The 47,253-nt window shown below is 54.0% G+C and carries 46 protein-coding genes, 3 tRNA genes, 1 rRNA gene and 1 pseudogene; 31 read left to right on the plus strand and 20 right to left on the minus strand.

What is annotated here, in order from left to right; translation table 11 throughout:
* The first annotated feature begins 2 nt into the window (after window positions 1–2).
* From rrf to OCV80_RS13875, 4 genes are all read left to right on the plus strand, one after another.
* Window positions 3–118: ribosomal RNA gene (gene rrf / locus OCV80_RS13860) — 5S ribosomal RNA — on the plus strand.
* A gap of 33 nt (window positions 119–151) precedes the next feature.
* Window positions 152–227, plus strand: a tRNA-Asn gene (locus OCV80_RS13865).
* A gap of 56 nt (window positions 228–283) precedes the next feature.
* Window positions 284–360: transfer RNA gene (locus OCV80_RS13870), tRNA-Ile, on the plus strand.
* A gap of 39 nt (window positions 361–399) precedes the next feature.
* Window positions 400–475, plus strand: a tRNA-Trp gene (locus tag OCV80_RS13875).
* A gap of 221 nt (window positions 476–696) precedes the next feature.
* On the opposite strand, the gene OCV80_RS13880 is transcribed toward OCV80_RS13875, so the two are convergent.
* Window positions 697–1,911, minus strand: coding sequence for a tyrosine-type recombinase/integrase (locus OCV80_RS13880; RefSeq protein ID WP_119311767.1), 1,215 nt, complete (start codon window positions 1,909–1,911; stop codon window positions 697–699).
* A gap of 409 nt (window positions 1,912–2,320) precedes the next feature.
* Window positions 2,321–3,250, minus strand: coding sequence for a LysR family transcriptional regulator (locus OCV80_RS13885; RefSeq protein ID WP_025544146.1), 930 nt, complete (start codon window positions 3,248–3,250; stop codon window positions 2,321–2,323).
* 247 nt (window positions 3,251–3,497) lie between these two features.
* On the opposite strand from OCV80_RS13885, the gene OCV80_RS13890 reads away from it, so the two are divergent.
* The 5 genes from OCV80_RS13890 to OCV80_RS13910 all read left to right on the plus strand — a co-directional run bounded on the left by OCV80_RS13890 (window position 3,498) and on the right by OCV80_RS13910 (window position 8,524).
* Window positions 3,498–4,769, plus strand: a complete 1,272-nt coding sequence (locus OCV80_RS13890; RefSeq protein ID WP_025544145.1) for an SLC13 family permease — start codon at window positions 3,498–3,500, stop codon at window positions 4,767–4,769.
* A 24-nt stretch (window positions 4,770–4,793) separates the two neighbouring features.
* Complete coding sequence (locus tag OCV80_RS13895; RefSeq protein WP_025544144.1) at window positions 4,794–5,837, plus strand: 2-hydroxyacid dehydrogenase; 1,044 nt, start codon at window positions 4,794–4,796, stop codon at window positions 5,835–5,837.
* A gap of 18 nt (window positions 5,838–5,855) precedes the next feature.
* The gene (locus OCV80_RS13900; protein ID WP_119311766.1) at window positions 5,856–6,536 is read left to right on the plus strand and encodes an RraA family protein; all 681 of its coding nucleotides are present in this window, start codon (window positions 5,856–5,858) and stop codon (window positions 6,534–6,536) included.
* A gap of 174 nt (window positions 6,537–6,710) precedes the next feature.
* Window positions 6,711–7,631, plus strand: coding sequence for an AEC family transporter (locus tag OCV80_RS13905; RefSeq protein WP_025544141.1), 921 nt, complete (start codon window positions 6,711–6,713; stop codon window positions 7,629–7,631).
* A 656-nt stretch (window positions 7,632–8,287) separates the two neighbouring features.
* A complete protein-coding gene (locus OCV80_RS13910; protein ID WP_025544140.1) occupies window positions 8,288–8,524 on the plus strand; it encodes a hypothetical protein in 237 nt (78 codons plus the stop codon).
* Between the two features lie 84 nt (window positions 8,525–8,608).
* On the opposite strand, the gene OCV80_RS13915 is transcribed toward OCV80_RS13910, so the two are convergent.
* The 9 genes from OCV80_RS13915 to OCV80_RS13955 form a co-directional block, all read right to left on the minus strand.
* Window positions 8,609–8,917: an SEL1-like repeat protein gene (locus tag OCV80_RS13915; protein WP_249390877.1), complete on the minus strand. Its 309-nt coding sequence runs from the start codon at window positions 8,915–8,917 to the stop codon at window positions 8,609–8,611.
* A gap of 146 nt (window positions 8,918–9,063) precedes the next feature.
* Window positions 9,064–9,282 carry an SEL1-like repeat protein gene (locus tag OCV80_RS13920; RefSeq protein WP_249390876.1) on the minus strand — a complete coding sequence of 73 codons (219 nt, stop codon included), beginning with the start codon at window positions 9,280–9,282 and terminating at the stop codon, window positions 9,064–9,066.
* Between the two features lie 26 nt (window positions 9,283–9,308).
* Window positions 9,309–10,154, minus strand: coding sequence for a MobP3 family relaxase (gene mobP3 / locus OCV80_RS13925; RefSeq protein ID WP_329757643.1), 846 nt, complete (start codon window positions 10,152–10,154; stop codon window positions 9,309–9,311).
* Window positions 10,088–10,525: a relaxase MobL gene (mobL, locus tag OCV80_RS13930; RefSeq protein WP_256264910.1), complete on the minus strand. Its 438-nt coding sequence runs from the start codon at window positions 10,523–10,525 to the stop codon at window positions 10,088–10,090. The genes mobP3 and mobL overlap by 67 nt, the downstream gene beginning before the upstream one ends.
* Window positions 10,526–10,533: 8 nt before the next feature.
* Complete coding sequence (locus OCV80_RS13935; protein WP_249390873.1) at window positions 10,534–10,674, minus strand: hypothetical protein; 141 nt, start codon at window positions 10,672–10,674, stop codon at window positions 10,534–10,536.
* Window positions 10,652–10,930: a hypothetical protein gene (locus tag OCV80_RS13940; RefSeq protein ID WP_249390872.1), complete on the minus strand. Its 279-nt coding sequence runs from the start codon at window positions 10,928–10,930 to the stop codon at window positions 10,652–10,654. Before OCV80_RS13940 ends, OCV80_RS13935 begins: the two co-directional genes overlap by 23 nt.
* 495 nt (window positions 10,931–11,425) lie before the next feature.
* Window positions 11,426–11,641, minus strand: coding sequence for a helix-turn-helix domain-containing protein (locus tag OCV80_RS13945; protein ID WP_249390871.1), 216 nt, complete (start codon window positions 11,639–11,641; stop codon window positions 11,426–11,428).
* Complete coding sequence (locus tag OCV80_RS13950) at window positions 11,638–11,847, minus strand: helix-turn-helix transcriptional regulator (RefSeq protein ID WP_025544139.1); 210 nt, start codon at window positions 11,845–11,847, stop codon at window positions 11,638–11,640. Before OCV80_RS13950 ends, OCV80_RS13945 begins: the two co-directional genes overlap by 4 nt.
* Window positions 11,848–12,816: 969 nt before the next feature.
* On the minus strand, window positions 12,817–13,200 hold the full coding sequence (locus OCV80_RS13955; protein WP_025544138.1) for a hypothetical protein: 384 nt from the start codon (window positions 13,198–13,200) through the stop codon (window positions 12,817–12,819).
* Between the two features lie 798 nt (window positions 13,201–13,998).
* On the opposite strand from OCV80_RS13955, the gene OCV80_RS13960 reads away from it, so the two are divergent.
* The 5 genes from OCV80_RS13960 (at window position 13,999) to OCV80_RS13980 (ending at window position 19,642) form a co-directional block, all read left to right on the plus strand.
* On the plus strand, window positions 13,999–15,402 hold the full coding sequence (locus tag OCV80_RS13960; RefSeq protein WP_051365554.1) for a sigma-54 interaction domain-containing protein: 1,404 nt from the start codon (window positions 13,999–14,001) through the stop codon (window positions 15,400–15,402).
* Window positions 15,403–15,554: 152 nt separating this feature from the next.
* The gene (locus OCV80_RS13965) at window positions 15,555–16,490 is read left to right on the plus strand and encodes a 3-hydroxyacyl-CoA dehydrogenase family protein (RefSeq protein WP_158629757.1); all 936 of its coding nucleotides are present in this window, start codon (window positions 15,555–15,557) and stop codon (window positions 16,488–16,490) included.
* Between the two features lie 42 nt (window positions 16,491–16,532).
* The gene (locus tag OCV80_RS13970; protein WP_158629756.1) at window positions 16,533–17,360 is read left to right on the plus strand and encodes an N-acyl homoserine lactonase family protein; all 828 of its coding nucleotides are present in this window, start codon (window positions 16,533–16,535) and stop codon (window positions 17,358–17,360) included.
* Between the two features lie 42 nt (window positions 17,361–17,402).
* Window positions 17,403–19,319: a sodium:solute symporter family transporter gene (locus OCV80_RS13975; protein ID WP_119311763.1), complete on the plus strand. Its 1,917-nt coding sequence runs from the start codon at window positions 17,403–17,405 to the stop codon at window positions 19,317–19,319.
* A 47-nt stretch (window positions 19,320–19,366) separates the two neighbouring features.
* A complete protein-coding gene (locus OCV80_RS13980; protein ID WP_119311762.1) occupies window positions 19,367–19,642 on the plus strand; it encodes a hypothetical protein in 276 nt (91 codons plus the stop codon).
* Between the two features lie 263 nt (window positions 19,643–19,905).
* On the opposite strand, the gene OCV80_RS13985 is transcribed toward OCV80_RS13980, so the two are convergent.
* From OCV80_RS13985 to OCV80_RS14010, 6 genes and pseudogenes are all read right to left on the minus strand, one after another.
* Window positions 19,906–20,037 (minus strand): hypothetical protein, encoded by a 132-nt coding sequence (locus OCV80_RS13985; RefSeq protein WP_267288487.1) that lies wholly within the window; start codon window positions 20,035–20,037, stop codon window positions 19,906–19,908.
* Between the two features lie 547 nt (window positions 20,038–20,584).
* On the minus strand, window positions 20,585–20,815 hold the full coding sequence (locus OCV80_RS13990; protein ID WP_051365553.1) for a hypothetical protein: 231 nt from the start codon (window positions 20,813–20,815) through the stop codon (window positions 20,585–20,587).
* 93 nt (window positions 20,816–20,908) lie between these two features.
* A pseudogene (locus OCV80_RS13995) lies at window positions 20,909–21,174 on the minus strand (helix-turn-helix transcriptional regulator).
* Between the two features lie 629 nt (window positions 21,175–21,803).
* Window positions 21,804–22,046 carry a hypothetical protein gene (locus OCV80_RS14000; RefSeq protein WP_025544131.1) on the minus strand — a complete coding sequence of 81 codons (243 nt, stop codon included), beginning with the start codon at window positions 22,044–22,046 and terminating at the stop codon, window positions 21,804–21,806.
* 16 nt (window positions 22,047–22,062) lie between these two features.
* Window positions 22,063–22,371 carry a nitroreductase family protein gene (locus tag OCV80_RS14005; protein ID WP_025544130.1) on the minus strand — a complete coding sequence of 103 codons (309 nt, stop codon included), beginning with the start codon at window positions 22,369–22,371 and terminating at the stop codon, window positions 22,063–22,065.
* Window positions 22,372–22,794: 423 nt separating this feature from the next.
* The gene (locus OCV80_RS14010; RefSeq protein ID WP_081692089.1) at window positions 22,795–23,193 is read right to left on the minus strand and encodes an MOFRL family protein; all 399 of its coding nucleotides are present in this window, start codon (window positions 23,191–23,193) and stop codon (window positions 22,795–22,797) included.
* A gap of 364 nt (window positions 23,194–23,557) precedes the next feature.
* Here OCV80_RS14010 and OCV80_RS14015 point away from each other — a divergent pair, with 364 nt between their 5' ends.
* From OCV80_RS14015 to OCV80_RS14045, 7 genes are all read left to right on the plus strand, one after another.
* The gene (locus tag OCV80_RS14015) at window positions 23,558–24,325 is read left to right on the plus strand and encodes an aspartate/glutamate racemase family protein (RefSeq protein WP_119311761.1); all 768 of its coding nucleotides are present in this window, start codon (window positions 23,558–23,560) and stop codon (window positions 24,323–24,325) included.
* Between the two features lie 36 nt (window positions 24,326–24,361).
* The gene (locus tag OCV80_RS14020) at window positions 24,362–25,378 is read left to right on the plus strand and encodes an ABC transporter permease (RefSeq protein ID WP_025544126.1); all 1,017 of its coding nucleotides are present in this window, start codon (window positions 24,362–24,364) and stop codon (window positions 25,376–25,378) included.
* Between the two features lie 2 nt (window positions 25,379–25,380).
* Window positions 25,381–26,274, plus strand: a complete 894-nt coding sequence (locus OCV80_RS14025; RefSeq protein WP_025544125.1) for an ABC transporter permease — start codon at window positions 25,381–25,383, stop codon at window positions 26,272–26,274.
* Window positions 26,274–27,293 (plus strand): ABC transporter ATP-binding protein, encoded by a 1,020-nt coding sequence (locus tag OCV80_RS14030; protein ID WP_025544123.1) that lies wholly within the window; start codon window positions 26,274–26,276, stop codon window positions 27,291–27,293. Before OCV80_RS14025 ends, OCV80_RS14030 begins: the two co-directional genes overlap by 1 nt.
* Window positions 27,283–28,248, plus strand: coding sequence for an ABC transporter ATP-binding protein (locus tag OCV80_RS14035; RefSeq protein ID WP_025544122.1), 966 nt, complete (start codon window positions 27,283–27,285; stop codon window positions 28,246–28,248). Before OCV80_RS14030 ends, OCV80_RS14035 begins: the two co-directional genes overlap by 11 nt.
* Window positions 28,249–28,323: 75 nt before the next feature.
* Window positions 28,324–29,976, plus strand: a complete 1,653-nt coding sequence (locus tag OCV80_RS14040; protein ID WP_119311759.1) for an ABC transporter substrate-binding protein — start codon at window positions 28,324–28,326, stop codon at window positions 29,974–29,976.
* Window positions 29,977–30,023: 47 nt separating this feature from the next.
* Window positions 30,024–31,172, plus strand: coding sequence for a DUF917 domain-containing protein (locus tag OCV80_RS14045; protein WP_025544120.1), 1,149 nt, complete (start codon window positions 30,024–30,026; stop codon window positions 31,170–31,172).
* 60 nt (window positions 31,173–31,232) lie between these two features.
* Here the strand turns inward: OCV80_RS14045 and OCV80_RS14050 are convergent, their stop codons facing one another.
* Window positions 31,233–32,888 (minus strand): PucR family transcriptional regulator, encoded by a 1,656-nt coding sequence (locus OCV80_RS14050; protein WP_267288488.1) that lies wholly within the window; start codon window positions 32,886–32,888, stop codon window positions 31,233–31,235.
* 155 nt (window positions 32,889–33,043) lie between these two features.
* On the opposite strand from OCV80_RS14050, the gene OCV80_RS14055 reads away from it, so the two are divergent.
* The 4 genes from OCV80_RS14055 to gdhA all read left to right on the plus strand — a co-directional run bounded on the left by OCV80_RS14055 (window position 33,044) and on the right by gdhA (window position 37,654).
* Window positions 33,044–34,138, plus strand: a complete 1,095-nt coding sequence (locus tag OCV80_RS14055; protein ID WP_119311757.1) for a M20/M25/M40 family metallo-hydrolase — start codon at window positions 33,044–33,046, stop codon at window positions 34,136–34,138.
* Between the two features lie 10 nt (window positions 34,139–34,148).
* On the plus strand, window positions 34,149–34,988 hold the full coding sequence (locus tag OCV80_RS14060) for a hypothetical protein (protein WP_136891238.1): 840 nt from the start codon (window positions 34,149–34,151) through the stop codon (window positions 34,986–34,988).
* A 43-nt stretch (window positions 34,989–35,031) separates the two neighbouring features.
* On the plus strand, window positions 35,032–36,186 hold the full coding sequence (locus OCV80_RS14065) for a pyridoxal phosphate-dependent aminotransferase (RefSeq protein ID WP_160117454.1): 1,155 nt from the start codon (window positions 35,032–35,034) through the stop codon (window positions 36,184–36,186).
* A 118-nt stretch (window positions 36,187–36,304) separates the two neighbouring features.
* A complete protein-coding gene (gene gdhA / locus OCV80_RS14070) occupies window positions 36,305–37,654 on the plus strand; it encodes an NADP-specific glutamate dehydrogenase (RefSeq protein ID WP_119311755.1) in 1,350 nt (449 codons plus the stop codon).
* A gap of 861 nt (window positions 37,655–38,515) precedes the next feature.
* On the opposite strand, the gene OCV80_RS14075 is transcribed toward gdhA, so the two are convergent.
* Both OCV80_RS14075 and OCV80_RS14080 read right to left on the minus strand, forming a co-directional pair.
* A complete protein-coding gene (locus OCV80_RS14075) occupies window positions 38,516–39,394 on the minus strand; it encodes a PfkB family carbohydrate kinase (protein WP_267288489.1) in 879 nt (292 codons plus the stop codon).
* Window positions 39,391–40,119: a PHP domain-containing protein gene (locus OCV80_RS14080; RefSeq protein WP_267288490.1), complete on the minus strand. Its 729-nt coding sequence runs from the start codon at window positions 40,117–40,119 to the stop codon at window positions 39,391–39,393. Before OCV80_RS14080 ends, OCV80_RS14075 begins: the two co-directional genes overlap by 4 nt.
* 404 nt (window positions 40,120–40,523) lie before the next feature.
* Between OCV80_RS14080 and OCV80_RS14085 the strand changes: the two genes are divergently transcribed.
* From OCV80_RS14085 to OCV80_RS14110, 6 genes are all read left to right on the plus strand, one after another.
* Window positions 40,524–41,258 (plus strand): HAD family hydrolase, encoded by a 735-nt coding sequence (locus OCV80_RS14085; protein WP_025545005.1) that lies wholly within the window; start codon window positions 40,524–40,526, stop codon window positions 41,256–41,258.
* Window positions 41,259–41,498: 240 nt separating this feature from the next.
* Window positions 41,499–43,337, plus strand: a complete 1,839-nt coding sequence (locus tag OCV80_RS14090) for an ABC transporter permease (protein ID WP_021749953.1) — start codon at window positions 41,499–41,501, stop codon at window positions 43,335–43,337.
* Window positions 43,338–43,369: 32 nt separating this feature from the next.
* Complete coding sequence (locus OCV80_RS14095; protein ID WP_119311753.1) at window positions 43,370–44,491, plus strand: ABC transporter ATP-binding protein; 1,122 nt, start codon at window positions 43,370–43,372, stop codon at window positions 44,489–44,491.
* 104 nt (window positions 44,492–44,595) lie between these two features.
* Entirely contained in the window at window positions 44,596–45,786 is a 1,191-nt protein-coding gene (locus OCV80_RS14100; RefSeq protein WP_119311752.1) for an ABC transporter substrate-binding protein, read from the plus strand.
* A gap of 97 nt (window positions 45,787–45,883) precedes the next feature.
* Window positions 45,884–46,516 carry a hypothetical protein gene (locus tag OCV80_RS14105; RefSeq protein WP_025545008.1) on the plus strand — a complete coding sequence of 211 codons (633 nt, stop codon included), beginning with the start codon at window positions 45,884–45,886 and terminating at the stop codon, window positions 46,514–46,516.
* On the plus strand, window positions 46,516–47,253 hold a 738-nt coding region (locus OCV80_RS14110), incomplete at its 3' end, for an HAD family hydrolase (protein WP_267288491.1). The genes OCV80_RS14105 and OCV80_RS14110, both read left to right, overlap by 1 nt.

The following is a 47,253-nucleotide window of genomic DNA, read 5'->3' on the forward strand; positions in this document are numbered from 1 at the left end:
GAGTTGGTGCTGATTAGGGCGAGGGTCCACCCGTTCCCATTCCGAACACGGCAGTTAAGCTCGTTCCTGCTGACAATACTTGGCTGGCGACGGCCCGGGAAGATAGGTAGCGCCAACACAGGCTCTTGTTTTTAACAAGGGCCTGCCACATTCCTCCATAGCTCAGTCGGTAGAGCACGCGGCTGTTAACCGCGGTGTCGTTGGTTCGAGTCCAACTGGGGGAGCCAAGTATTGCCGCCACTCGGCGTGGCGGCAATACTTCTCTTGAAGGAAATGCCGATACGGGCCTTTAGCTCAGTTGGTTAGAGCAGCTGGCTCATAACCGGCCGGTCCCGGGTTCGAATCCCTGAAGGCCCACCAGAATGGTTGATCGCCTGACGGGAGTGCCGCAAGCGAGATAGGGGTATAGCTCAGCTGGTAGAGCAGCGGTCTCCAAAACCGCGTGCCGAGGGTTCGAATCCTTCTGCCCCTGCCATTGTTTATTCCGAAAACCCCGATTTATCGGGGTTTTTTGTTACTTTTTCGAGGGAATGATTTTCGGGAGACCGCGGGTGACGCTCAAATGATGCCCTGAATGTGGTATCTGGCGTCATCCGTTTTTACTGTTTCCGTCTGCTACAGCATCATTTTAGCATCAAAGTTTTGCGCCCCTGGCCAGTTGGTTTCTGGTCAGGGGCGCGTTTTTTGGAGGGTGCTTTAGAGATCGAATCCTGCCGTGATTCCTGCCAGCCGGGAGGTATCCTTTTTCACGTAGTAGAGTTCTGTGATCTCTGAGGTGGAGTGGCCGAGGAGGTCGGCCACCTGCCGGGGAGAGAGCGCGCGGATGGTTCCATTCGGCTGTTTGACTCCGTTGACCAGATTGGTGGCGAAGGTGTGTCGGAGGGCATGGAGTCCCCGCTGCTCCAGTCCAGCCGCCTCCAGAATGCGGTAGTATCGTTTCCGGAAGTTTACCGGCCGGGTATAACCTCCGTGTTCATCCGAGATGAGAGGGCTGTCCTCTCCGAAGTATCGCTCCGCTCTCAGAGTCAGGATGGCGTCCACTGCCGCCTGATTGAGGGGCACATCCCGTTTGCTGGAGGTGCTCTTCAGCTTGCCGATCTTCACCTCCCGGCCGCTGGTGGATTCGGTGCCTTCCCGCCTGAAAACCTCTTTCACGCCCCGCTGGAGGTGGATGACGCGGTTCTCCAGATCGATGTCGCTGTTCAGCAGTCCGAGGGCTTCGCCTGTGCGGAGTCCGGTGTTCAGCATCAGCGTATAGGCGGCCGCCTGCTGATAGATGGGCGTCCCGTTTTCCCAGGTCCTGACAGCCTCCGCCTTGAACTTTGTGATCTCCTCCGGGGTGAAGATGGTCACAGTTTCGAAGGTTGGCAGATCCTCCTTGCCCTGGCTAGCCATGAAGTTTGACTTCTTGATCATGGGAGCCGCAGCCATTGGGTTCTTCGGGATGTACTCCTGTTGAGTCAGGTAGCGGAAGTAGTCGGTAAGGATGTTGTAGACCTTCTTGACTGTGGTGTAGGCGTAGCCCTCATTCATCCAGTGATTCAGCAGGGCTTTGATATCTGCCGAGGTGATGTCACCCACCACCTTGCCGCCGAGGATCGGGTAGATCTGATACTTGGCGGTGCACTCCAGCCGGTCGTAGGTGCCGCGCTCCACAGAGGGAAATTTGAATACCCGGAGCCACTTGCCCATGCTTTCCTCAAACTTTGCCTTGGACTCATCTGAGGCCGTGAGCTGGCGGTCGAAGTCGGCAAGGTAGGCAGTGATTTTATCTTTGACCTCTTGTTTGCTGGTCCCGCAGAAGGATTTGCGTTTCTTTGAACTCTGCTCATCCGAGTACCAGACCACGCCGTTCCAGCGGCCGTCTGATCGTTTGAAGATGTTTCCGCTTTCCAATAGTTTTCGCTGCATATTACGGCCGCCTTTTCTCAGCAACACACAATACCGCAACTGCGGAAGAATAGCCACCCTGAATGAGGACTATTATCAGAAAGTTTCTATTTGGGAAGCCCGTATATTGTTTACTTCCCCGCAAAATTTGAAAAGGGGGGAGTACCACTGTTGTATCCGCAGACATCCTATTGTTTACTGCACAGTAAATTCTGAGTTATTTGTGGGGCCAAAATACCTTGCGTGTTTTTTGTCAAAACTCTAATGTATATACTACCTTTTATCCGTTATCCTTCGGCCTTTAGCCACAAAGTGGGTTTGGGGCTCTCCCTGCAAAAAGAGCGTTTGGCAGCCGCTGGCATGCTGAACGCTCTTTTTGCCCCGTATGAGCAGGTGAAATTTTTCCGTATGCAGCCGTTTTCAACACCGCTTATTCTCGTCGGAGCTGCTGTTTCATGACATCAATGAACAGCTGGGAAAGACGCGTCAGATAGGTGTCCTTCCGATACACGGCCGCTAAATCCCATACCAGATCCGGGGAATCCACTGCAAAATAAGTCACTGCGCCAGGGTGCTGGCAGACTTTCGCACCCTCTTCTGGCACAAAAGCGCAGGCAATGCCCTGAGCGGTCAAATTAATAGCTGTGGTCAGATTGGCTGTCTCCATAAGGAGATCTGGCTCAATATGACTCTTCCCAAGAGCGTGTTTAACCTCGTGGGTCAAATTCTGTCCGGGTTTCGTCAGGATCAGGGGAATATGGGTTACCAGCTCCAGCGAGGCAACAGGATAGCCTCCAAGGGTCGGGCAGTCTGCAAGTAAGTTCTGCACATAAGGGTGTTGTGTGGGGGCGGCGATTAGAATCCGTTCTTCGCAAACGACCTCCGATACCAGTTTGCTGTAATCCAGCGTGCGGGGTAGATTCATCACTGCAAGGTCGATTTTATCGTTCATCAATGCGCTTTCCAGTTGGACGGAGCGCCCCTCAGTCAGTTCGATGTGAATGTCCGGATACTGCCGGTGAAAGCTGGGGAATACATCCGGCAGCAGGCAAGCGCCCCGCCACAGCGCCACTCCTAATCGGAGGCGTCCGCTGGTTTGGTTTTTGATGTCCTGAAATTCCCGGCGGATATTTTCATCCAGCTTCATCATCTGCAGGACGTATTGATAATAGCGTTCACCGGTATAGGTCAGCCGGAGCGGCGAGGCGCTGCGATCAAACAGTTCTACGCCCAGATTCGCCTCCAGCCTTTTCAGATACTGACTGAGCGAAGGCTGGGAGACATACAGGTGCTCAGCTGCTTTTGTTAGGCTCCCCTCATCTACGATGGCTACGAAATACTCATAGTTATGCAAGACCATATATGATCCGATCCTCCTCAACTAGTATAATGTTGACATTATAATCTTTATATTACCTTTTGCCTTTGACAAAAGCAAGTATAGACGTTAAAATGATGACAGAAAAGCAAAAAATGCGCATATTTTGCTACAATCTTGCCTATGTAAAGAAAATTTAGGACCAAGGGTCTGATAAGAAAAACCAATATGGATTTTGCACTTTCGCAAAATCACCGTACATGAATGGAGAAAAGAAAGGAGAACTCCTATGAGCCCTGCAGTGATTACGCTATTGGTCCTGCTGGTTATGGTTGTGTTTTTTGTGACGGAGAAGCTCCCCGCGGCCCTGGTGGCTATGCTGGGTGGCAGTGTTTTGGTGTTGTGTGGGATCATTGACCCGGCGGAATTGTTCAGCGCCTTTTCCGGCAGCACCATCGTCCTGGTGGCGGCAATGATGGTGGTTGGTTCCGCCCTCTTCCACACAGGCATCGCCGCCAAGATGGCGGATGTTCTGGTCAAATTCACAGGTACATCGGAAAACGGCATCATGATCGCCTTTATGCTGGTGGCTACAATTATCTCCGCGGTGTGCAGCGGCGTAGCCGTAGTCGCTATGCTGCTTCCCATCGTCATCAGCGTCAGCCAGCGGGCAGGTGTCTCCGTCTCCCGGCAGCTGATTCCCATGTCCTTCGCCGCAAGCTTTGGTTGCAACCTGACACTGATGGGCGCGGCCAGCAATGTAGTGGTCAACGGAGCCCTGGAGGATCTGGGCGTTCCCACTATGACCTTCTTCGAACTGGGCAAAGTGGGCATTCCGGTCTCCATTGCTGGCATTGTGTTCTTCCTGACCATCGGAAAGCGGTTCCTGACCCCTGGCGACACCTCTGACAGAGAATATCTGGCGGAATATACCGGCAGCAATAAGGCTGTGGAATTCAACGCCGTAAAGGCCGGGCTGTGCCTGGTGATCTTGGCAGTGCTCCTGGTGGCTATGGCCATCGACAGTGATTCCTTCCCTATGTATCTGGTGGCGGCCTTCGCGGCCTTTGTTCTGGTGCTGACCGGCTGTATCAGCCAGTCCGATGCCTATAAATCCATCGATCTATCCACTCTATTTATCGTGGCCGGCATGAGCGCTGTCTCCACAGGCATGAGCAAAAGCGGTGCCGGCGCCCTGATCGCCGATACAGCGGTAAACCTGCTGGGCGAACATCCCAACAAGTTGCTGGTGCTGTTTATCATTCTGGTTCTGGTAACTCTGCTGACCAATGCCATGATGAACACCTCCTGTGCCATGCTGGTCACCCCGTTGTTCATTCCCATCGTGCAGGCATTTGGCATGAACACCACCGCCGTGGCCATCGCCATCTGTGTGGCAGCATCCGCTCCGTTCCTGACCCCGGTGGGCAGCGGCACCAACACCCTGATCGTCCGTCCGGGCAACCTGAAGTTCATGGACTTCTTCCGCCCCGGCCTGGGGCTGACGGTGGTCATTCTCATCGTATCCATGATCTTCATTCCCATTTTCTGGCCTCTGTAAGCGACTTTTGAAGGAGGCAAATTTATGAGAGCAATTGTCGTTGACAAAGATTACGGCAGCGTCACACCCCAAGAACTGGACCGTGTGGCGGCAGCCTATCAGGCGGCCGGGATCCAGATGGAGCTGCTGGAGTACCAGGTGGAAGCGACTCGTCAGAAGGAGCCCACAGAAGAGGAGATCATCGCGGGCTGCCAAGGAGCCCAGGTGCTCCTGGCCACCGGCAACCCGCCCATCACCCGCAAGGTGATGGAGACCCTGCCGGAGGTGAAGTTCGTCCAGCGGTTTGGCGCCGGCGTCAACAGCATCGACCTGGCGGCCGCCGCAGAGCTGGGCGTGATCGTTTTGAACCTGCCTGGCTTCTGCGCCAAGGAGCTGGCTGACGTGGCCACCGCCATGATCATGGGGCTGATCCGCAACACCGCCTACTATGACCGGGAGGTGCGCAAGGGCAACTGGCCCAAATGTCAGTACCTGCTGCCCCCTGATGTGCGGGAGTTGACTCTGGGGCTCTACGGCTTCGGCCTGGCAGGCCGCCATCTCCACGATATCTTCCACAATGGGTTCGGCACAAAGGTCATCAGCTGCGATCCGTACATCAGCGATGCCGTCAAAGCTCAGTACCCGGATGTAGAGTTCGTGTCCTTTGAGGAGCTGATCACCCGCAGCGACATCATCTCCATCCATGTCGTGCTGACCCCGGAAACCACCCACGTGTTCAACAAAGAAGTCTTCAAAAAGATGAAGAATACCGCCATGATCATCAACACCAGCCGAGGCCCCGTCATCGACAACGACGATATGGTCTGGGCCCTGCAAAATGGCGAGATCCTGTACGCCGGCCTGGACACCGTGGAGCGGGAGCCTCTGCCGGAAAATGACCCGCTGAAGACGCTGGACAACGTCATCGTCAACCCCCACTGCGGCAGCTATGGCGTGGGCAGCAAGAAGACCCAGATCCAGATGGTCTGCGATCTGGTCCCCACCGCCGTGACTACAGGTAAAGTAGCCGCCCGCTGCGTGGCGGACCGAGACGTACTGAATAAAGAGACTGGCTTTACATTTATCTGAGATCGGAGGAATGAGATCATGTCTATCGGATGCAAGATCGTAAAGGATTTTCAGCGGCCCGCCCCGGAGCTGGTGACCCGGTTCAAAGATATGCCGGTGGCCAACATCGATGACAACATGGGCCGCATCGCCGCAGTGGACGCGGCCATCGAGCCCATTGGATACAAAGGACAGCTGCTGGGCACGGCCTTCACCGTCCGGGTCCCTCAGGGCGATAACCTGATGTTTCACGCTGCCATGGATTTGGCAAAGCCCGGTGATGTCATCGTCATTGATGCCGGCGGCTTCACAGACCGGGCCATTTTCGGCGAGCTGATGGCCACCTACTGCAAGGCCCGCGGGATCAAGGGCATCGTCTGCGACGGTGCCATCCGGGACCGGGGCGGTCTGGCGGCTATGGAGGACTTCCACGTCTACGCCCGGTCCGCCACCCCCAACGGCCCCTATAAGAACGGCCCCGGCGAGATCAACGTCCCCGTGGTGATTGGTGGAAAACTCGTCCGTCCCGGCGACATCGTAGTGGGCGATGACGACGGTGTGTTGTTCATTGATCCCGCCATCGCCGCAGAGCTGGCGGATGCCACCGAGGCGGTTGAGAAGAAAGAAGCCGACATCATGGCCCATATTCTGGGGGACGGCACCTACATCCGTCCCTGGGTAGATGAAAAGCTGAAGGAAATCAGCTGCGAAATCCTGTAAGCACGGTACCGCATTCCAAATTTGCTACCATCGGACACACACGATCCTTTTTTCGTGCAGGGTCCGGCCCCAGGGCCGGACCCTGCGCCCTATTTCGGATAAAAATGGTATGGCCTATCGGAATATATTGTAGAATTTTTATTGGAATAAGCTTTGCGGAGAAGAGGGAGCGAGATGGATTTTTTCTGGGAGATGTTATCCCTGCAGGAGACGCTGTTTCTGCTGATCCTGTTGGGTGTGCTGGTGAAAAAATTGAAGATCATCCGCGAAAACGGGCGGAAAACCCTTTCAGATCTTCTGATTTATGCGATTCTCCCCTGTAATATCGTAGCGTCCTTTATGGGTGGGATCACACTGCCCGATGGCTTTGTGCACAACTGCATTCTGGCTGTCTGTATCTCCATCGGGATTCAGGTACTGTCGATTTACGGAAGCAAGCTGCTGTTCCGCCGGTATCCGGCAAACCAGAAAAGTGTGCTGTCCTATGGCATGATCTGTTCCAATTCCAGCTTTGTAGGGCTGCCGATTGCCCATCTGATGTTCGGGGATCTGGGTGTCATCTATACTTCCGTATTTCAAATTCCCCTTCGCTTTACCATGTGGACAGCGGGTCTTTCCCTATTTACGGATGTCAGTAAAAAAGATGCCTTCCGAAAATTGGTGCGGCATCCCTGCATCATCGCGGTATTTGTGGGCCTGATTTTGATGGTAGCTCCGATCTCACTTCCAAATTTCTTAGAAGAAGCTATTGACATAACCAGCGGCTGCACAGTGCCGCTTTCCATGATCGTGATCGGTACAATTCTCGCGGATGCGCCAATCCGATCTCTATTCTCCAAATCCGTGCTATGGTACACCTGTTTACGGTTGGTGTTCTTTCCCGTGCTGATCTGGCTGGTGCTAAAGCCGTTCCCGCTGGATTCAACGCTGGTCAATGTCTGCATTCTGATAACGGGGATGCCCGCAGGCAGCACGACTTCCATTTTGGCAGACAAATACGGCGGTGATGCCATATTTGCATCGCAGATCATCTTTGCCTCCACGCTCTGCTCGATTCTGACAATCCCCTTGTTGACCTTCCTGATGGGCGTGTGACAGTGTGCATATTCTAGCTTCCCTTTCTCAGCAACGGACAATCCCACAATCGCAGAAGAATAGCCACCCTGAATTAGGACTATTATCAGAAAGTTTCTATTTGGGAAACGCGTATATCGCATACTACCCTGCAAAATTTGAAGGGGGGACACCGCCGTTGTATCCGCAGACATTCTATGGTAAAATGCGGGTATCACTTTTCAGGCAGGAGGTGCGGCCGGTAATCTGCTGTATATCGGACATCCACGGCGAGTTGGATAAGCTTGAACAGATGCTGGAGCTGATCCGATTCTCTGGTGAGGACCATCTATACATTCTGGGAGGCGTTATCGTCCGGGGGACTTTGGGTGGGGACATTTTTTGGAGGATCATAGCCGCGACGAATATGACCATGCTTCTGGGCAACCACAAGCAGATGTGCCTGAGGACCCTGGAACCCAATAACGAGTTCGGCGCCCGGGACCTCTGGCGGATGAACGGCGGGTTCGTCTGCTTACCGGGAGCTGATCTATCACCGGACGCACCAAGAGCGGAATGGGATCCTGTGTTTCCTCGCCGGCCTGCCGGGCTATCTGGACCTGACAGTGGGTGGGCAGAGGTTTCATCTGGTACACGGGTATCCGGGAGAGGGGCACGAAACCCGCATCTGGGGCCGGGTGGAGCCAGACAACAGAAGCCCCTTTCCGGACACCATCTGCATTGTCGGCCACACGCCCACGGTGTTCCTTACGGATGGGCACGACGAGGACTTTTCAATCTGGCATGGAGACGGCATCCTCGACATCGACTGCGGCTGTGGCAGCATGAAGGCGGCACACCGACGCCTGGCCTGCCTGCGGCTGGACGATATGGCCGAGTTCTATGTGGGCGGAGTGGGAGAAGGCACCTCTTGATCTGCCGGGCCTCCCGTATTTGCGGGAGGCCTTTTTCCTTTCTCGTGCAGCTCACCATCCCTTCATCGTCATTTCATCCTGATGCTACTCATCCTCATGGTCATCCGGCTTGTGGCCCAGAGCGATACGCCTCGCCTGGAGTTTCTGCCGGCGCTTCCGGTCGATGCGCAGACCAGTGCTGGATCGAGGCAGGGAGCAGTCCTCAAAGCTCCGGCTCATGTGGTAGAGCAGGCGGGTAACTGCCAGCATGACAGAGGGCGGTCGAATATCATCGTGCCGCTCCAGAAAGAACTGGGCGTACTGATTTCCCTCAGCGGACCTGCCGAACCACACTATTGCCTGGACCTGATCCGGCTGAACACTCTGCCCAGTCAGATACAACTTTCCCAGCATATACTGGGCATACTGGTTTCCCGCCTCCGCTGACTAGGTGAGGCGCTCTGTGACTCTGACTGCATCTTTTGACACAACCTCGCCGCTGAGATACTTCTTGCCCAGCCGGTAGGCGGCAAAGTGGTTCCCGTTCCCAGCTGCTTCTTTCAAGCAGCGGATGCCCCCGTCCGAATCACAGACTTCAAGATCGTCAGAGAAAGCAGTTTGTCCAGAGCGTACTGTGCCTCCGGCAATCCCTGCTTTGCCGCCTGGGTGAGCCAGTATTTCGCGCTCTGGCTGTCCGGGATCAGTAGAAGGCCATCCCGGTAGAGTAGACCCATCAGGTACTGCGCATGGAGATCACTCTGTTCCGCCAGCCGTTCCAATTCCTCTGCCGCATCGTTCTGATCTTTCAGAGGAAAGGGCGCGTCCCGGATGATTTGCCGTAGTTCCCAGCAGGCAGAGGACTCGCTCTGCACCTGTTCCGACTCATCGCACTCAGCCAAGTCATCATTCTCGAAGGTGATCTCCTCCAGCCGAATGCGTTCCGCCTCCTGAATGACGGCGTTCTTGATCTGCCAGAACTCCTTCTCCTGGGACAGCTTTTCTTCTCTCTGGGCTTGTCGTGGTAGCAGCTTTCCACCTCACCCTGGAGCCTGCACCACTGGTCATAGCACGCACGAACTACCTGCAGTTCCTCCAGCTTGTCCACCACCTCATCCACGGTTTTCTTCACCGGCTTGGAGAGATAGCCGTAGGACTTCTTTCCCTTAACCGTTTCCAGTTGTTCAGCCAACTGCGCCATCTTCTGCTCGATCTCAGGGCGAGTACAGATAGTCCGAGCCATCTCCTGGGGGAGTTTTCGGATGGTCTGCCGAGCTTCCCGCACCACTTCATCCTGCGACTGAGATTTCTGCTCGTAGGTGTGGAGCATCTCCTGACGGAAGATCTGGTTGGTGAGCGTGGACTTGATCTTGCGGATGCCCTCTCTGGTGAGATAGGCCTCACCGGGTACCGCCGACCACGCCATCATGTGTACGTGGGGGTGCTTCACCTCATCATGGAAAGCGGCGTACCATCGGAAGTGATTCGGCGGAATGTTCATGGCGGCGATGTCGTTGTGGTTTGTCCGGAGCAGATTCATCCACACTTTAGCATTGTCGCAGTCCAGCCGTGTTGCATCCTTCCGTTTCAGGGAGAGGATGTGCGTCCATACCTTTCCAGTGTAGTGGTCCAGTTCTTCCATGGCCTTTGCCAAGTCCACGCCGTCCTCATCACTAAACAGACCATGCCCCCCAGCCGCTCCGCCCTGGGACGAGTGGCGATGTACTTCATGTAGCCCTCTGTTTTCTGTAGTGCTGACCAGTTTTCCTCCAGCGCCCTAGTGATGAGCGAGGAGGCATTGGCCTTGGTAGGCTTGGTTTCGTAGCCGGAGAATTCATTCAGCTCTTTGACATTCGGAAAATATTTCACCAGTTTCGTGATGAACTGCTCCTGCTTTCTGGTTGGCGGACGGTCATCTGGGAGCAGCTCCACCCGCTCCCTGGTCCCGATGTAGTGGAGGTATCCACTGACGGAATGATCCTCGCCACACTTCAGGTAGGGGCTTTTCACGATCAATCCTGCCACTCATCGTCCTACTCCCAGAACTCCCGCGCCCGCTGTTCCAACGAGACGCGGCCATTGGCCTTCTTCACATTGATGACGCTCTGCGCACGGCAACGGCGGAGATCCTCCTCGCTGAACTGGTAGATGTCAGCGAGGATGCCAGCCACCATGTCCTGCTCCACTGCCTGTTTGAAGGCAGGGAAGACAGGCGATCTTCCAGCTGTCCCAGCGTCCATCCAGGCAGGACTTGACGGAGGCGGGGAGGAATAGACCAGCATTATTGGCGCTGAGATAGTCAAGATAGAAATCTACGGCATTCTCGATGAAGGCGGTGAGGCTGCGGCCCCCGTCCTCCTGATACCGGCGTTCCGGAATTGCTTTTTTCTCCAGCGTCAGGTACAGGGAAAACTTCTCTTTTCTGCTCAAAAGCGGCTCTTTTCCAGGGCGTGCTCCCTGTTTTTTGTTGTGACAGTAGGTGTTCTGGGATAGTGACCGCAAACGTGATTCCCGCTGGCTGTTTTGACCCCACTTTCGGTCATCCGGAAAATTCCTGTAACTGCCCGCACTGCGGGCAGATGTGACTGGCTGGAGGCACCATCGGTGACCCCGACGTTTATCCTGTTCCTTTTTTCGTCCCTCGTAAAACCCCCAAAACGGGCCAAATCCGTCCGAAGCCACTGGGAGGGGCAAGAGCTCACGCAAACGGGGCACACAGCGGCTCACAGGCGGTCACGCTGGAGTCTCCAGCTCCTGGAAGGACTTGGCGACCCGTTGCCGCTCTGCAGCCAATTCTACCCTCTCCAGCTGTCAGGCGTAGGATTCGGCGATCACATCCTGAATTGGCCGGAGGGTGAACAGAAAATTTCCGCTGTGCCGACCACTGGCTTTGGTGGTGACCTCGGTAGGCTCGGTGGAGATAAGCTACCGCTCCTCCAGTCGGCGGATGCACTTGCGCACCGTGTTCTCACTCATGCCTACCGCATGGCCAATCGTTTTGATGCTGTGCCAGCACTGATGTGTCTTTCGATTTTTGCACCGTTTCAGGAAACTGCAGACCGCCAGTTCTCCATAGTCCAGTCCCAGCTGAAACAACTCGTTGGGCAGAAAGAAAACGTCTCGGTAATTTCTATACTTCATGTTCCACCTCCTGTGTGATCGCTCACCCACTGTATGAACTGCTCCTTGGGCACCACCATCCGGTTCCCGACGCGCATCACCGGGAAGCCCGGGTCGTGCAGCAACTCGTAACCGCTAGATGGTGACACGCCCAGAACCTTTGCCACTGTTTTTGCATTGAGAAACAGAGGCAGATCATCATAGCTTTTGTAATGGGACTCTTTCATACGCACCTCCTGCCAGTAGATCTCGATCCAATGTTTGTGCTTTCAGTCTATCAGCTGACCCGGCAGCCTTTTTGCCGGGTCTCGAAATTTTTTCAATCAGCATCCCTTTTCGAAGCCTCACAGACAACATTTGGATGGATCAAACGCAGGAACTCATCCACGGAGTGGGTCTCTCTGGCATCCTTCACTTCTGGTATATTTGTCCCGGCTCTTTTTGAAATTTTCATTCTAGCTGTAGTGCTTTTTCGCGGGAAGCAGGACTCATTTTAGTAACTTCCAGGAAAAGCAAATTGGATGAGGATAGAGTTCATCACTTTCAAATCCTCACCATCCAGATCCATTCGGACTCTTAGCAAAGGCGATATTTGAGCTGCCGACAGTTGCGTTTGAGCTGGGTGGTGCCAATCTGAGACGCGAATTCCTCCATAGAGACCAAAGGAAGTCTCGATGGGATATGTACAGGATAACATGACCAGGGCGCTTCGAATCGTCCGCTCACAAACTCCAAATCGATTTGCCAGTTGTTTCGTTGTACCAAACCGTGCGCCGCATAAGTAGCCCCATATCGCTTGTCTCTGTTCCGAGGGTCCCAATGATCTCACTCCCACTTATCGCTCCTTACTTCCGAGGATACAGCGAGACCCGGCAAGGTAACTGCCGGGCCTCCGAAAATCCTGTAGGAGCTTATTCGTTTTCTGCATTTCTAACAATCTTGAAATCAAAATTTAGACAAAATATTCTTGATAGCCTACACCGTAACTTTCAGTACGTTTAGTTCACGGAGCTAAAGGCAGAATACCGGCCAGTCGAAGAAGGTGCCGTCATTCTGCTTGATCAGCGTATCGCAAGTGGGCTTGCAACCAATGCTTTTTCTTTGTATCGCATATCAAAATCTGATAAGTGGCAGAAATAAGGACAGACAGTTTTGAAAAGGCGGGAGCATCGCTCCCGCCTTCTTGCAGAGGCACCTCACGCCTCCACAATCCCCATCTGCCCGCCCAGATCGATCACTTCTTGGGCATAGTCCTCCGGCTTTGTGTACACCATACGCTGGTGCAGCAGGAGATTTGGCTGATTGTTCCGCCACGCCTCCGCTTGGTTCAGATTGTCGATTCCGGCGACAGAGCCGACCTTGTAGCCATTGGGCAGGGTCAACATGAAATTCGTGTTGAACAGGCTGCCGTATTGATCCAGCGCCTCCGTGCCCTTGATGCCAAACAGCTTTTCCGTGAAGGTATAGTTGTCGAAGCCGATCCCTGTCAGCGCGTTGTGGCTCCCGTAGTAGACATCTAGGCGGAAGTCCGGGAAGCGGTAGTTGTGTCCGGTCCACCGGGAAAATGTATGCCAGCTCAATGCCTATGGTGCGGGAGAGTTCCGCCGCATACAGGCTGTCCACAGAGATCGGGGGGTGGAATTTGTCCACAAACTCCTTGATGTTCAGGTAGTGGTCCGGGTGCGCGTGATTCAGGAAGATGTAGTCGCAGGCATCAAAGTTGTCAATCGAGAGAGGAGCTTTAGCTTCAAGCATCGAGCGAAGTGAGCCGCTGGCATGAGACTTCCAATAATAGAAAGCTACTATTAGAACGATGATTACCCGTTTACAGGCTGTAAGGCAAGTGATGCAAGCAAAATAAATTTCAGTGCGCCTTGAGACGCTTGCCGGTAATAGGCCTTCATAGGGCCTACTCAAGCCATCGGCTTAGCCGGTGACTATGACTGTAAAAGGAAACCTCCGACTGTGCCGATGTTATACTTAGCAAAGAATCAATGAAAACGGTGGAGAGAAGGGGGAAGAATTTTAGAAATGAATATAGGAACACCCTATGGTTATCTGATTAGCGGCAGGCCGTTCCTGAGAATACGGCAGAAACGGATGGCTAAGTATTTTGAAAAGCCAGAGAGATTATATGATAGATAGCCATGTTGCCACAGCGTAAGCAGTACCAGTGCAGCAATTTTTACTTTCCAGCTTTTTATTTTTGGGAGAATTTTTTAGGTACTGTAACAATTTTACATAATTGTAAGTATTTATTTACAGTGTTTACAACTTGTGTTAAAATTGGCTTACAATAATTCTTCCAAAACAGAACCGGGGAGCTGTGTGAATTTTCGTTAAAATAACGGAAATCGAAAGGAGGAGAAATTCCCTTGATGGTCCAGAGTCTACATGAAATTTCAACAAAAGCATTGATGCAAAGAATTGCCGATGAACTGGAGGGACTCATTGTCGCGGATGCAGAGGGACGGTATGCCTATGTCAACCAGCGATGGTCATCACTTACCGGGTATACATTTGAGCAGGTAAAGGGCCGATATGTCCGGGATGTTGTTCGGCTTTCCCGCGTGGATGAGGTATTAAAGACTCAAAAATTTGTGTCTGGGGATGCGATTCTCCTGAACAGTCAAACTGGGGAGGAGGTACCGGTCTATTGCTCCTACACACCGCTGTTTCACGAAAACAAGTTGGAGGGTTGTCTCGTCTATATGATTCGAAAGAATGAGGATGTTTCCATGGCGGTTCCCTCTCATGTCGTTTCACTGCTGGAAGAACTGAATCGCCAGATGCAACTGCTTCAGTCCTTTCAGCAAAATACCGTAGATCCCTTGGATCGGATTGTCGGAAACAGCCCGGAGATTCTGAAAATGAAGCACGAAATTGTCTGTGCAGCGCGGTCCTCTTCCACGGTTTTGATTGATGGAGAAACTGGCAGCGGCAAGGAGCTGGTAGCGCATGCCATTCATGAACTCAGTCCCAGATGTAAGAATCGCCTGATCAAAGTGAACTGTGCAGCGATCCCCGCTGAACTTCTGGAATCAGAATTCTTTGGTTATGTGGAGGGAGCCTTTACGGGGGCCAGCAGGGGAGGCAGGATTGGAAAATTTGAGATGGCAAATGGCGGCAGCCTCTTTTTGGACGAGATTAATCAGATGCCGCTTGCCCTGCAGCCGAAACTCCTCCGGGTATTGCAGGAGCGGGAGATTGAGCGTGTGGGATCTTCTGCCACAATCCCCATTGACACGCGGATTATTTCATCGACAAACACGCCTCTTGAAAAGCTTGTGATGGAAGAAAAATTTCGCAGTGATCTCTATTTCCGACTGAATGTGGTATGCATTCATGTTCCGCCATTGAGAGAGCGAAGCGAGGATATTCCTTTGCTGATCGATTGGCTGATGAAGCAGTTGAATTTCCGGCTGAACCTCCAAATCCCGGGAATCTCTCAGGAAGCCGTTCAGCGTCTGATGGAATATGACTGGCCGGGAAATGTCCGTGAACTGCAGAATGTTTTAGAACGGGCCATGAATCTTGCCTGGTTTGAGACGCTGGAGTGGAAGTATTTTTCGGACTATTTTAAACATCACGCATATGAAACAAAAACATTAAACTCTGCCGCGCCGCCGCGCTTGCTGCGCCAACGGACGGATGAGCTGGAAAAGGATATCCTGATGCAAGTTTTACAGGAGTTTCACGGTAATAAGACCTTGGTAGCACAAAATTTGGGAATTTCCCGCACAATCCTGTATAAAAAACTTCATAAGTATCAACTTCTTTAAAGACTCAGCAAACAGGGGAGTTGTACAGTTTTACAACACACTATGCCAAGAATGGAGAATTTTTGTATTTTCCATTCTTGGCATAGTTTTTGCTTAGGTAGTAAGGCGTCAAGGCCCTGACAATGCTGTTTCAAAACGAGAGGAGGCGTTCTATGGGGAAAAAAATTGCAATTTATGGGGCAGGAACGATCGGCGCGTGCCAAGCGACGCTGACATCTGGCAATGGATATTCCACCGTTGTAATTGGACATTCAGAGGAGGGACTATCCCGCTGCAGAAACACCATGCTGCAAAACTGGAATGACCTTATAGCCCAGAAATTGGCGACTGCGGCCAATCGGCGTGCTGCGATGGACCTGGTGACGATCACCAATGATGTCTCAGCCCTTAGAGACTGTGACATTGTTTTTGAAGCGGTTTCAGAAGATGTGAACATTAAGCAGCGTGTGTATAGCATCATTACCGAGGTCTGCGGCAGAGATATCATTGTGGTATCCACAACATCTTCCATTGATGCTGCAATCCTGGCAGAAAAAATTGAAAATCCCGCAAGATTCCTGATTGCGCATCCATTCCAACCCGTCCACATGCTTCCCCTGGTGGAAGTTGTCCGGCATACAGAGACATCAGAGGAAACTCTGAATCAGGTCTGTACGCTGCTGAAGGACCTGAATCGACAAGTGGTCATGCTGAATCGCAGTGTCCCAGGATTTTTAGTAAATCGTTTTGCCCAGGCATTGTTCCGCGAGTCGATTTATTTGATTGAGCAGGGGATCACCACTGCGGCGGACATTGATCGGGCAATTAAGTATGCAGTTGGAATGCGGTACGCTTCTATAGGGCTTTTGGAATATTACGATGCGGTTGGCTTTGAGTTGGAAAGGGCCATTGCACTGAATGTGTATCCAGATCTCTGCGACACAAAAAGTATCCAAAAGACCACTCTGGTGGGGATTGCCTCCGGGCGCACGGGGCAAAAGGCGGGCCAAGGACTCTATGATTGGTCTGAAAAGGACGAGGATGACTTCCGATACCGGAAGCAGGCTCCCTATTTTGAGGGCGTCCGGCAATGGCATATGCCGGAGTGAATGAAACACCGGCTCACATTTGGAGTAGAAAGGATGGAAAATATGGCGAACAACAACTGGAAAATCACCTGCCTGCACTATGGTACGCTGTCCTGCTATAAGTCCTTATTTGATGGTGGGCTTGACCAAACGAGATATCCCTTTGTCTATAGTGGGTATCTCCTGCAAAAGGATGGTAGAAATATTCTTGTGGATACTGGTGTTCATCAGGACAACATTGTCGATGGCAAAGCTTGGGCGGACAGTCCGGCGGAGGGCGGCAATCAATTTGTTTTGGATGCGCTGAAAGGAGAAGGTCTGACACCCGACGATATTGAGATTGTCATGTATACCCACCTCCACAACGATCATGCAGGCGGCATGCTGCTGTTTCCCAATTCACAGCACCTGTTTCAGAGGGATGAGTATTACAATATGCTTCACCCCCTGCCCACACAGAAGATTCGAAGAGATTATGACCCGCGCACGCCAGGCGACCTTGCACAGATCAAGAATGTACGCATGATTGATGGCGATTTTGACATGGGAAACGGAATCCGCCTGTTCAAGGTTCCCGGTCACTCCCTAGGCGGTATGGCCATTCAGGTCCAGACTGCAGAGGGCAAGTATGTGATTACCGGCGATATGCCCCATATTGCCCAGTCTCTCTTCCCGCAGATGGATAAGATGGAGGTCATTGGCGGCGAAATTGTGGATATCACACCTGCACCTGAGAACTGGGGACCCTTTATCCTCAACAGCGTTATCTATGACCACTATGCCTGCTATGACAGCTTCAACAAGATTATGATGCTGGCGGAGCGGGAAGAGCCTAAGTGGTTCCTCACTGGACACGACATGTGGTGCGTCAACAAGAAATACTTTGGATAATGCCAATGCTGGTGAAATGTTCATACGTAAGGAGGTATCTGTATGACTTCACAAATGTGGATGATCCTAATTACTGTGGTCTACGTATGCGCAATGATGCTACTGAGCTGGATCATCGGAAAAAAGACCACCAAGGATGAGACGGAATTCATGGTTGGCGGCCGGGAGTTTACGGCCTTCATGACAGCCATCGGCAACGGTTCCATTCTGATCTCTGGCGGTTATCTGCCCTCCATTATCATGTACGGCTATATGTTCGGTATGGGCGGCATGTGGTTCTACTTGGGCTGGGGCACAGGAGCTCTGGTGGCTTGGCTGTGCTGGGCCGGCTTCTGGCGGACATCCGGCGCCCTGACGCCCACCGAGTGGTTTGAATACCGCTACGGAAAGGGCGGCCGCATGGCCATCACCATTGTAATCCTTTTTGCCTCCCTAGCCATTCTGGGCTGGCAGTATGTGGGATGCGGCGAGACCATCGGCGGTGCGCTGGGCATTGACCCCAAAATCGCGATGCTGTTGGTAGGTGTGGTGGTCACGGCCTACGTGGTATTCGGCGGCATCTGGGCGGCTACCGCCACAGATGTGATTCAGTTCTCCTGGGTATTCATTATCCAGTTCATCATCCTGCCGACCTTTTTGATCGCGAAGTACGGGTTGCCTGATGCAGTGGCGCTACCAGATGCTTTCCTCTCCCTTCCTTTCGGTACGCTCCCTGTCATCAAATTTGTGGCACCGTCTGTCATCACCTTCCTGATGATGCACCAGTCTCTGCTGAACCAGTCTCCGTATTGGGCCCGGGCGGCGGGTACTCGCAGTCTAAAGAACTGCAAGCGCGGCTGGATGTGGACTGTGATCATCGCCTACTTTACCGGTGTTGTCGGAGCTTTTATCGGCTGCTATGCCCGGCAGCTTCTGCCGGGACTGACGGATTCCAGTCAGGCGTTCGGAGCCTTGATGAATATTTTGCCGATTCCTTTGGCGGCCTGTATTATGGCCGGCCTGATGGCGGCCACCATGTCCACCTGCGACATCTACCTGGTATCTGGCGTGAATCAGCTAGTCCGTGATGTGGCGCAGTATTTCCTGAAAATTCGTGATACCAAAAAGCTCCTGCAGTGGGCGAAGTGGGGCACCATCATCTATGGAATGGCCTCGGTATTCTTCGCCATCTTCTGGAGCGGCGGGCTGAGCTATCTCTTCGCTTTCGGCACAGGAGTGGGTGCCCCATTGTTTGTCTACTATCTGGACTCCTGGCTATTGCGGGTAGGCAACCAGAAGGGAGCGATTGCCTCTGTTGCCGTGTCTATGGCCATTGTACTGTACTGGGATATCCTAACCACCAACTCCCAGCAGATGAACAGCCTCTGGCTGATTTTCCCGGCCTCTTTCCTCACGCTGGTGATTGTAAGCTTTCTGACCAAGAAGGATACCGTTGTTCCTGTGGATGAAAAGACGGGACCCAATGAAGCCCAGATGGAGATTCTGAAAACCATCAAGCGTGGATATTCAAATGCCGGCGCTATTATCACCAGTATGACGCGCTTCTGCAATGAGCATCAGCTACAGGCTGGCCATATCCACAATGCGCTGGATTCTCTGGAGAAGAGCGGCTATGTCAAGCGAAAGGGACAGCGGCTGATTGCCCAGCTATATTTTTCCCTGACGGAAAAAGGCGATGCCGCGGCCTGTGCCAATATGAGTGAAACAGAGTTGAAGACCATTGCCGTATATGGAGTGGACAGTCAGGCAATCCAGTTCATGCATTGGATCGAAAAGGACGATGCCACGATGAGCGAGATCTCTGGAAAGCATTCCATCTACATGATGGAACTGAGTGCCATTTCTGAACATCTCTCCGATCTGGGACTGGTGAGAGTCTTCGGCCAAGGACGATTGAAAGCCGGACTGACGGATGCTGGGCGGCAACTGTTGCGGAAGACTGCCGCACAGCATTCATAAGCAACAGGAAATCTCTTTTCCAAGAAAATGCTGAAGGAGGGAAAAAGGTGAATGCTTATGTCGCTAGAAAGCTGGCAGAATTCGCCGCCTCAATTTTGATTCTTGTTCCCTGCGTCCTGTTGCTGGCATGGGAAACTGCTCTGCCCAATGCAACATTTCTATGGGCGGTGTTGCTGGCCTGCAGCGGAGTTTTTCTGGCGGCACTTATCCATGCGGACCGCTGTCAGGAACAGCGGTCTTGGAGACGTGTAGTGAGCCGTTGCGGTGGCTTTGTGATCATGTTCCTGTTCATTCTCTATAAAGTTATAACCCTGTTGTTTTAAGAAAATAGAGTGAAGAAACTGGCATAAGAGAGAGTCCCACACACAAAATGGTAAATGTCAAATACAGGAGGATATAAAGGAGTGTGGGTGTGGCTTTAGCCACGCCCACACTCCTTTATTGCCCCTTATATTTGACATTTACCCCAATTCCAAGACCATCAACAGTTTTTCGTAGACATCCCGGTTGGAAGTTCTGAAGTACAGCATCCTCCACGGGATGCCTGACACAATCTGAGGCAGACAGCACCGTTTCAAACTCACTTTTACTCAGGTGCCTTGTTGATACTCTCCGTGCGGCGTGGCTGGAGATCATCTTCGTTGAATTGATAGGCATCCGCCAGAATGCCGGCTACCATATCCTGCTCCACTGCCTGCTTGTACAGCAGAGAGGACATCCGATTCTCCAACTGTCCCAGTCGGCCGTCCACATAGGATTTGATGGAGGCCGGGAGAAAGAGTCCTGCGTTGTTGGCGCTGAAGCAGTCCAGATAGAAGTCGACGGCTCGTTCGATGAAGGCGGTGAGACTGCGGCTTCAATCCTCCCGGTACCGCCGCTCTAAGATGGCCTTCTTCTCCGGAGAGAGGTAGAAGGCGAATTTCTCTTTTCTGCCCATAAACTGCTCCTTTCTGGGGCTTGACCTCTGTTTTTTTGTTGTGACAGTAGGTGTTCCGGGTTCGTGACCGCAGAGGTGACAGCACAGGTCGGATTTTGATCCCACTTTTGATACACCGCAAAACCCTCGCAACTGCCCGCACTGCGGGCAGTTGTGACCGGCCGGAGGTGCTACCGGCGACCCCGGCCTTTATCCTGCACGATTCCCCCCCTCGGTCCACCTGCCCATTTAGGCGTTAATCAATAACGGGAGCTGCGGCACACAGTCCCCACACGGAATGCCTGTACCCTGCCCACGCTGTCACCTCCGCACACAGCGGCCCAGGCGGTCACATGCCGGCCTGGGCCGCTGCTGCCTTCTGACGCATTACTGTGATTTCCAGCCGCGCCAACTGACGGTCATAGTACGCATTTACCACCTCCTGGGTGGGACGGAGGGTGTGGTGCAGATTCCTATTGCGCTTCTGACCGGCCCTGGTCATAATCTCTGTCGGTTCTGTGAAGAGGAGCTCCTGTTCCTCCAGTTGGCGGATGTACTTGCGCACTGTGTTTTCACTCATACCCACAGATCTCCCAATCGTTGGGCCAGCACTGATGCGTCTTACGGTCCTCGCACCGTTTGAGGTAACTATACACTGCCAGTTCACCGGCATTCAGACCCAGCAGGAAGATCTCGTCGGGCAGAGAGAAGTAGGTTCCACTTCCGTACCTGATTTTCCACCTCCCGTATGCTCATCCCCCAGCGGGTGAACTGCTCCTTGGGTACGACCATCCTGCTGCCGATCTTTAGTACCGGGAAGCCCGGCTCGTGCATGAGCTCGTAGCAGCTGGATTGTGACACACCAAGAAGTTTTGCCACTGTTGCCGTGTTCAGAAACAGCGGCAGATCCTCATAGCGTTTGCAGTCCGATTCTTTCACGATGCCTCCCCCGCATTTGAGAAATACACAACCTCTCATCATGTACAAGCAACAAAACAGGGAGTTGAGCGGAGACAAGAAGAAAATTCAGAGAATTACACAGATTCAAGCATCTTGATTCAGTGCTTTTGCCAATCAGATACTTCCTCTGACAGCGATATGCGTAATCCAGCAAGTGGGCAAAAGAAAATGAAGCGATGACGGACAACGCAAGAATCTGAGAGAATGAATATGAAACCGAGGAAAAGAAACGGCCGGATTGATTGATCCAACTCCTAATCCAGCTGGCCTTTTCATTGCTGATGCGGCGCAGTTTCTGCGTTGGTGCTGTTGGAGATTTCACAAGTGTCGATTATTTCCTCCCGCCGGGCATATGTCAAGGCGATGCCTTCATCACGTTGCTGGCGGGAATCCAGCTCAGTTTTCACAGGCTTTTATATGGAGAAATCGCCAAGGCACCAGGAAGGAGAATCTTGGTGCCCCGGCGATTTATAGGAAATAAGATAGGTAGCAGTAAATTATCTAAGCACTGTGTAGGACAAATGGATAGACTACCAGTCCGGACACAAAAGCAACATATAAAAATTCCGCTGAGGTATTTTCACCAATTTTCCAATGAACACACTCCGTCAAATCCGGATAAACCTGCTCCGATATTCAGCCCCTTCTGCAATATGGCCGATTCCGATGATGCAAGGAAGCTGGTATCCTGATGGACAGCCCAGCACTTCCAAAATCTTCCTCGGCTGTTCCTCTGTGGGAATTCGCATGGAGCGGCCAAGGCTCTCGTCTGTGGTAGCTAGGAAGACGTTTTCGATGACGCACCAGATCTCGACAAAGTCCATCAGTTTTCTGGGCCCGACCTCCATCATGATCTGTGCTTCCCGCTTATACAGCGGCAGAAGGACACATCCAGCTTCCGCACATACTTTTTTGCTTGGGGAAAGCGATCTGAATCATCTCCTGCACTGGATTTTCAGGAGGAGTGTCCTTACAGGGCAGAGGGTCAATGTAGTCGGTGACTTTTCGCTTTGCCATCTCCGACGTGACCGCAATAAGATTCCACTTGCGTTTGTGGTCAAAAGAGGGAGCCGTGATTCCGGCCCGAATAATCCACTTAATCTGTTCCGCTGTTACCGGTGTACCAGTAAACTGAAATGTTGTGCGTCTCTTTTGAATATCTTCTTTAAATTCCATAGGTGTGACCATTCCTTTCCGCTACGCTCCAAGGCACCAAAATGGATGAAACATAGGTGCCTCTCATACAGCAAGTTGAAATTTGTTAAAATAGGCTTGAGGAAGCAGGTGTACTACAGAGCACGTGGAGGTGAGTAGGCTCAACCTCGTGTTGGACTAAATAGGTATGTGCTGGACGCTCTTTCAAGCACCAATAATTAGGGCTTAACACCCTGTAACCTTATCTTTGGAGAGACGGACTGCTTCAATCTTTCAGCGGGCGTTCAGTCCCTGCTTGTTCTCCTCAGGTTTTATTTCGAGAGGATATGCTATGCCTTTCCTCCTGTTTTTACCACGCCTGTTCCCGCTTCCGATCCCGCTCCAGAAAGCCTTCGGCACCGATACTTGCTGCCCACGATACGTAATCACAACAGAGTCGCTTGTTCATGTCCTTTCAGCTTGTTGAATCAGGAGCACCAAAACATCATTTACATTGGTCCCTATGGGACCCGTTCGAATCAACCCATCTACTTGTTTCAAAGCATGATAGGCGCTGTTATTAGCTAGTATCTGGTGAATGGAGAGGCCAGCCTTTTCCAGTCGGCTCCACGTGAACCTATCTACAATTCCGCCGACCGCATCAGTGGACCCATCGGTTCCATCAGAAGCAACGGAAAAAATTAAGACATTGTCCAGTCCTGCAATTCCTTCTGCAGCGGCCAATGCCAGCTCCTGATTTCTCCCGCCAGAACCGTGTTCAGTGAGTTGCACGACCGTCTCTCCATCAGCGAGGAATGCCAGGGAATTTCCACAATGGGAATGGGCCTTTGCAATAGACGCCAACGCAGTTGTTCCGGCGGCTTCATAGCGGTGTTCTACCGCCTGTCCCTATCGTCTGGCCGATGAGATACAGCAGGGGCTCCAGACGCTCCACTTAAAGTTGGGCAAATTACTGTTAAAAATCTACCCTCAGCTTCTTAAGGAAGATGTCAAGGAAAGACCATAGATGCTTACAACAGAGATTCCCTGATCCCTTCTGCTGTTCTGGACATCTAGATATATGTGAGATTTGCATAAGGGCTGTGTGTTATGATGAAAATAATGCCCAAGAAAAATGTATATTTCTACACAAAATCCAATCGTATAATTTTCAACATAAATAACACGGCAGTAGACCAAAATTAGATGATGCGAAAAGGAGGTATCTATGAGAAAGATCAGAATCCTCAACATTGTTCCGGACATTTATACAGAGGGGATCGCAGTCTCTGTAAAGGACCGTCAGGCGCTGGCCGCCGCGCTGAAGGAGGAAACCGGGGGACTGGTGGAGCTTGAGAGCAGGATCGTTGAGGGTGGAAGTGAGTCTATTGAATGCTTTTACGATTCGGCTCTGGCTGCGCCTTACATATTAAAGCTGGTGCAGCAGGGGGAAAAAGATGGCTTCGACGCCATTGTCCTGGATTGCTTTCTGGATCCCGCACTCTCTGAATGCCGGGAATTGGTCCGAATTCCGGTGATGGGGGCATGCCAGTCCAGCTGTTCACTGGCCGCCAGAATGGCCGGGCGCTTTTCTGTGATCGGGATTCTGGATAATGCCGACCGCTGTATTCGTGAAAATATCCGGTGTTATTGCTTTGAACGGCAGTTGGCATCCATTCCGGTCATTCACATGCCAGTGGTGGAACTTCACAACAGTGAGGAGGCTCTCGTGGACAAGGCTGCGGCGGCTGCCAACCAAGCGGTACGGCAGGATGGCGCCCGGGCGGTGATTTTTGGCTGTACCTGCATGAGCACGGCGGTGGATGGCGTGAAGAGAAAACTGCAGGAACACGGGATCGATATTCCGGTCATTGAGCCATTCAGAGCGGCTCTTTACGACGCACTTTCTTGTGCGTTGATGGGCGTTTCCCAGAGCAAATACGCCTATTGGCCGGTGGAAGAAAAGACACGAAAAGTCGATTGGGAACTGACGTGATCCAAATGGCTCTGCAATAGGAAAGGGGTTGGAAAAGTGCTTCGCTATATACTGAAAAGACTCTTGCAGGGAGTATTTGTTCTGATAGGAGTTTCAATTGTCATTTTCTGTCTTTCCCGCATTATTCCGGGAGATCCGGCACGGTTGGCTTTGGGGCAGCACGCGACCCAGGAGGCAGTCGATAACCTGTCAAAACAGATGTATTTAGATAAGCCACTGCCGGTGCAGTATATCCTGTGGTTTCGGGATGTGCTTCATGGCGATTTCGGTATTTCCCTGTCCACCCGCCGCTCTGTTACAGAGGACATGAAGCAGCTGCTTCCGGCGACCTTTGAACTGATTTTCTGGTCCGCCCTGTTCATGGTGGGCGGTTCCCTGATTTTGGGACGGGCGGCGGCCCGGCACCGAGATGGCATTCTGGACAGTATCATCCGTGTGTTCTCCTATATCGGAATCGCGGTGCCGTCCTTCGTGGTGGCAATTGTGCTGCTGGTCATATTCGGAAATCTATGGCAGGTAATCCCAACGCTTGGGCGATTGAGTACCGGGGTGGCACCGCCGGACACCATCACGGGCTTCTATGTGCTGGATGCCCTGGTGCAGGGACAATTTTCCACGGCGTGGGACGCGTTCCTCCATTTGCTGTTGCCCGCGTTTGCCCTTTCTCTGGGCGGTATGTTCCAGGATGCACGGCTGATGCGTTCCGCGCTGACGGACAATATGGGAAAGGAGTACATGTGCGTTTCCCGCAGTTATGGCCTGCCGGAAAAAGTCCTGATGAATCGATATCTGTTCAAGCCCTCCAGCACGTCAGTGATCACAGTTATGGGCATGGACATTGCATCTATGGTGGGCAACGCATTCATGGTGGAACAGGTATTCAACTGGCCGGGATTTTCCAAATACGGGGCAAACGCGATGATTACCAAGGACTTGAACTCTGTCTGTGCAGTGGTGCTTGTAATCGGAGCGACGTTCTTGGTGGTCAATCTGATCGTGGACGTGATCAATGCTATGGTGGACCCGAGGATCCGACTGGGAGGTGACCTGTAAAGATGGATGCAGCCAAAAAGAAAAAAGGCTTTCTGAAGCCATCCACCCGGGAGAATTTCTGTATTTACTGGTATAACTTCCGCAGCAACAAATTGTCCATGGTGGGATTGGCCATTGTGGTGATCTCCCTGATTTTCGCAATTTTTGCCCCGTATGTGGCGCCGTTTCCGGAACATGCCGGCGCCTATGTGGATCTGGCCAATGCCGGCGTGGCACCTAACGCCACGTTTTGGTTCGGGACGGATGTGACGGGGCGGGACATCCTCTCCCGCGTGATTTTCGGATTCCGCGGCGCCCTGAAAATGGCAGTGGTGGTACTGGCGATCTCTGTTCCCGTGGGGACGTTTCTGGGTCTTCTGGCGGGATATTATCACCACACCTGGGTGGACACCGTCATCATGCGCATGACGGATATTTTCCTGGCGTTGCCGTCACTGGTGCTGGCCATGACCATAGCCTCCCTCATGGAGCCGAACATGACGAATACCATGATTGCGGTGACCCTTTCCTGGTGGCCATGGTATACAAGACTGGTCTATAGTATGGCGACCGGATATAGCAAGGAGTACTTTATCAAGAATGCCGAACTTGTCGGCGCGAGCAGGGCGCATATTCTCTTCAAGGAACTGCTGCCCAACTGCTTGTCCCCGGTTTTGACAAAGATGGCGCTGGACGTTGGCTGGGTTATTCTGCTGGGCGCATCCCTGAGTTTTATCGGCCTGGGCGAACAGCCCCCCACGCCGTCCTTCGGCACGATGATCTCCGAAGGGTCGACTTACATGCCGGACTATTGGTGGATGACGGCATTCCCCGCCCTTGCCATTGTGTTTGTCATCCTTGGCTTTAACTTCTTGGGCGACGGAATTCGGGATATGCTGGACAGGGGGAAACAGTGATGGATGAAAAATTGCTGGATATTCAGGATCTCTCTGTATGGTACAAGACATATCGGGGCTTTGCCGAAGTGGTGGATCACATCAATCTGTACGTGGGTAAGGGCGAAAAAATCGGCCTTGTGGGCGAGTCCGGCTGCGGAAAGACCACAACGATGAAAATGGTCATGCGGACACTGGACGAACGGGGTATCAAGGTGGGAGAGGGGTCTAAGCTCCTGTTTGGCGGTGAGGATATCCTGGCCATGGATGCGAAGGCGCTTTTGGATCTACGGCGCCGCAAGATCTCCATGATCTCCCAGTCGCCCATGGCGGCATTGAACCCTGTATTCACGATCGGCCAGCAGATGATGGATGTGCTGAAATACTCCGGGCAGTTTGATAAGCATGACAAAAAGGGAATGCTGGACGCGGCCCGGAAGGCGATTGACAGCGTGATGATTCCGGACCCGGACCGCATTCTGAACTCGTACCCGCACCAGTTATCAGGCGGTATGCGGCAGAGAATCTGCATTGCCACATCGCTTCTGACGCCCCGTCAGCTGCTGATCGCGGATGAGCCCGGTACCGCGCTGGACGTCACGGTTCAGGGGCAGATCCACAAGCTTCTGCGCAGGCTGGTGGAGGAGGAAAAGCGCTCTTTGATCATGATCACCCACTCGCTGGGCGTGGTCCGAGAGCTGGTGGACCGTATTTACGTCATGTACGCGGGAAACATCGTGGAGAACTGCGATACCGCTGAGCTTTTCAAAAATCCGCTGCATCCGTATACCCAAGGCTTGCTGGCATGTGTGCCGCGGCTTACCGGCGGCGGAATTTCAGCCGGCATTTACGGCTACATTCCAAGTTATGTAAATCCACCAAAGGGGTGCCGGTTCTTCAACCGCTGCCCTCATTGCACAGAACGCTGCAAGCAGGAAAAACCGGGCACATACATGGCTGCAGAAAATCATGCGGTGTCCTGCTTCCTCTATGAGGACAAGGGACCTGCCAAGGAGAGGGGAGACGGCCATGTCGAATGAGTTATTGACATTAAAGAACCTGAAGCAGTACTTTCCTGTGGGAAAAGACCGGTTTGTGCGGGCAGTGGATGGCGTGGACCTGACCATCAACCATGGGGATGTCATGGGCCTTGTGGGTGAGTCCGGCTCCGGAAAGAGCACGATTGCCTATACCGTTATGGGCATGTACGGGATGACGGGCGGCGAGATCGACTTTGAGGGCGAGGTTTTCACAAAGGAGACCAAGCGGAAGAGGAGCATGAAATTCCGCCGCGAGGCGCAGATCGTCTTTCAGGATCCCGGCTCTTCCCTAAACCCCTATCAGGATGTGCGCAGCATTCTGAGTCTGCCGCTGAAGGTACATAAGGTAGTTCCCAAGAACGAGATTGACGATAAGATCCTTGAGATTCTGGAGATGGTAGAACTTCCCGCCGACTTCATGTACAAGTCGCCTAACTCCATCGGTGGCGGTGAGAAGCAGCTGGTCTCCATAGCCCGGGCACTGTGCTGCAATCCCAAGTTCATCATTCTGGATGAGCCAACCTCTTCTCTGGATGTCTCCATCCAGGCCAAGATCATCAACATGCTCATCAAGCTGAAGAAGGAGCAGAACCTCACCTATATGTTCATCACCCACGACATGGGCGTAATGCGGAACGTCTCCAACCGGGTGGCGATCATGTATCTGGGCAAGATTTGCGAAATCGCCCCCACCGAGACATTCTATCGAAATCCGCTGCACCCCTATACACAGATGCTGCTGTCCTCGATCCCGGTAGTTTCGGAGGAGGACGAGACCATCAAACCAAAGGCAGTGGAGTGCGTGGGGGAAATTCCGTCCCCGGTCAATGTGCCGACGGGCTGCAGTTTTCACACCCGCTGCCCCTACAAATGCGAGCGGTGCACAAAAGAAGACCCGGTGATGCGGGAGGTGGAGCCAGGGCATACGGTCCGCTGTCATTTGATAGATAAATAGGGCATTCTCTCTGTACACGCTTTTCGGCTGCCGCCGGAGGTGTAAATTATACGACTGTAATAAAGGAGGAAGATTATGAAACGAATTCTTGCATTGGTCCTGGCCCTTTTGAGCTGCGTCGGCCTGCTGTCCGGGTGCGGCGGAGACACTGCGGGCGACCCGGCAGACGCTCAGACGGGAGACGGCACCCGCCCCAGCATCATCCGCTTCTCTGCGGACAGTACGCCCAAGATTGATCCGGCGGTGATTACGGACTTGGTCGGCAGCGTATGTGTTGAAAATCTGTATGATAATCTCACCTATCCAGATGAAACGCCGAACCTGGCCACCGATTGGGAGGCCAGCCCGGATGGATTGGAGTATACCTTCCATCTGAAGGAGGGCGTGAAGTTCCACAGCGGAAACGACCTGACAGCTTCCGATGTCGTGTTTTCCTTTAACCGCTTCAAAACGATTGGACAGGGATTTGCGTACCTCTTCGACACCGTGGAGGAATGCGTGGCGGACGATGATTACACAGTGAGATTTGTTCTCGCCGAGCCTCTGGGTTCTTTTATGGGCATCATCTGGCACCTGTACATTTTGGACGAAGAGACGGTCATGGCCAATATTGTGGATGACGGCACCTACGGCGAATATGGCGACTATGCCATGGCCTGGCTGCTGGACAACGACGCTGGCTCTGGTCCCTACACAGCTACAGAGATGGTGCATTCTGATTATTTCCTAGCAAGCCGCTTCCCTGACTGGCATATGGGCTGGGAGGGCCGCGAAAATGCCCCCGAGCAGTTTCAGGCTATTTATCTGACTGAGCCCAGTACCCAGCAGACTATGATGGCCAATCAGGAGCTGGAAATTTCTTCTCCGTGGTTTGCTCCGGAAAACTATGAGGCGTTGGATGAGATTGAGGGGGTTGAACTGGCATTTACCACATGGGCCTGCACCCAGTATATCTTCTTTAATACGCAGGCCGCCCCCACAGACGATCTGAACTACCGCAAGGCGTTGTCCTGCCTGCTGGACTATGAGAGTTTCCTCGGCCCTGTATTCTACGGCGCAGAGCGTAGCGTCGGACCGGTCTCCTCCGCAATCAACGGCCATAACGACAGCTGTACGACTTATAACTATGATATTGAGCAGGCGAAGGAATACTTGGCCCAGTCGAGGTATGCGGACACATATCAGGACATTGAACTGGAGTGTTTCCTCCTGGATTCGGCTCCAGCTCTGGAAAAAATGATGCTGTCCCTGCAGGCCAACTGCGCGCAAGTCGGCATCACTATGAATATCCGGAAGGGTCCCTGGCTGACCTATCAGGAGCAGATTTCCAACCCGGATAGTGCGCCGAATGTATCTACCTGCAACATCACGCCCTCTGTCAATGACGCCGCTTCTGTGATGCGCACTCTATTTGGCAGCGCAACCCAGGGAACGTTTGAGAATCCCACCTGGGTTTCCACGCCGGAGCTGGATGAACGGTTGGACACTGCTGTCACCATTCTGGATACAGATGAGAGAAATGCCGCTGCCATGGAACTGCAGGACTATGTGATGGCAGAGCTGTGTGCGTCGGCACCAGTCGCCGATATGGCGAATCCCTATGCGTATCAGTCCACATACATTGATTGGCCTGTTGCGGACTATTACAATGAAACCGGTGAACTGAAGTATTATGCGCTGGGCATGGATATGTACATGCCAGACATCAGCATTTATACAGATCGGTAATCCTACGCAACAGTTATATGATAAGTTAGAAAGTGAGGAGCGCTTTTATGGTTGCGTTTGAGTTAAAGACAAAGCAGGATATTCAGGATTTTGCCACTGGCTGCTGCTTCTTCGGCTGCGGTGGCGGCGGTGACCCTGAGGCCGGCATCGTAGCCCTGACAGAGGTGTTGGAGAAGGGGAAGCCCCTCCAGGTAACCAGCTTTGACGATCTGAAGGATGATGACACCTATGCGTCTGTTTTTCTGATGGGCTCTATCGCCCCCAAAACAGATGAGATCATTGCCAAGCAAAAGCGCAACGGCGTGCCCGTTGATCCGCCCTATTCTCCCCAGGAGATGCTTTCCAAGTCCCTGGATGTCCTGGAGGAATACACCGGGAAGAAGATCAGCGCATTGTTTGCCATTGAGCTGGGCGGCGGAAACAGCTGCATGCCCATGTCCGTTGGATTCGACAAGGGCCTGACGTATATCGACGCGGACGCCGCGGGGCGTGCCTATCCGCAGATGACCCAGGCGCTGCCGCTTGTTATGGATAAGCCCTGTCTGCCGGTGGCCATCGTCAACGGCTATGGCGACACCAATATCTTGACGCGCTGTGTGAACAGCCAGATGATCGAGCGCAACGGCAAGATGCTGGCTGACTCCGGCTTCGGTATGGTAGCCCACGCGTGCTACATCATGTCCGGTAAGGAAGTCAAGGACGCGCTGGTCCCCGGCACGCTCAGCCAGTGCTTCAAGATTGGCAAGACCATTCGGGAGGCCAACGAGGTAGGGAAGGACCCCGTGGCCGCGGCAGCGGAAGCCGCCGGCGGTTATGTTCTGGCAAAAACGAAGATGGTCAAAAAAGAGGGAAAGACCATCGACGGCCTGTACTATGGCACGCTGGAGCTGGAAGGTGTGGACGAGTTTGCTGGCAATACCTATAAGCTGTGGTTCGAGAATGAGTATCATGTGATGTGGAAGAACGGCAAGCCATGGATTACCAGCCCTGATATCGTTCAATGCGTGGATACAAAGACCTGCCATCCGTTGACCAACACGGTAATTGAAGTTGGCGACTTTGTCAGCATCGTAGGCGTGCCCGCCCGGGAGCAATACAATTCAGGAAAGCCATTCTCCGTTATGAACCCCCGCTACTATGATTTTGAGTTTGACCATGTTCCGATGGCGGAAGTCCTGCGCCAAGAAAACGCCTGAGTATCTGCCGTGAAGAAGATTCCCGGTTGTCGAATGAGTTGCATCGACAACCGGGAATCTTTAAATATCGCCGGAATCAGAGGAACCCTTCCGCACGTATAAGCCCTCTAAAATAAACGCGAATTCAAACTGGCGGCGCAATGGCAACTGAAAAGGATCCTCCTTATACAGAGATACAATTTTTTGCTTGCGCTGAAGAACGGTGTTTTTATGAAAAAACAACTGTTCGGCAACCAGATTGTAATTCATGTCGCAGCGCAAAAGTGCGCGGAAGGTCTCTTCCAAGGCACCGTTTCGGGTTTGATCATATTGCCGGACAGGGGCTAAAAGACGGTCAATCAACTGCGGGACCAGTCCAGGGTCGGCCTGATAAGTCTGAAGCAGCATCATATAGGCGGGAAACTCCTCGCTGTCCACACAGGTAGAGGGCGCAAAACCAGAGGTTGCAATTTGCAGCGCCAGTCTTGCGGTTTCGTAGCTGGTTTGGATATCCCGCACACTTTTACAGCGATATCCAATTCCGGCGGAAACCTCAATATTTTTGCGCTTAAGGACCCGCTGGAGAGAACGGGCTACCTGCAAAATCGTTTGCTTGGGCGTCTGAATATGGAGGATTACGACCTTATCACTCAGTACACAGCAGATACTCCTGTCCCCTAAAGCGCTGAGTTCGCTTTGCACCAACTCATAAAAGTCACATTTTAAAGAAGCGATTTTCTCCTCGCTGTATTGTTTGATCAACTGCTTGAAATTGCAGATATCCAGCACAATACATCCCTCTACCTGGGAGATGTCGCAGTGAATCGCTGTGCTGCGGCGAAAGATATCCTCTTCAGATAGATGGATGGTCAACAGATCCCGTATAAAATCTGTGCGCAGTTTTTCTTGCTGCTGGCTGATGCTGATCTGGCTTAGACTGGAAATGCTCAAGGCATTGCAGATCTGGGCAATCGCAATTTTATCCAAATCAGAAAACCTGCACCCTACAATTACCAAAGTGCCAAAATAGAATGCCTTATTATAGATTGGGCGCAGATAGAGCTGCTCATCTATCCCCGGGCAGGAAATGGTCTGGCTGGAATGGTGGAGCAAAAACTCTGAGAAATGATTTTTGATATACCGTTCAACCATCTGGATTCGCGCTCTGGAAAAGCCGGAGATGTAGATGGGCTCGGCATTTTGATCAAAGTACATCACGCGCTTTTCCAGCATATGTTCCAGAGACATGACCAGCGAGGAGTTGTTCCTGCTCTCCATCAGCAGTTCCGTCACATATTCATAGATGTCAATGGCGTCTCGCAGCTTTTGATTATCAAGCCCCAAAAGCGCATCGGATACAGCACGGATAATCTCTTTGTAGCCTACCAGAGAAAACATCACAATCAAAGGAAAATCCAGTTCGTTGCACACATCAATGAGCTCCTGAGAGACGTCCTTTAAAACTGTTCCCACATAACAGAGGACAAGCCCGGCAGCTCCGCTCTTGTTCAGGCGTCGGATGGCTTCCACCTGCCGCTCAGGATGGTCGACCAGGGCATACATTGAGGAAATTTCCAAAGAGGCACCTCGAACCAGCTCTGAGGAAAACCATTCTGTGATATCCACCTCCATCACGCTGACGTGCTCAACTTTACGGGTAACACCGTTTTCCCCTGCGATTACCTTGCCGGTGGCAAAGGGCTTCAGCTTTAATACATCGGCGACGGTAAGAGCCATTTCACATCCCCTCCTGAGCTGTTATACATCTGCGGGTGTTCGGGTGACTACTAGCAGAAAGGTTTCGTGGACAATTTAACATATTATAGCATGTTACGATCAGTTTGCCAATGACAAAGAGACGCATTTTGCGGAATGAATGAGAGGATGTTAGTATGAACAAAGAACGTTTGCTGCAACGCTTTCTCCAATATGTTACCTGTGCCAGCGAGACCTATCAAGAGCGAGAATTTTGCATCATGATGGAGGAAGAATTGACTTCTCTTGGACTCCATTGGGAACGACAGGAGATTGGGGAAATGTTCGGCTCCAACGGGTGGAATCTCCATGCGATTCTACCAGGTACAGGCGCTCCTCTGCTTCTTTGCGCCCATATGGACACTGTGGCCCCGGGCTATGGGATTTCTCCTATTTTGAGAGATGGGGTCATATACAGCGATGGAACCACAATTCTAGGCAGTGATGATAAAGCCGGTATTGCTGCAGCTATGGAGGCTGTCCAGACGATTGTTGAGAAAGGCTTGCCGCATCGGCCGATCGAATTTCTGCTGACTATCTGTGAGGAAAACGGCATTCTCGGCTCCAAATACGCTGACTACAGCAAAATTATCAGCAAAGAGGCCATTGTTTTAGACAATGAGGATGTGGGGCACTTGGTGAACCAGGCGGCTGCATATATGAAGATTCACTTTTCTATCCAAGGAAAGAGCGCACATGCGGGCGTTTCTCCTGAAAAAGGCATCCATGCTCTGAAAGCTGTGGCAGAGTGTATTTCCGGCATCGAATGCGGCCGTGTGTCGGAAATTAGCGTTGTCAACGTGGCCAATTTGCTCTGCCCCGGGCAAACCAACATCGTCCCAGAGAAAGCGGATTTTGATGTGGAGGTTCGCTCCTACGAGGAGGAGGAGCTCCAGTCGATTGTACAGAATATTTGCGGCCACGTGGAAAAGGTTTGTCAGGCCTGGGGCGCAAAATTCTGCAAAACCGAGAACCGGGTCTCTAATGCGTTTTGTATTCCGGTTACCGCACCCATTATTGAAAAGACCTGTGAGGCCATGCGCAGTATTGGCATCACACCGGTCATTGAACAGACGCTCGGCGGCAGCGACATCACATGGCTGGTTGAAAATGGTCTGGCTGCTATCAATATCGGGGTAGGTATGCAGGAAGTTCACGGGTGCAAGGAACATATCCTGTTTGAAGACATGATTTCGACAACAGAAGTTTTGCTGAGGGTTTTGACAACATGAGGTAAAAAATTTGAAACGTGTTCAGATTTTTTTGAGTGTGAATGCCGCAAAGTGGCTGATTGCCGAGGCAATTTCCAGGCGGCCGGAAGTTCAGACCGCACTGGAAAATGGAACATTAATTTTGAAGGGCGGAACCACAACCTCCTGTCTCAGCGCCATTCTGACGGGATCGCACCTGAGGCTGTGCGGCCGGGTAACATGCCGCGGGGCTGTGGCCAATTTGAAAGAGAGCTCCAATCCACATACGGTACTTCTCAGCCGGCAGGGCATACGGTCCCTGGATGGCTTGGAGAGAGATGCCTTTTTGAAGTTTGGACCGGAATGTGTATTGGTTACTGGAGCGAATTTAATTGATTGCAGCGGCGGAGCGGCTCTTCTTGCGGGGAGTCCCGGGGGCGGTAGCTATGGCGCGGCGCTTAGTGCCATTGAGACCGAAGGAATCCGGGTCCTCATAGCAGCAGGGACAGAAAAACTAACGTCCGGAAATATCTCATCAGCAGTAGCGTTGTCTCAAAGAAAACATGTCTCAGCCTCCCATGGGATGGCCTGCGGACTGCTTCCATTAGCTGGAGAAGTGATTACGGAGTTGGATGCCATCTCTATGCTGGCGCCTGTGAAATCAGTCCTGATTGGAAAAGGCGGCATTCAAGGAGCGGAAGGCGGTTCTCTCATTCAAGTATGGGGGGCGGACAGAGATGTAGACGCCATTTGGACGCTGGCGGGACAGTGCTCTACCCGCCCGCTGGGTGGATGTGAGGAGAGCCTTCTGGAATGTCGTCCTGGTGCGTCGGGCTGTCGGGAGCATCTCTCCTGTGTATACCGAGGACAACATGCGCATGGATATGCCTAGACCGAATAATGGAACTCGAAAGGACAGAAAGGAAAATATAGATATGTCAATAGTTTCGAAGAAAAGCAAGCAGATTCCTGGCTCTCTAATTCGAGAAATGTTCGCTATGCAAGCAGGAATGAAGGATGTCATCAGCTTCGCGTTGGGGGAACCGGACTTTACGGCCCCGCAGCATGTCGTTGATGCGACGGTAGCCTCCTTTCGGCGCGGGGAAACCCACTATACGCCCAATACCGGCATTCCTGCTTTGCGGAAGGCCGTGGCTGCGACTTATCAGGCGCGGGGGCTGGATTATCAGCCGAGTGAGATCCTGATTGGGGCCGGCGCAATCAGTCTGCTGAATCTTGCCTGCACCGCCATGTTGGATATCGGAGATGAGGTGTTGCTGCCAGACCCCGGGTGGGCCAATTACAAAGGCCTGATGATGCAGGTAGGTGCCGTCCCCATTCCTGTGAAAGTCAAGGAAGAAAACGGATTCATGTACGAGATTGACGACCTGCGGAATGCGATTACGCCAAAGACCAAAGTTATCTTGATCAATTCGCCTTCCAATCCAACCGGCGGTGTAGCCAGCGCGGAAAACCTGCGCCAAATTTCGGATCTGGCAAAAGAGCGAAACCTGTATGTTCTTACAGACGAGATTTATCGCGAACTGATTTGGGATGGGGAGCCTTATACCAGTATTGCCAGTTTTCCGGGGATGAAAGAGCGTACAGTAGTGGTAGACGGCTTTTCTAAGAAATATGCTATGACAGGCTTTCGTTTAGCTTGGAGCGCTGCGCCTTTAGAAGTCACGACTGTTATGACAAAGCTTCTGGAAAACGTACTTTCTTCTGTGAATGAAGGCGTTCAGTGGGGCGGGGTGGCGGCGCTTACAGGAAACCAGGACTGCGTGGAAGAAATGAAGTGCCAGTATCGCCGTCGCCGGGAGCTGATTGTCAAGGGACTCAATAATATTGAAAAGATTAGCTGTCTGTGGCCAAAGGGCGCATTCTATGCATTTGCCAATATTTCCGGGACTGGACTGAAATCCCAGGAGTTTGCGATGCGGCTGCTGCAGGAGCAACATGTGGTTGTCGTGCCCGGCACAGGCTTTGGCCAAGGCGGCGAGGGATTTATCCGCCTGTCTTACGCCACCAGCGAGAAAAGCATCCAGGAGGGGTTGCGGCGAATGGAGGCTTTTGTAAAGGGCCTTTGAGCCCACAGAAGCTTGGGGAAATATACGCCTTACATTTTCGAAAGGAAGGATTGTCCGTTTTCCTAATTCGCAAGGTTGAGAACTGTTCTTGATAAAATAAAGGAGGATTAAAACAGCCATGAACACATATCTCACCAGCGTGATCGAGAACGTGAAGAAGAAGCACGGCAACGAGCCGGAATTCGTGCAGACGGTGGAGGAGGTGTTCTCCTCTCTGGAGCCGGTGATCGAGAAGCACCCGGAGTATGAGAAGGTGGACCTGCTGAACCGGATGGTGGAGCCGGAGCGGATGTTCACCTTCCGGGTCTCCTGGGAGGACGATCAGGGTCAGTGGCACACGAACATCGGCTACCGGTGCCAGTTCAACGGCGCGCTGGGGCCCTACAAGGGCGGCCTGCGGTTCCAGGCCAACGTATATCCCGGCATCATCAAATTCCTGGGCTTTGAGCAGATCTTCAAGAACTCTCTGACGGGTCTGCCCATCGGCGGCGGCAAGGGCGGCGCGGACTTCGACCCGGCGGGGAAGTCGGACGCGGAGATCATGCGGTTCTGCCAGGCGTACATGCAGGCGCTGTACCGGTACATCGGGCCGGATGTGGACGTGCCCGCCGGGGACATGGGCGTGGGCGGCCGGGAGATCGGGTATCTCTTCGGCGAGTACCGGCGGCTGAAGGGGGCCTGGGAGAACGGTGTGCTGACGGGCAAGGGGTTCTCTTACGGCGGCAGCCTGATCCGGCCGGAGGCCACGGGCTACGGCGCGGTATACTATCTCCAGAACGTGCTGGAGCACGAGGGGGAGCGGATCGCGGGCAAGACCATCGCCTGCGCGGGCTTCGGCAACGTGACCTGGGGCATCTGCAGGAAGGCAACGCAGCTGGGGGCCAAGGTGGTGACATTGTCCGGCCCGGACGGATATATCTATGATCCGGACGGCGTAGCCACGGAGGAGAAGATTGCGTATCTGGTGGAGATGCGCTCCAGCGGCCGCAACCGGGTACAGGACTACGCGGAGAAGTTCGGCGTGGAGTTCTTCCCCGGTGAGAAGCCTTGGGGGGTGAAGGCGGATGTGGTGATGCCCTCGGCCATGCAGAACGACGTGCACATGGAGCAGGCGAAGCAGATCGCGGCCAACGGCGTGAAGTACTACATTGAGGTGGCGAACATGCCCACCACCAACGACGCGCTGCGGTTCTTGATGGAGCAGCCCGGGATGATCGTGGCGCCCAGCAAGGCGGTGAACGCAGGCGGCGTGGCCACCAGCGCACTGGAGATGGCGCAGAACAGCGAGCGGCTGGTGTGGACGGCGGAAGAGGTGGACGCGCAGCTGCACCGGATCATGAACACCATCTACCAGATGAGCGTGGAGGCTGCGGAGGAGTACGGCCTGGGCTACAACCTGGTGGCGGGCGCCAACATCGCCGGCTTCAAGCGGGTGGCTGAGGCCATGATGGAGCAGGGCGTCTTTTGAGGCGAGGCCTCTCACGGATCCTCAGCCGCATAGCCTGAATACAAACCACCCAGAACAGGCAGATGCGGCCGCTCCCCTCTCGCGAGGTTTGAGAACTGCAGTTTCACGCAATGTCTGCCAAAAGCCAAAGGGCGCCGGGGTGCCACCCGACGCCCTTTGATTTTGCGCCCTTTAATATGCGGCTCCATAAATGCGCGGCTGCATATTGATTTCCCCGACCCATGAAAGTCTTGTTTCTGTCTGCTACAGCATCATTTTAGCTTTAAAATTTTGCTCCCCTGGCCAGTTGCCTGCTGGCCAGGGGAGTTCTTTTTTCGCATACCTCAGAGATCGAATCCTGTCGTGATCCCTGTCAAGCGGAGGCGTCCTTTTTCACATAGTAGAGCTCCGTAATCTCCGAGGCGGATTGTCTAAGGAGGACGGCCACCTGCCGGGGGGAAAGGGAGCCGAGCGTCCCATCCGGTTGTTTGATGCTGTTAACCAGATTGGCGGCGAAGCAGAGTATGGAGCCCCCGCTGCTTCAGCTCAGCCGCCTTCAGGATGCGGTAGTACCGTTCGGGTATAGCCTTCGTGCTCGTCAGCGATGATCGACGCGTCTTCTACGAAGTACCACTCCGCTCTCAGATCCAGGATGGCGTCCACCGAGGCCTCGTTGAGAGGCACATCCCGCATTCTGGTAGATGCGTGTCCTGTTTCCCCAGGTGCGGAGAGCCTCGGCTTTGAACTTCATGGTATCATCTGGGGTGAAGATAGTCACATTTGCAGAAGTTGGTTGCTCCTTCTTCGGAGCAGAGCTGAAAAGACGGCTGCCGGGTTGGCAGCCGTCTTGGTGATTTCGGGAGATGGATACGGAAATGGCGCTCAGTAGAATTCCTTCAGATAGGCATCTACATCCGCCCGGGTGCCGGGGAAGGGGCCGGGGGTCTCCATCTTCAGGGACACTAAGGCGGTGGCGAAGCGGAGGGCGGTGGGGATGTCAGCAGTCAGCCGCTCATTGATGTAGCCGGCAAAGGTGGTGTCGCCCCGCCCGGTCCGGCCGGAGAGGTTTCTGGCCCGGATGGGGCATGTGTAGATCTCCCGACCATCGTAGACCAGCACCTCCGTGTTATGGGTGATGAGAATCTCCTTGGCGCCCCACTGGTAAAGCTGTCTGGCGGCCTCAGCCCGGTCGGTGAGACCTGTCAGAATCTCCGCCTCTGCCGCGTCGGTCTTGAGAAATCGGACATACGGCAGCAGCTCCTTTTTCTCTGCCCAGTCGTGATAGACCATGCCGCCGTTCTCCACCCAGCGCAGCATGGTTTGCACGTCGATGGCCACCATGGCGTGCCGGGCGGCAAAGGGGATCATCTCGTTGGGAATGTCGCCCGCTGCCAGGCCCGCCAGATGCCAGATCGCCGCATCGATATCCGGCACCTCCTCGGTGCGGTATGGTTCGATGACGCTGTCCACGGTGGAGGTGCGCCGCTCCCGGTCCGGGGTGTGGTAGACGTTTTTTGTGACAAAGGAGGTCCTGCTGTGCAGGGGATAGACGGTCACATTTGGGGCTGGGGCGAAGGCGGCGGCCAGGTCCACCTGGGCCGTGTCCGCCTTGGGGAGCACCGCGGTCTTGTGGCCGGTGTTGGCGGCGGCGAAGCCGGAGTAGTACACGGCGCCGCCCACGGCATGGACGGTGGTGCCGTCATAGTCCACATTGGTGTCCTGTGCCACCTCGCCGATGATCAGAGAGTCAAACTGGCTCATTTCTGTTTCTCCTTCCGCATTTCCTCATCCGTGTCCACAAAGGACTGGAACTCCGGGCTCCAGAGGTGGAAACGGTGCTGCCAAATCAAGGTCTTGTAGGCAAAGGAGTCGGCGGGCCTCTCTGGCAGGATCACGCCGGCCCGGGCCTCGTCCCCACTCTGATGGGTGTCGGATCCCGCCAGGCGGTAGTATTCTGGATGGCGGCGGGCCAGCTCTAGAGCCCGGTCATTGTAGTTGTCGTGCCGGGGATTGCCGTTGATGATCTCCGTACCGTGAATCGCGTCCTCAAACACCGTAGTGTTGCCGTCCCGATAGGGGTGGGCGTGGATAATAAGCACCTGGTTATGGAATTTCTGGAAGAACTCCCGGGCGCTCATGCAGCAAACGTAGGGGTTGGATCGCAGCCACGCCTCATCAATGCCGTACACCAGGTAGTCGTTGTCATTTTCGGGAAATCGCAGTTCCGCGCCGAGCAGCACTTGGAAGCCCACCTCGTCGCCCCGCTGTTTGGAGGCGCGGTAGCCGGAGAGATAGTGGTCTATGACCTTATTCCAATCGTGGTCTGTGTCAATCCGGGAGAGGTACTCCGGGTGGAGATGATCCGTCACAACCAGTCCGGAGAAGCCATGGCGCACATAGCGGTCCACCACCTCCGCCGCCGGCAGGTGGCCGCACTTGCTGGTTTCCGCCGTGTGAGTGTGGGGGTCAAACAGGTATCCGTCCATAAAATGCCTTCTTTCCATGATTCAGACTGTCATGCTCAAACTGCGGGAGGGGGGCAGCGCCTTGGAACAGGGCAGACAAAAGCCGGTTTTTCCACCAAAAAGTCCTCGAAAATGCAAACGTTTTCGATTCTGCGACGCAACTCCGCCCGCAAGAAAGAGAAGTACACTTCTGCATTGAAATATATAGAGTTTTGTCAGAAAAGTCAATATAAAACTGCGATTTCTGGACTTTTGGTCAAAATGGCAAAAACAGGGGAGTGTCTTTGGCGGTTCCTCCCCTTGACAGAGAAAAGTAATCTACCATAGAATAAAGACAGAAAATCGAAAACGTTTGCATTCGGCGCATAAGACGAGTGGGCAGCGGATCCAGAGAGCATCTGCCTGTCTGCGGATAAGGAGGAAGGATGAACGAAAAAAGGTACAGGGCCGTCCTGTTCGACTTGGGCGGCACCCTTCGGATTGCGCTGGAGGATGAGCCCTATATGCGCCATGCCCGCAGGAAGATGACGGAGCTGGCGGGGGCACCGCTGCAGGTGGAGGACTTCTATCAGTTGGTAGAAGACCGCTACGAGTCCTATCGCCGCTGGGCCCTGGGAGAGAACAAGGAGGCTGGCGACCGGGAGCTCTGGTGCCGGTGGCTGCTGCCGGACTATGACCAGAAGCGCATTGCCCAGGTCTGCCATGAGCTGTCCTTTGAGTACCGCCAGTCCAAAGGCCGGCGTGTGGTGGTGGACGGCGGGGCAGAAGTGATCCGAACCTTGCACGAGCGGGGATACAAGCTGGGCATTGTGTCCAACCTGATTGGCGAGCACGAGGTGCCCGACTGGCTGGAGGAGGATCGGCTGGCCCCGTATTTTGGCAGTGTGGTGCTCTCCTCCGTGTGCCATCTGCGCAAGCCTGGCGCGGAGATTTACCACATTGCAGCCCGGGAACTGGGGGTGGATCTGGCAGACTGCGTCTCCGTGGCGGACAACATCAAGCGAGATATTCCAGGGGCCAAGGCTGCGGGAATCGGCTGCAACATCATCTTCCGGTCTCCGGAGAAGAAGCATCCTGTGGAGTTCACGGAGGAGACGCGGCCGGATGCAGTGATCGATACGTTCCCGGAATTGCTGGAGTTGCTGCCGCCGCTGAAGTGAACGCATCATTTTTTTCAAATCCCGGAAAACGTTTGTGTGAGCCGTTCGGATTTGAATTTTGCAAGACAACGAAATAACCAAAATTAGAATAATTTTATTGGATACTTTATTAAATATGCGGTATAGTTCTTGACAAAAGTATGAACGAATGTTAAATTTGAAATCGCATAGAAACGAAAACGTTTGCGATATTTAACACAAACAACAAGAGGAACTGAGGAGAGAGGGTGCAAGAGGAAGATGAAACCGCAAGAGCAAACGTATTCAAAAAGCCGGCGGCTGAAGAATCAGATCAAGGCAGTGGTGACAAATCCCTACAACATCATCGTACTGATCGCCGTCGTTCTGCTGGTCTATCTGATCGTCCTGCCGCTGCTGGACATGATCGCCACCACCTTTGAGCTGGCCCAGCGGGACATCCGGGCTGTGGGCGGCGGCAAGGCCGGCGACTTTACCCTGTACTACTGGCAGCGGCTGCTGGCCAGTGAGCTGTCCTGGACCATGCTGATCAAGCCGTTGATCAACTCCCTGGTCATCGGCGTCTGCGTGTCCGTGTGCGCCATCCTGCTGGGTTCCATTCTGGCCTGGCTGATGGTCCGGTCGGATCTGCCCTTCAAGAAGTTTTTCTCCCTGGCGGTGATTATCCCCTACATGATCCCCTCCTGGTGCAAATCCCAGGCGTGGCTGTCCATGTTCAAGACAGCGAGGTTGGGCGGCGCGCCCGGCTTCATGGCCTCCCTGGGGCTGGATGTGCCGGAGTGGCTGGCCTATGGCCCTGTCGCCATCATCATCGTGCTGACCCTTCATTATTACGCCTATACATACCTGCTGGTATCCTCAGCACTGAACTCCATCAACTCCGAGCTGGAGGAGATGGGTGAGATCCAGGGCGCGGGCAAGGCCATGATCCTGCGGAAGATCACTCTGCCTTTGGTGCTGCCGGCCATCCTGTCGGCCGTGATCCTGACTTTCTCCAAGGCCATCGGCACCTTCGGAACCATCAACTATCTGGGCTCTCCGGTGCAGTACTACACCCTGTCCAGCCAGCTGTACATGAATATCAACTCCCGGGATACGCAGACCGGATTTGCCATGGCGATCCTGATGATTATTATTGCCTCCATCGCCGTGTTCGTCAACCAGAAGCTGATCGGCTCCCGCAAGTCCTACGCCACCATCGGCGGCAAGGGCGGCCGATCCACCCTGATCGGCCTTGGGAAGGTAGGCAGGCCGGTTATCACTGCGGCGCTGTTCGTGTTCTTCGCAGTGGGCATCATCATGCCAATCGTCATCTTGGTCATGGAGAGCTTCATGCTCAAGGAAGGTATCTACTCCCTGGACAACTTTACCCTCCACTACTGGATTGGCGAATCCAATCCCCAGATTATGGAGGGGCTGCCGGGCATCTTCAAGAATGACGAGTTCATCAACTCCCTGTTCAACTCCCTGCGCCTGACTCTCGTGAACGGCGTGTTCGGCACCATCTTCGGCCAGCTGCTTGGCTACATCACCGCCAAGGGCCGCGGCAGGCTCCACGGCAAGCTGGTGGAACAGCTGGTGTTCATCCCCTATCTGATCCCGTCCGTGGCGTTCGGCGGCATCTATCTGTCCATGTTCTCCCAGCCCCAGCAGATCTTCGGCGTGACCCTGGTGCCCGCCCTGTACGGCACCTTCGCTCTGCTGACGCTGGTGTCCGTGGTGAAGCATCTGCCCTTCGCGGCGCGGGCCGGCACCTCCAACATGCTGCAGATCAGCGGTGAGCTGGAAGAGGCGGCCACCATCGAGGGCGCCGGATTCTTCCGCCGGTTCGTGAAGATTGTGTTCCCCCTGTCCAAAGGCGGCTTCATCTCCGGCTTCATGCTGATCTTCGTTTCCATCATGAAGGAGCTGGATCTGATCATCCTGATCATGACCCCCACCACCTCCACGCTGCCGTACCTGGCGTTCCGGTACCAGAACGGCAACTCGCCGCAGGCATCTGACTGCGTGGCGATTGTGATGTTCTCTATTGTGTTCCTGGTGTATGCGATAGCGAATCTCTCCGGCAAGGCGGACCTGGCCAAGAGCATGGCCGGCTGACGCGGACAGAGAACTGAGAGGAGACGACGAACATGAGCAAGATTGAATTAAAACATATCGATAAATTCTATGGCAAGAACCACGTTCTGAAAGATCTGAACCTGACCATCGAGGACGGCGACTTCATGACGCTGCTGGGCCCCTCCGGCTGCGGCAAGACCACAACGCTGCGGGTGGTGTCCGGCCTGGAAAAGCCCCAGAACGGCTTCATCTACATGGACGGCAAGGAGATCGTCAACGCGGCGGAGGCGTACTACGCGCCCCCGTCCCAGCGGAACCTGAACCTGGTGTTCCAGTCCTACGCGCTGTGGCCCCACATGACTGTCTTTGAGAACGTGTCCTTCGGCCTGAAGATCAAAAAGATCCCCTCCGCGGAGATCGAAAAAATGGTTGCCAGCGCCCTGGAACGGATGCAGATCGGCCAGTACGCCAAGCGGTATCCCACCGAGCTCTCCGGCGGCCAGCAGCAGCGTGTGGCCATCGCCCGCGCCATCGTGTCAGAGCCCCGGCTGCTCCTGCTTGACGAGCCCCTGTCCAACCTGGACGCCAAGCTCCGCGTGGATATGCGGTCCGAGCTGAAGCGCCTGCACCACGACACCGGCAGCACCATCATCTACGTCACCCACGACCAGGTGGAGGCGCTGACCATGTCCACCAAGATCGCCCTGTTCCGTGAGGGCGAGCTGGTCCAGGTGGATAAGCCTCTGGAGCTGTACGACAACCCCTGCGATCTCTATACGGCGGACTTCATCGGCAACCCCAGCATCAACTTCGTGGAGGCCTCGGGCACCGCCGGCGCGTCCGGGCTGTCGGTTGACGGTGTCATGGGCCGCCTGGAGTTCTCCCGGGAGGACATGACGCCTGAAGCGCCCGCCTCCGGCGACCTGAAGCTGGTTCTGGGCATCCGCCCGGAGCAGATCACCATTTCCCGTGAGAAGACCGACGCCGCGCAGGTGGAGGCCCGTGTATACGCCGGAATGCCCGCCGGTTCCGAGACCCTGGTCTCCGTCCGGGTCGGTGAGAAGCTGATTACTGTAAAGGAGCTGGGCTCCACCCATTACGCCGGCGATGAGACGGTCTATCTCTCCTACCCGCCCAAGAAGGTCAATGTGTTCGACGCCTCTACCAAACGCCTGATCAAGTACTCCCGCTAATGCGCGTTTCCATCATCCGAGCGATCCCGGAGTATCCTGCGGCGTCAGCCGTTGCGATAAAAGAGAGCGATTTGAGGAAGAATGATTAAAGGAGGAAAAGAACCATGTTGAAGCACAAGAAACTATTGAGCGCCCTGTTGGCTGCTGTCATGCTGTTTACTGTGACCGGCTGCGGCGGCACGGATGATGAGGCGGAGGATGCCGGCGCCACCTCCTGGGAGGAAACCGCCAACATCACCGCCACGGACGAGACGGATGAGGAGCTCTATGAGCAGGCCATCGCCGAGGGCGGCGAGGTCACCCTGTACTCCATCTCCTCCCGCTGCACCAAGGTGGCGGAGGCCTTCATGGACAAGTACCCCGAAATCACCTGCACGCCCTTTGATATCTCTACCAACGACCTGCTGGACAAGGTCACCCGTGAGCACGAGGCCGGCCAGTATGTGGCGGATGTGGTCCATATCAAGGACGAGGACGGCTCCCTGTACAATGAGTATGTGCAAAACAAGATTTTTTACATATATCAGCCTGCCGACATCCTCGCCCATATTGATCCCAGCCTGACAGAGACGCAAACCCCTCTGTACATTGAGCTGACCCAGCTGTTCTACAATGCTGAGGCTTATCCTGACGGTTCCCCTGTCACCAACATCTGGCAGGTGACCGAGCCCCAATGGAAGGGCAAGATCCTGATGCAGGATCCCCTGAACAATGTGGGCTGGGGCTCCTGGATTACCGGCTTCTGCGTGGGTGATACCCCGGATCAGCTGGCTGCCGCCTATGAGGAACTGTATGGCGAGGAGCTGGTGCTCTCTGAGGGCTGCGCCAACGCCGGCTACGAGTTCCTGAAGCGCCTGCGTGAGAATGAGCCGATCTTCACCTCCGCTTCTGACGAGGTTGCCGAGGCTGTCGGCACCCCCGGCCAGTCCGATCCCCCCATTGGTTTCTGCGCCTCCTCCAAGCTGCGCAAGAACGAGGATAACGGCTGGGTCCTGGCTCCCGTGAACCTGTATCCCACCACCGGCATACCCGCCATCAACACCCTGTACGTGGTGGAAGGCTGTGAGCATCCCGCTGCCGCCAAACTGCTGATCCGCTTCATGATGGGCGGCATTGATGGCGATACCAGCGGCTACGAGCCCTTCAACACCCTGGGCGGCTGGCCTGTCCGGGACGACATTGAACCCGCTGAGGGCTCTGTCCCCTATGAGGAGATGAACGTTTCCCCGTTCGATCCCAATTCCATCTACACGGAGTTCATGACCGTCCGTGACTTCTGGCAGATGCTCGGATAACAGCACTTCGGCGATCCTGGCTGCTTCACACGGCCGGCGGACGGGAATCCGTCCGCCGGCTCTCCATTCCGGCCCTCTCAGATAAGGAGATATGCGCATGAATCTATTCATTGACAAGAATCACCGGCGGAAGAGCCCCATTGCCATTGCAGGCTTTTTCGCCACCCTGCTGGACCTCTGCATCTACGGGGTTCTGTATACCCTGCTGGCAGAGCCGCTGTACCGGCAGCTTACGCTGCCCAGCACTGCAGCCACCAACGCCGTGCACACGCTGATCATCGCATTGGCGGGGACGGCAATCGGCAGCCTGCTGTTCCTTCTGCGGGACAAGCGGGTGGCGCTGTTCGGGTTTGTGGGGCTGGCGGTGGTTCTGGTGATGTTCTACTTCGCAGCCTGGATGCTGGATACAGACCAGCGGGCAACCATGGTGCAGCTGATTACCCTGTATGGTGTGGCACCGGCCCTGATCGGAAACGCGGTGGCTTGGCCGGTCTATCTCAAGCTGAGAAAGACCCATCCTCTGCCTGTGCAGAAGACTCTGCAGGAGGAGATGCGGGAGGCGGCCGGGACCAAGGCTGATGCCGCCCCCAAAGCGCATCCTGCTGCCCCGGCTGCTGAAGAGCGGCCCCGGCGGTCTCCCCAGGAGGATGCCATGCTGTTGTTTGAGGACGGAGAGGATGCCGGCTGCCACCGCCGGCGGAATACACACGGAAAGGATGAGGATTCCTGATGCTGACAACCGTTTTATTTGATATGGGCGGAACTCTGGAGGATATTTGGTACAACGAGGACACCCAGCGGGCGACCTGCCGCAGGCTGCTGGAGGTCCTGCGGGCCAACGGCCTGGAGCCCGGCTGCCCGGACGATGTGTTCTGGAAGCGGATCACGGACGGCGTAAAGGCCTATAAGCAGTGGAGCGAGGGGAATATGCTGGAGAAAAAGCCGGAGGAGATTTGGCCGGACTGGTATCTTCGGGACTTTGCCTTTGACCGGGAAAAGCTGCTGCCCATCACCGAGGAGCTGGCCAACCTGTGGGAGGTCACCTTCTACCACCGGGAGCTCCGCGACGGCGCGGCAGAGATGCTGCAGGCCCTGAAGAGCCGGGGCTACCACCTGGGCGTTATCTCCAACAACGCCTCGCTGTACAATGTGTTCCGCGTGCTGGAGGACTACGGCATCCGCGGCTTTATGGAGGATGTAACGGTCTCCAGCGTCACCGGTTATCGCAAACCCCATCCGGAGATCTTCCGGATCGCCCTGCGGCAAATGCAGGCAAAGCCGGAAATGTGCGTCTATGTGGGCGACACGGTCTCCAGGGACATCATCGGCCCCAAGCAGGTGGGCTTTGCCAAGGCCGTGCAGATCCGTTCCTTCCTGTCGGAGCAGAAGGATGTGCACGTGGCCGCGGATGCGGCACAGCCGGACAAGGTTATCGGAACACTGATGGACCTGGTGACTTGGCTGGAC

Origin of the sequence: Oscillibacter acetigenes (assembly GCF_025567605.1) — a bacterium.
GTDB classification, from domain to species: domain Bacteria; phylum Bacillota; class Clostridia; order Oscillospirales; family Oscillospiraceae; genus Oscillibacter; species Oscillibacter welbionis.

What these genes read in the sequence shown, in the direction of transcription:
- OCV80_RS13880 (WP_119311767.1), bottom strand. Translation starts at nt 1,911, where the DNA reads ATGCAGCGAAAACTATTGGAAAGCGGAAACATCTTCAAACGATCAGAC.
- OCV80_RS13885 (WP_025544146.1), bottom strand. Translation starts at nt 3,250, where the DNA reads ATGGTCTTGCATAACTATGAGTATTTCGTAGCCATCGTAGATGAGGGG.
- OCV80_RS13890 (WP_025544145.1), top strand. Translation starts at nt 3,498, where the DNA reads ATGAGCCCTGCAGTGATTACGCTATTGGTCCTGCTGGTTATGGTTGTG.
- OCV80_RS13895 (WP_025544144.1), top strand. Translation starts at nt 4,794, where the DNA reads ATGAGAGCAATTGTCGTTGACAAAGATTACGGCAGCGTCACACCCCAA.
- OCV80_RS13900 (WP_119311766.1), top strand. Translation starts at nt 5,856, where the DNA reads ATGTCTATCGGATGCAAGATCGTAAAGGATTTTCAGCGGCCCGCCCCG.
- OCV80_RS13905 (WP_025544141.1), top strand. Translation starts at nt 6,711, where the DNA reads ATGGATTTTTTCTGGGAGATGTTATCCCTGCAGGAGACGCTGTTTCTG.
- OCV80_RS13915 (WP_249390877.1), bottom strand. Translation starts at nt 8,917, where the DNA reads ATGCTGGGAAAGTTGTATCTGACTGGGCAGAGTGTTCAGCCGGATCAG.
- OCV80_RS13935 (WP_249390873.1), bottom strand. Translation starts at nt 10,674, where the DNA reads ATGGTGGCTGGCATCCTCGCTGACATCTACCAGTTCAGCGAGGAGGAT.
- OCV80_RS13945 (WP_249390871.1), bottom strand. Translation starts at nt 11,641, where the DNA reads ATGAAGTATAGAAATTACCGAGACGTTTTCTTTCTGCCCAACGAGTTG.
- OCV80_RS13950 (WP_025544139.1), bottom strand. Translation starts at nt 11,847, where the DNA reads ATGAAAGAGTCCCATTACAAAAGCTATGATGATCTGCCTCTGTTTCTC.
- OCV80_RS13960 (WP_051365554.1), top strand. Translation starts at nt 13,999, where the DNA reads ATGGTCCAGAGTCTACATGAAATTTCAACAAAAGCATTGATGCAAAGA.
- OCV80_RS13965 (WP_158629757.1), top strand. Translation starts at nt 15,555, where the DNA reads ATGGGGAAAAAAATTGCAATTTATGGGGCAGGAACGATCGGCGCGTGC.
- OCV80_RS13970 (WP_158629756.1), top strand. Translation starts at nt 16,533, where the DNA reads ATGGCGAACAACAACTGGAAAATCACCTGCCTGCACTATGGTACGCTG.
- OCV80_RS13975 (WP_119311763.1), top strand. Translation starts at nt 17,403, where the DNA reads ATGACTTCACAAATGTGGATGATCCTAATTACTGTGGTCTACGTATGC.
- OCV80_RS13985 (WP_267288487.1), bottom strand. Translation starts at nt 20,037, where the DNA reads ATGTCCTCTCTGCTGTACAAGCAGGCAGTGGAGCAGGATATGGTAGCC.
- OCV80_RS13990 (WP_051365553.1), bottom strand. Translation starts at nt 20,815, where the DNA reads ATGAGTGAAAACACAGTGCGCAAGTACATCCGCCAACTGGAGGAACAG.
- OCV80_RS14000 (WP_025544131.1), bottom strand. Translation starts at nt 22,046, where the DNA reads ATGATGGAGGTCGGGCCCAGAAAACTGATGGACTTTGTCGAGATCTGG.
- OCV80_RS14005 (WP_025544130.1), bottom strand. Translation starts at nt 22,371, where the DNA reads ATGGAATTTAAAGAAGATATTCAAAAGAGACGCACAACATTTCAGTTT.
- OCV80_RS14015 (WP_119311761.1), top strand. Translation starts at nt 23,558, where the DNA reads ATGAGAAAGATCAGAATCCTCAACATTGTTCCGGACATTTATACAGAG.
- OCV80_RS14025 (WP_025544125.1), top strand. Translation starts at nt 25,381, where the DNA reads ATGGATGCAGCCAAAAAGAAAAAAGGCTTTCTGAAGCCATCCACCCGG.
- OCV80_RS14030 (WP_025544123.1), top strand. Translation starts at nt 26,274, where the DNA reads ATGGATGAAAAATTGCTGGATATTCAGGATCTCTCTGTATGGTACAAG.
- OCV80_RS14035 (WP_025544122.1), top strand. Translation starts at nt 27,283, where the DNA reads ATGTCGAATGAGTTATTGACATTAAAGAACCTGAAGCAGTACTTTCCT.
- OCV80_RS14040 (WP_119311759.1), top strand. Translation starts at nt 28,324, where the DNA reads ATGAAACGAATTCTTGCATTGGTCCTGGCCCTTTTGAGCTGCGTCGGC.
- OCV80_RS14045 (WP_025544120.1), top strand. Translation starts at nt 30,024, where the DNA reads ATGGTTGCGTTTGAGTTAAAGACAAAGCAGGATATTCAGGATTTTGCC.
- OCV80_RS14050 (WP_267288488.1), bottom strand. Translation starts at nt 32,888, where the DNA reads ATGGCTCTTACCGTCGCCGATGTATTAAAGCTGAAGCCCTTTGCCACC.
- OCV80_RS14055 (WP_119311757.1), top strand. Translation starts at nt 33,044, where the DNA reads ATGAACAAAGAACGTTTGCTGCAACGCTTTCTCCAATATGTTACCTGT.
- OCV80_RS14065 (WP_160117454.1), top strand. Translation starts at nt 35,032, where the DNA reads ATGTCAATAGTTTCGAAGAAAAGCAAGCAGATTCCTGGCTCTCTAATT.
- gdhA (WP_119311755.1), top strand. Translation starts at nt 36,305, where the DNA reads ATGAACACATATCTCACCAGCGTGATCGAGAACGTGAAGAAGAAGCAC.
- OCV80_RS14075 (WP_267288489.1), bottom strand. Translation starts at nt 39,394, where the DNA reads ATGAGCCAGTTTGACTCTCTGATCATCGGCGAGGTGGCACAGGACACC.
- OCV80_RS14080 (WP_267288490.1), bottom strand. Translation starts at nt 40,119, where the DNA reads ATGGACGGATACCTGTTTGACCCCCACACTCACACGGCGGAAACCAGC.
- OCV80_RS14085 (WP_025545005.1), top strand. Translation starts at nt 40,524, where the DNA reads ATGAACGAAAAAAGGTACAGGGCCGTCCTGTTCGACTTGGGCGGCACC.
- OCV80_RS14090 (WP_021749953.1), top strand. Translation starts at nt 41,499, where the DNA reads ATGAAACCGCAAGAGCAAACGTATTCAAAAAGCCGGCGGCTGAAGAAT.
- OCV80_RS14095 (WP_119311753.1), top strand. Translation starts at nt 43,370, where the DNA reads ATGAGCAAGATTGAATTAAAACATATCGATAAATTCTATGGCAAGAAC.
- OCV80_RS14100 (WP_119311752.1), top strand. Translation starts at nt 44,596, where the DNA reads ATGTTGAAGCACAAGAAACTATTGAGCGCCCTGTTGGCTGCTGTCATG.
- OCV80_RS14105 (WP_025545008.1), top strand. Translation starts at nt 45,884, where the DNA reads ATGAATCTATTCATTGACAAGAATCACCGGCGGAAGAGCCCCATTGCC.